Source organism: Pseudomonas sp. NPDC090208, assembly GCF_044746785.1.
GTDB lineage: Bacteria > Pseudomonadota > Gammaproteobacteria > Pseudomonadales > Pseudomonadaceae > Aquipseudomonas.
The window spans coordinates 16,394-72,100 of sequence record NZ_JBIVCU010000018.1 but is presented as its reverse complement, the minus strand read 5'-3'; the positions used below and the strand labels follow the sequence as shown (position 1 = coordinate 72,100).

General features: G+C 62.3%; 53 protein-coding genes, 1 pseudogene and 1 riboswitch (1 of these 55 running past the window's edge). Of the genes and pseudogenes, 33 read left to right on the top strand and 21 right to left on the bottom strand.

The annotated features are described in order from the left end of the window. A protein-coding gene (locus tag ACIPL0_RS25040) for a M48 family metallopeptidase (protein WP_400600364.1) crosses the window boundary here: on the top strand, window positions 1–252 show its 3' end. Its footprint begins 567 nt before the window's first position; the window shows 252 of its 819 coding nt (coding positions 568–819); its start codon lies beyond the left edge, outside the window; it ends in the stop codon at window positions 250–252. Between the two features lie 250 nt (window positions 253–502). On the opposite strand, the gene ACIPL0_RS25035 is transcribed toward ACIPL0_RS25040, so the two are convergent. The 3 genes from ACIPL0_RS25035 to ACIPL0_RS25025 form a co-directional block, all read right to left on the bottom strand. Continuing rightward, window positions 503–1,087 carry a TMEM165/GDT1 family protein gene (locus ACIPL0_RS25035; RefSeq protein WP_400600366.1) on the bottom strand — a complete coding sequence of 195 codons (585 nt, stop codon included), beginning with the start codon at window positions 1,085–1,087 and terminating at the stop codon, window positions 503–505. 90 nt (window positions 1,088–1,177) lie between these two features. Continuing rightward, a riboswitch (yybP-ykoY riboswitch) is annotated at window positions 1,178–1,297 on the bottom strand. 40 nt (window positions 1,298–1,337) lie between these two features. Beyond that, entirely contained in the window at window positions 1,338–2,336 is a 999-nt protein-coding gene (locus ACIPL0_RS25030) for a methyltransferase (protein WP_400600368.1), read from the bottom strand. 170 nt (window positions 2,337–2,506) lie between these two features. Continuing rightward, window positions 2,507–3,472 carry a 2-hydroxyacid dehydrogenase gene (locus tag ACIPL0_RS25025; RefSeq protein WP_400600370.1) on the bottom strand — a complete coding sequence of 322 codons (966 nt, stop codon included), beginning with the start codon at window positions 3,470–3,472 and terminating at the stop codon, window positions 2,507–2,509. Window positions 3,473–3,559: 87 nt separating this feature from the next. Here ACIPL0_RS25025 and ACIPL0_RS25020 point away from each other — a divergent pair, with 87 nt between their 5' ends. Next, entirely contained in the window at window positions 3,560–4,189 is a 630-nt protein-coding gene (locus tag ACIPL0_RS25020; RefSeq protein WP_400600372.1) for a LysE family translocator, read from the top strand. A 233-nt stretch (window positions 4,190–4,422) separates the two neighbouring features. Here the strand turns inward: ACIPL0_RS25020 and ACIPL0_RS25015 are convergent, their stop codons facing one another. Further along, window positions 4,423–5,190 carry an AraC family transcriptional regulator gene (locus ACIPL0_RS25015; protein WP_400600374.1) on the bottom strand — a complete coding sequence of 256 codons (768 nt, stop codon included), beginning with the start codon at window positions 5,188–5,190 and terminating at the stop codon, window positions 4,423–4,425. Window positions 5,191–5,281: 91 nt separating this feature from the next. Between ACIPL0_RS25015 and ACIPL0_RS25010 the strand changes: the two genes are divergently transcribed. From ACIPL0_RS25010 to ACIPL0_RS24990, 5 genes are all read left to right on the top strand, one after another. After that, window positions 5,282–6,484 (top strand): MFS transporter, encoded by a 1,203-nt coding sequence (locus ACIPL0_RS25010; RefSeq protein ID WP_400600376.1) that lies wholly within the window; start codon window positions 5,282–5,284, stop codon window positions 6,482–6,484. 142 nt (window positions 6,485–6,626) lie between these two features. Beyond that, the gene (locus tag ACIPL0_RS25005) at window positions 6,627–8,303 is read left to right on the top strand and encodes a fatty acid--CoA ligase (RefSeq protein WP_400600378.1); all 1,677 of its coding nucleotides are present in this window, start codon (window positions 6,627–6,629) and stop codon (window positions 8,301–8,303) included. 368 nt (window positions 8,304–8,671) lie between these two features. Then, on the top strand, window positions 8,672–10,594 hold the full coding sequence (locus tag ACIPL0_RS25000) for a DUF1302 domain-containing protein (RefSeq protein WP_400600380.1): 1,923 nt from the start codon (window positions 8,672–8,674) through the stop codon (window positions 10,592–10,594). 15 nt (window positions 10,595–10,609) lie between these two features. Beyond that, the gene (locus ACIPL0_RS24995) at window positions 10,610–11,974 is read left to right on the top strand and encodes a DUF1329 domain-containing protein (RefSeq protein ID WP_400600485.1); all 1,365 of its coding nucleotides are present in this window, start codon (window positions 10,610–10,612) and stop codon (window positions 11,972–11,974) included. A 1,293-nt stretch (window positions 11,975–13,267) separates the two neighbouring features. Continuing rightward, window positions 13,268–16,030 carry a LuxR C-terminal-related transcriptional regulator gene (locus ACIPL0_RS24990; RefSeq protein WP_400600382.1) on the top strand — a complete coding sequence of 921 codons (2,763 nt, stop codon included), beginning with the start codon at window positions 13,268–13,270 and terminating at the stop codon, window positions 16,028–16,030. Window positions 16,031–16,042: 12 nt separating this feature from the next. On the opposite strand, the gene ACIPL0_RS24985 is transcribed toward ACIPL0_RS24990, so the two are convergent. Further along, window positions 16,043–17,242 carry an HD-GYP domain-containing protein gene (locus ACIPL0_RS24985; RefSeq protein ID WP_400600384.1) on the bottom strand — a complete coding sequence of 400 codons (1,200 nt, stop codon included), beginning with the start codon at window positions 17,240–17,242 and terminating at the stop codon, window positions 16,043–16,045. Window positions 17,243–17,968: 726 nt separating this feature from the next. Between ACIPL0_RS24985 and ACIPL0_RS24980 the strand changes: the two are divergent. The 7 genes and pseudogenes from ACIPL0_RS24980 to ACIPL0_RS24950 form a co-directional block, all read left to right on the top strand. Then, window positions 17,969–18,259: pseudogene (locus ACIPL0_RS24980) on the top strand (methyl-accepting chemotaxis protein); the annotation flags it as partial. Window positions 18,260–18,268: 9 nt separating this feature from the next. Beyond that, a complete protein-coding gene (locus tag ACIPL0_RS24975) occupies window positions 18,269–18,676 on the top strand; it encodes a CZB domain-containing protein (protein WP_400731618.1) in 408 nt (135 codons plus the stop codon). Window positions 18,677–18,774: 98 nt separating this feature from the next. Continuing rightward, complete coding sequence (locus tag ACIPL0_RS24970) at window positions 18,775–19,419, top strand: MBL fold metallo-hydrolase (protein ID WP_400600386.1); 645 nt, start codon at window positions 18,775–18,777, stop codon at window positions 19,417–19,419. Between the two features lie 109 nt (window positions 19,420–19,528). Beyond that, window positions 19,529–20,227: an OmpA family protein gene (locus ACIPL0_RS24965; protein ID WP_400600388.1), complete on the top strand. Its 699-nt coding sequence runs from the start codon at window positions 19,529–19,531 to the stop codon at window positions 20,225–20,227. Window positions 20,228–20,968: 741 nt separating this feature from the next. Further along, on the top strand, window positions 20,969–22,132 hold the full coding sequence (locus ACIPL0_RS24960) for an aromatic ring-hydroxylating dioxygenase subunit alpha (protein ID WP_400600390.1): 1,164 nt from the start codon (window positions 20,969–20,971) through the stop codon (window positions 22,130–22,132). 37 nt (window positions 22,133–22,169) lie between these two features. Next, the gene (locus ACIPL0_RS24955) at window positions 22,170–23,831 is read left to right on the top strand and encodes a choline dehydrogenase (RefSeq protein WP_400600392.1); all 1,662 of its coding nucleotides are present in this window, start codon (window positions 22,170–22,172) and stop codon (window positions 23,829–23,831) included. A gap of 9 nt (window positions 23,832–23,840) precedes the next feature. Then, window positions 23,841–24,902: a GlxA family transcriptional regulator gene (locus ACIPL0_RS24950; RefSeq protein ID WP_400600394.1), complete on the top strand. Its 1,062-nt coding sequence runs from the start codon at window positions 23,841–23,843 to the stop codon at window positions 24,900–24,902. Window positions 24,903–25,112: 210 nt separating this feature from the next. Here ACIPL0_RS24950 and ACIPL0_RS24945 read toward each other — a convergent pair whose 3' ends face one another. Then, window positions 25,113–25,841 carry a class II aldolase and adducin N-terminal domain-containing protein gene (locus ACIPL0_RS24945; RefSeq protein ID WP_400600396.1) on the bottom strand — a complete coding sequence of 243 codons (729 nt, stop codon included), beginning with the start codon at window positions 25,839–25,841 and terminating at the stop codon, window positions 25,113–25,115. A 379-nt stretch (window positions 25,842–26,220) separates the two neighbouring features. Between ACIPL0_RS24945 and ACIPL0_RS24940 the strand changes: the two genes are divergently transcribed. From ACIPL0_RS24940 to ACIPL0_RS24910, 7 genes are all read left to right on the top strand, one after another. Further along, window positions 26,221–26,745 (top strand): spore coat U domain-containing protein, encoded by a 525-nt coding sequence (locus ACIPL0_RS24940; protein ID WP_400600397.1) that lies wholly within the window; start codon window positions 26,221–26,223, stop codon window positions 26,743–26,745. Between the two features lie 26 nt (window positions 26,746–26,771). Beyond that, window positions 26,772–27,296: a spore coat U domain-containing protein gene (locus ACIPL0_RS24935; protein ID WP_400600399.1), complete on the top strand. Its 525-nt coding sequence runs from the start codon at window positions 26,772–26,774 to the stop codon at window positions 27,294–27,296. Between the two features lie 20 nt (window positions 27,297–27,316). Beyond that, window positions 27,317–27,853, top strand: a complete 537-nt coding sequence (locus ACIPL0_RS24930; protein WP_400600401.1) for a spore coat U domain-containing protein — start codon at window positions 27,317–27,319, stop codon at window positions 27,851–27,853. Window positions 27,854–27,857: 4 nt separating this feature from the next. After that, a complete protein-coding gene (locus ACIPL0_RS24925) occupies window positions 27,858–28,358 on the top strand; it encodes a spore coat U domain-containing protein (RefSeq protein ID WP_400600403.1) in 501 nt (166 codons plus the stop codon). Between the two features lie 45 nt (window positions 28,359–28,403). Continuing rightward, entirely contained in the window at window positions 28,404–29,192 is a 789-nt protein-coding gene (locus tag ACIPL0_RS24920; RefSeq protein WP_400600405.1) for a molecular chaperone, read from the top strand. Window positions 29,193–29,325: 133 nt separating this feature from the next. Further along, window positions 29,326–31,641 carry a fimbria/pilus outer membrane usher protein gene (locus ACIPL0_RS24915; RefSeq protein WP_400600488.1) on the top strand — a complete coding sequence of 772 codons (2,316 nt, stop codon included), beginning with the start codon at window positions 29,326–29,328 and terminating at the stop codon, window positions 31,639–31,641. Window positions 31,642–31,660: 19 nt separating this feature from the next. Then, window positions 31,661–32,638: a spore coat protein U domain-containing protein gene (locus ACIPL0_RS24910; RefSeq protein ID WP_400600407.1), complete on the top strand. Its 978-nt coding sequence runs from the start codon at window positions 31,661–31,663 to the stop codon at window positions 32,636–32,638. A 159-nt stretch (window positions 32,639–32,797) separates the two neighbouring features. Here ACIPL0_RS24910 and ACIPL0_RS24905 read toward each other — a convergent pair whose 3' ends face one another. From ACIPL0_RS24905 to ACIPL0_RS24895, 3 genes are all read right to left on the bottom strand, one after another. Next, window positions 32,798–33,697, bottom strand: a complete 900-nt coding sequence (locus tag ACIPL0_RS24905) for an acyltransferase (protein ID WP_400600409.1) — start codon at window positions 33,695–33,697, stop codon at window positions 32,798–32,800. 94 nt (window positions 33,698–33,791) lie between these two features. Further along, entirely contained in the window at window positions 33,792–35,885 is a 2,094-nt protein-coding gene (gene pta, locus ACIPL0_RS24900; protein ID WP_400600411.1) for a phosphate acetyltransferase, read from the bottom strand. A 94-nt stretch (window positions 35,886–35,979) separates the two neighbouring features. Further along, window positions 35,980–36,219 (bottom strand): DUF3565 domain-containing protein, encoded by a 240-nt coding sequence (locus ACIPL0_RS24895; protein ID WP_400600413.1) that lies wholly within the window; start codon window positions 36,217–36,219, stop codon window positions 35,980–35,982. 92 nt (window positions 36,220–36,311) lie between these two features. On the opposite strand from ACIPL0_RS24895, the gene ACIPL0_RS24890 reads away from it, so the two are divergent. The 3 genes from ACIPL0_RS24890 to ACIPL0_RS24880 all read left to right on the top strand — a co-directional run bounded on the left by ACIPL0_RS24890 (window position 36,312) and on the right by ACIPL0_RS24880 (window position 38,774). Continuing rightward, the gene (locus ACIPL0_RS24890) at window positions 36,312–36,797 is read left to right on the top strand and encodes a peptidylprolyl isomerase (RefSeq protein ID WP_400600415.1); all 486 of its coding nucleotides are present in this window, start codon (window positions 36,312–36,314) and stop codon (window positions 36,795–36,797) included. A 129-nt stretch (window positions 36,798–36,926) separates the two neighbouring features. Continuing rightward, window positions 36,927–37,409, top strand: coding sequence for a glutathione peroxidase (locus tag ACIPL0_RS24885; RefSeq protein ID WP_400600417.1), 483 nt, complete (start codon window positions 36,927–36,929; stop codon window positions 37,407–37,409). Between the two features lie 261 nt (window positions 37,410–37,670). Further along, window positions 37,671–38,774 (top strand): NADH:flavin oxidoreductase, encoded by a 1,104-nt coding sequence (locus ACIPL0_RS24880; RefSeq protein ID WP_400600419.1) that lies wholly within the window; start codon window positions 37,671–37,673, stop codon window positions 38,772–38,774. Between the two features lie 144 nt (window positions 38,775–38,918). Here the strand turns inward: ACIPL0_RS24880 and ACIPL0_RS24875 are convergent, their stop codons facing one another. The 3 genes from ACIPL0_RS24875 to cysZ all read right to left on the bottom strand — a co-directional run bounded on the left by ACIPL0_RS24875 (window position 38,919) and on the right by cysZ (window position 41,482). After that, entirely contained in the window at window positions 38,919–40,085 is a 1,167-nt protein-coding gene (locus tag ACIPL0_RS24875) for a glycosyltransferase family 4 protein (RefSeq protein WP_400600420.1), read from the bottom strand. 155 nt (window positions 40,086–40,240) lie between these two features. Then, complete coding sequence (locus ACIPL0_RS24870) at window positions 40,241–40,591, bottom strand: hypothetical protein (protein ID WP_400600422.1); 351 nt, start codon at window positions 40,589–40,591, stop codon at window positions 40,241–40,243. A 138-nt stretch (window positions 40,592–40,729) separates the two neighbouring features. After that, complete coding sequence (gene cysZ / locus ACIPL0_RS24865) at window positions 40,730–41,482, bottom strand: sulfate transporter CysZ (RefSeq protein ID WP_400600424.1); 753 nt, start codon at window positions 41,480–41,482, stop codon at window positions 40,730–40,732. Between the two features lie 273 nt (window positions 41,483–41,755). On the opposite strand from cysZ, the gene ACIPL0_RS24860 reads away from it, so the two are divergent. Then, on the top strand, window positions 41,756–42,355 hold the full coding sequence (locus ACIPL0_RS24860; protein ID WP_400600426.1) for a peroxiredoxin: 600 nt from the start codon (window positions 41,756–41,758) through the stop codon (window positions 42,353–42,355). Between the two features lie 161 nt (window positions 42,356–42,516). Beyond that, window positions 42,517–43,479: a thioredoxin-disulfide reductase gene (trxB, locus tag ACIPL0_RS24855; protein ID WP_400600428.1), complete on the top strand. Its 963-nt coding sequence runs from the start codon at window positions 42,517–42,519 to the stop codon at window positions 43,477–43,479. 266 nt (window positions 43,480–43,745) lie between these two features. Here the strand turns inward: trxB and ACIPL0_RS24850 are convergent, their stop codons facing one another. The 6 genes from ACIPL0_RS24850 to ACIPL0_RS24825 form a co-directional block, all read right to left on the bottom strand. Further along, the gene (locus ACIPL0_RS24850) at window positions 43,746–44,087 is read right to left on the bottom strand and encodes a HopJ type III effector protein (protein ID WP_400600430.1); all 342 of its coding nucleotides are present in this window, start codon (window positions 44,085–44,087) and stop codon (window positions 43,746–43,748) included. After that, the gene (locus ACIPL0_RS24845; protein ID WP_400600432.1) at window positions 44,080–44,376 is read right to left on the bottom strand and encodes a DUF1244 domain-containing protein; all 297 of its coding nucleotides are present in this window, start codon (window positions 44,374–44,376) and stop codon (window positions 44,080–44,082) included. Before ACIPL0_RS24845 ends, ACIPL0_RS24850 begins: the two co-directional genes overlap by 8 nt. A 201-nt stretch (window positions 44,377–44,577) precedes the next feature. Next, window positions 44,578–44,949, bottom strand: coding sequence for a dihydroneopterin triphosphate 2'-epimerase (gene folX / locus ACIPL0_RS24840; protein ID WP_400600434.1), 372 nt, complete (start codon window positions 44,947–44,949; stop codon window positions 44,578–44,580). Window positions 44,950–44,952: 3 nt separating this feature from the next. After that, the gene (gene folE, locus ACIPL0_RS24835) at window positions 44,953–45,513 is read right to left on the bottom strand and encodes a GTP cyclohydrolase I FolE (RefSeq protein ID WP_400600436.1); all 561 of its coding nucleotides are present in this window, start codon (window positions 45,511–45,513) and stop codon (window positions 44,953–44,955) included. Window positions 45,514–45,534: 21 nt separating this feature from the next. Continuing rightward, the gene (gene folM / locus ACIPL0_RS24830; RefSeq protein WP_400600438.1) at window positions 45,535–46,245 is read right to left on the bottom strand and encodes a dihydromonapterin reductase; all 711 of its coding nucleotides are present in this window, start codon (window positions 46,243–46,245) and stop codon (window positions 45,535–45,537) included. Between the two features lie 320 nt (window positions 46,246–46,565). Beyond that, entirely contained in the window at window positions 46,566–47,126 is a 561-nt protein-coding gene (locus ACIPL0_RS24825; protein ID WP_400600440.1) for an antibiotic biosynthesis monooxygenase, read from the bottom strand. Window positions 47,127–47,340: 214 nt separating this feature from the next. On the opposite strand from ACIPL0_RS24825, the gene ACIPL0_RS24820 reads away from it, so the two are divergent. Further along, a complete protein-coding gene (locus ACIPL0_RS24820) occupies window positions 47,341–48,282 on the top strand; it encodes a MerR family transcriptional regulator (protein WP_400600442.1) in 942 nt (313 codons plus the stop codon). A gap of 142 nt (window positions 48,283–48,424) precedes the next feature. Here the strand turns inward: ACIPL0_RS24820 and ACIPL0_RS24815 are convergent, their stop codons facing one another. Together ACIPL0_RS24815 and ACIPL0_RS24810 are read right to left on the bottom strand one after the other, a co-directional pair. After that, window positions 48,425–49,027, bottom strand: a complete 603-nt coding sequence (locus tag ACIPL0_RS24815; RefSeq protein ID WP_400600444.1) for a hypothetical protein — start codon at window positions 49,025–49,027, stop codon at window positions 48,425–48,427. A gap of 82 nt (window positions 49,028–49,109) precedes the next feature. Further along, window positions 49,110–49,556, bottom strand: coding sequence for a PAS domain-containing protein (locus ACIPL0_RS24810; protein ID WP_400600446.1), 447 nt, complete (start codon window positions 49,554–49,556; stop codon window positions 49,110–49,112). Between the two features lie 97 nt (window positions 49,557–49,653). Between ACIPL0_RS24810 and ACIPL0_RS24805 the strand changes: the two genes are divergently transcribed. Beyond that, complete coding sequence (locus ACIPL0_RS24805; protein WP_400600448.1) at window positions 49,654–50,109, top strand: flavodoxin; 456 nt, start codon at window positions 49,654–49,656, stop codon at window positions 50,107–50,109. Here ACIPL0_RS24805 and ACIPL0_RS24800 read toward each other — a convergent pair. Then, on the bottom strand, window positions 50,094–50,999 hold the full coding sequence (locus ACIPL0_RS24800) for a LysR family transcriptional regulator (RefSeq protein ID WP_400600450.1): 906 nt from the start codon (window positions 50,997–50,999) through the stop codon (window positions 50,094–50,096). The two genes, ACIPL0_RS24805 and ACIPL0_RS24800, sit on opposite strands and share 16 nt — an antisense overlap. A 151-nt stretch (window positions 51,000–51,150) precedes the next feature. Between ACIPL0_RS24800 and ACIPL0_RS24795 the strand changes: the two genes are divergently transcribed. From ACIPL0_RS24795 to ACIPL0_RS24775, 5 genes are all read left to right on the top strand, one after another. Next, entirely contained in the window at window positions 51,151–51,528 is a 378-nt protein-coding gene (locus tag ACIPL0_RS24795) for a CidA/LrgA family protein (RefSeq protein WP_400600452.1), read from the top strand. After that, window positions 51,525–52,226 carry an LrgB family protein gene (locus tag ACIPL0_RS24790; protein ID WP_400600453.1) on the top strand — a complete coding sequence of 234 codons (702 nt, stop codon included), beginning with the start codon at window positions 51,525–51,527 and terminating at the stop codon, window positions 52,224–52,226. The genes ACIPL0_RS24795 and ACIPL0_RS24790 overlap by 4 nt, the downstream gene beginning before the upstream one ends. A 199-nt stretch (window positions 52,227–52,425) precedes the next feature. Continuing rightward, on the top strand, window positions 52,426–53,175 hold the full coding sequence (locus ACIPL0_RS24785; RefSeq protein ID WP_400600490.1) for a class II aldolase/adducin family protein: 750 nt from the start codon (window positions 52,426–52,428) through the stop codon (window positions 53,173–53,175). Further along, window positions 53,175–54,146 (top strand): alpha/beta fold hydrolase, encoded by a 972-nt coding sequence (locus ACIPL0_RS24780; protein WP_400600455.1) that lies wholly within the window; start codon window positions 53,175–53,177, stop codon window positions 54,144–54,146. The genes ACIPL0_RS24785 and ACIPL0_RS24780 overlap by 1 nt, the downstream gene beginning before the upstream one ends. A 105-nt stretch (window positions 54,147–54,251) precedes the next feature. Next, a complete protein-coding gene (locus tag ACIPL0_RS24775; RefSeq protein ID WP_400600457.1) occupies window positions 54,252–55,163 on the top strand; it encodes an SDR family oxidoreductase in 912 nt (303 codons plus the stop codon). The last annotated feature ends 544 nt before the right edge of the window (window positions 55,164–55,707 follow it).

The window sequence follows — 55,707 nt, the reverse complement described above, 5'->3', positions numbered from 1 at the left end:
AATTACAGCCTGACCCTGCCCAACAGCCGCGCCAATGAAAACGAAGCCGACCTGCTGGGGCTGGAGCTGTCGGCGCGAGCCGGTTACAACCCCAATGCGGCGATCACCCTGTGGCAGAAGATGCAGGCCCAGGCTGGCGCCTCGCAGCCTGAATTCATGAGCACCCACCCGGCTTCGGCCAACCGGATCGCCTCGTTGCAGGCGGCGATTCCGAAGGTCATGCCGCTGTACGAACAGGCTCCCAAGTCTTGAGCGAGTGGATGACTGTGGGAGCGAATTCATTCGCGAAAGATGTTTCGGGCGACGGAGATACATCGACTGTGCCGCCGTCTCGCGAATGAATTCGCTCCCACAAACTGCCGCTATCGCAACACTTGTAGGAGTGAGCTTGCTCGCGATTGCGGTATTGCTGTGACAGATGCTTTATCTGACACACCGCAATCGCGGGCAAGCGCGCTCCTACGGGGGGCAGGTGTTTACGTGCGATTACCGGGTTATGCAGTTAAACCCAGCCGCTGACCTGCATCGCCTTGTACACGGCAACGACGGCCAGGATGAAGAACGCACCCGCCGCCAGACGACGGATCAGCGTCAACGGCAGTTTTTCCGCGGCGAAATTACCCGCTAGTACCACCGGCACGTTGGCCAGCAGCATGCCCAGCGTCGTGCCGAGAATCACCAGCCACAGGTAGGAGTACTGCGCCGCCAGCATCACCGTGGCGATCTGCGTCTTGTCGCCGATTTCGGCAAGGAAGAACGCAATCAGCGTGGTCATGAACGGGCCGAACTTGCGTGCGGTATTGGCTTCGTCGTCGTCCATCTTGTCCGGCACCAGGGTCCACAGCGCAGTGGCCGTGAAGCTCGCAGCGAGGACCCAGTGCAGCATGGCGTCGGAGAAGAAACTGCTGAACCAGGCCCCCACGGCACCGGCGGCGGCGTGGTTGGCGAGGGTGGCTGCGACAATACCGGCGATGATCGGCCAGGGCTTGCGGAAGCGAGCAGCGAGAATGAGCGCGAGAAGTTGGGTCTTGTCACCGATTTCGGCCAGAGCGACAACAGCGGTGGGGACCAACAGGGATTCCAGCATCAGGGATTTCCTAAGGGGCGGGTCAACACGGCTATGACACGTACGTCCTCCCCGCCCCGGGTCAGGATGTGCGTGTCATAGGTCTTGTCAAACCACCGATCCGTCTGTGCGGATCTGGGGTCGCACGCACCATGGTCTGAGGACCAAGTATGTTGATGCGTACCATGCGAGCAGGGCGCTCGCGGGAGACTACTCCCCTAGGACGGTGCGGATTCTGCCTAGGGAGAATCCTTTCGGCAAGCGTTAATTTTCAGCCCCGATTGGCCCGATAGATTTTGAAGCCTTGACCCTCGGCCAGCGTCGTGCAGGTGCCCAGATGCTGTTCGATGATCGGCTGGTAGCGCAGGAAGCTGTTGGCGACCAGTCGCAGTTCGCCGCCTTTTTTCAGATGTTCGCTGGCTTTTCGCAGCAGATTTTCCGTGGCGGCGTAATCGGTGTGAACCCCGGTATGGAACGGTGGGTTGGTCAGAATCACGTCCAGATGCTTCGGCGCGGCGTCGATGCCGTCACCGGTCAGCACCTCGCCTTCCAGGCCGTTGGCCGCCAGTGTCAGACGGCTGCTGGCGGTGGCGAAGGCGTCGACATCGAGCAGGGTGACCTGGCTGGCCGGGCTGCGACGTTTGACCGCAGCGCCGAGCACGCCGGCGCCGCAGCCGAAATCGAGCAGATGGCCTGCAGGCAGCTTGTCGAGGTTGTCCAGCAGCAGGGCCGAACCGCGGTCCAGGCGACCATGGCTGAACACGCCGGGCAGGCTGATGACCTTCAATGGGCCGTCGGCCAGGGGGATTTCGAAGTGTTTGGCCAGACTGTTCAGTTCGACAGCTTGCGGCGCATTTTCCACGGTCACCTGCCACAGCTGACAATGGCGCGCGCTGTCGAGCTTGCGGGCCCGACCCAGCGGGCTGAGCTGGCGGGCAGCGGCTTCGATGCCCCCGCGTTTTTCACCGACCAGAAACAACTCGCGCCCGGCCAGACGGGACGCCAGGGCGTTGATCAGGTATTCGCTGAGGTCCTTGGCCTTGGGCAGGAAGAGCACGGCGGCGTCGAACTCGTGGTCAGGGGCTTCGGTGCCGAAGTGGGTGCGGCCGTTGAAACGCGCATCCAGCGCGGCGAAATCTCCGGCATGCCAGCTCCAGCCCCGCGCCTTGGGCAAGGTCCCGAGCAGATCGTCGGCCGGCAGGCCGGTCAGCAGCAGCGAGCCCTGAAACAGCTCGGCCTGACGGAGTAACACTTCACTGCGCGGGTCCATCTTCGGCTCCTGAAAAAAGCGCGGAGTTTAACAGGGGAATGAACCTCTGCGCTTGGCGTGAAACGACGTTGGGACTGCACCGACGCCATCGCGAGCAAGCTCACTCCTACAGGTTTGCGCGACTCTTTGTAGGAGTGAGCTTGCTCGCGATCATTTCAGGCGGCGCGGTCTCAACTCACCACCCGAATCGGCTGCCCTGCATAAAACGCCCGGGCATTGTCATTGACTTGTCCGACAATCCGCTGCCGCGCTTCCTGGCTGCCCCAGGCGCTGTGCGGGGTGATGATCAGGCGCGGGATGTCGCCGGACAACAGCGGGTTGCCGTTCACGGGTGGCTCCACGGTCAGCACGTCGGTGGCGGCGCCGCCCAGATGACCGTTGCGCAAGGCATCGGCCAGTGCCTGTTCATTGATCAGGCCACCACGGGCCGTGTTGACGATGAACGCCTGAGGCTTGAGCAGGCTCAGTTCATGGGCGCCGATCATGTCTTTGGTGTGTTCGTTGAGCGGGCAGTGCAGGGTCAGCGCGTCCACTTGCGGCAGCAGCTCATGCAAAGGCACGCGGTCTGGACGGGCAGGGCGGCCCGGGATCTGCCCCAACACCACGCGCATGCCGAAGGCTTCGGCCAGTTTCGCCACCGCACCGCCCAGCTCGCCATGACCCAGCAGGCCGAGGGTTTTGCCTTCCAGTTCGACAATCGGAAAATCCAGCAGGCAGAACTGCTTCGACTTCTGCCATTGTCCCTGATGGATGGCCTGTTGGTAGTCCGGCAGACGGGTAGCCATCGCCAGCAGCAACATCAGCGTGTGCTGCGCCACCGACGGTGTGCCGTAACCCTGACAGTTGCTGACGACCACGCCGTGTTTGCGTGCCGCCGCCAGGTCGACGTTATTGGTGCCGGTGGCAGTCAGCAGCACCAGTTTCAGGTCAGGGCAGGCAGCGAACGTGGCGGCATCGATCATGATCTTGTTGGAAATGGCTACGTTTGCGCCTTGCAGCCGTTCGATCACCTGATCGGCCGTGGTGCTGGCGTGCAGCACCAGTTCGCTGAAGGTTTCACGCCAGGGATCGAGGTCCAGATCGCCCAGATCCAGGGAGGTGTGATCAAGGAAAACTGCTCTGCGGGAACTCGACATCAGCTGTACCTTTTGCTCGCTAAGGGGGAGGCGTAAGGTAGCGAGCCTACCAGAGCCTGCCGCTCGCAAAAATGCCGGAGACCCCCGATGTACTGGACGGAATTTCTTACCGTTGCCCTGATTCACTTGCTCGCCGTTGCCAGCCCCGGTCCGGATTTCGCCGTGGTCGTGCGTGAAAGCGTGACCCATGGCCGCAAGGCCGGCACCTACACCGCGATGGGCGTGGGCACCGCCATTTTCCTGCATGTCGGCTATTCGCTGCTGGGCATCGGCCTGATCGTTTCGCAATCGATCGTGCTGTTCAATGCGCTGAAATGGGCGGCGGCGGCCTACCTGCTGTACATCGGCTTCAAGGCCCTGCGCGCGAAACCGGCCAGCACGACCGAAGCGCCGATGGACCTCGCCAAAACCGAACGCACTGCCAAGGGCGCGTACGTGGCCGGTTTTGTCACCAACGGCCTGAACCCCAAGGCCACGCTGTTTTTCCTGTCGCTGTTTACCGTGGTGATCAACCCGCACACGCCGCTGCTGGTGCAGGCCGGTTATGGCGTTTATCTGGCACTGGCGACCGGCATCTGGTTCTGTCTGGTGGCGCGCCTGTTCAGCCAGCCTCGCGTACGCGCCGGTTTCGCCCGCATGGGCCACTGGTTCGACCGCGCCATGGGCGGCGTGCTGGTGGCGTTGGGCGTGAAACTGGCATTCACCGAGATGCATTGATTTTCTGTGGGAGCGAATTCATTCGCGATGCGGTATGGCTGGCGATACATCCGTGTCGTCAGGACTGGCCTCTCGCGAATGAATTCGCTCCCACAAGGGTTTGAGTCGGCCAACACAAGTCCCGTGGGAGGGAGCCCTGCTCGCGAATGCGTGCTGTCAGTCGACGCTGAGGTGTCTGACTTGATGCCTTCGCGGGCAAGCGCGCTCCTGCGGGTCCGACATTGCAAATCCGTTTACCGCTTCAACCCGCTCAACTGCCTCAATGCCCCCAGATACTCCCGCGGGCTTTCTCCCAATAGCCGGCTGAACATCGCGCTGAACGCCCGGGCGCTGCCGTAGCCCAGATCCGTCGCCACTCGCTGCACGCTTTCGCCGCCAAGCAACCTCGGCAGGGCTTCCATCAGTCGCACCTGCTGGCGCCAGGCGTTGAAGCTCATGGCGGTTTCCTGATTGAACAGACGCGCCAGCGTCCGTGAACTGGCGCCGACCGCCTGCGCCCAGTCTTCCAGGGTGTTGCGATGGTCCGGAGCTTTGAGCAAGGCCATGCAGATGCCCTGCAGACGCCGGTCGCGGGGCATGGGGATGTGCAGCGGCAGGTTTTCCAGCGTGGCGATTTCTTCCAGCATCAACTGCTGAATCAGCGGATTGCCGGCATGGGCGGCGCTTTGCGCGGCGCGCACGATCAGTTCGCGCAGCAAGGGCGTCACGGCCAGTACACAGCAACTGTCCAGCGTCGTCGGGCAATGCTCGGCGGCAATGAACAACGAACGCATCTGCACGTCGCCGGACATGAAAATCTCATGCTCGATCCTTGGTGGAATCCACACCGCGCGACTCGGCGGGATCACCCAGGCGCCGCGTTCGGTGATCACCCGCATCACGCCGCTCACCGCATACAGCAACTGCGCTTCGGCATGGATATGCCGTGGCTGGTGGGCGCCGTCCGGGTAATCACGGGGATGGGCGGTGACGGGGCTGTGGCTGAGCAGGCTGATCAACATGTCCGGTTCGATGACTTTGTTGTCTGAAATGCGAATTGTCGCCAACTTAGCATGGGCGTCCACCCTCACTGCAAGCCCAGGATGCGCCGCCATGAGTCAAGCGATACGACCCAACTCACCGCGAACGGTGATTCATTTCATCAACGCCGCCCACGTCATCGACCACATGTTCATGCTGATTTTCCCCGCCGCCGTGCTGGGGATGACCCAGGCCTTCGCGCTGGATTACGCGCAGCTGATCGGCCTGTCGCTGGGCGGTTTCATTGCGTTTGGCGCCTGTTCGTTGCCGGCCGGCTGGCTGGGCGATCGCTGGAGTCGTCGGCACATGATGCTGCTGTTCTTTCTCGGCATCGGTGCGGCGTCGATCCTGACCGGGCTGAGCACCAGCTCCACGATGCTGGCGCTGGGCATGACCCTGATCGGCGTATTCGCCGCGATCTATCACCCGGTGGGCACGGCAATGCTGGTGGCCTACGCGCAGAATCGCGGACGCGAAATCGGCGTCAACGGCATGTGGGGCAACCTCGGCGTGGCGTTTTCCGCGCTGCTGACCGGCTTTCTGGTGGCACAGTTCGGCTGGCGCTCGGCGTTCATTCTGCCGGGCAGCGTGTCGATCCTGATCGGTTTGTGGTTCGCCGTGCAGGTCCGTGACGAACCCATTCCGCAGCGCGCCCACAGCCTGCCGAAGGGGCACTCCGGGCAGCGCATCTCGATGGTCATGGTGTTCAGCGTGCTGGCGATTGCCACGGCCACCGGCGGCGTGGTGTTCAACGCCACGACCATGACCTACCCGAAACTGTTTCAGGACCGCCTGCACGAACTGTTTGCCTCGCCGCAGATCCTCGGCCTGATCGTCAGCCTGGCCTACGCCTTCGGCGCGGTCGCGCAATTGACCATCGGCCGCTTTCTCGACCGCTTCAGCCTGAAATGGCCGTTCGTGGTGCTGACCCTGTGCCAGGCGCCGTTTCTGTTGGCGCTCGCCTATGCGGACAGCTGGCCGGTGATGTTGCTCGGCGCGGCGTTCATGTTCGTGGTGTTCGGGCAGGTCACGGTGAATGACGCCATGGTCGCCAATTTCGTCGCGCCGCAATGGCAGTCGCGGGTCTTCGCCCTGCGCTATTTCCTCTCGTTCGGCGCCAGCGCCACAGCCATCCCGCTGATTGCCTTTATCGAGCCGCGTCAGGGGCTTGCGGGCCTGTATCTGGTGCTCGCCGGGTTCGCCGCGCTGACGTTTGCCGCTGCGTTGATCTTCCCGCGCACGCCGGCGCAAAACAGTGTCGCCCAACTCGCCTAAGGCCGATTTGCCCTTTCAAATGGCGTAACGCCTGCATGGTCACTCGTCATTCGAATCATCCCTTTGGCTGATTGGGGTGGCGAGTGAAGGCTCTAAAGTGCATATTTTCCGCACCGCCCATGCATCTTGAAAAGGGATTCCTATGCTGCAGACTCGCGTGATAGCGCCAGCCGATGGCGCGTACCAGTACCCACTGTTGATCAAACGTCTGCTGATGTCGGGCAGTCGCTACGAAAAAACGCGGGAAATTGTCTACCGGGACCAGTCACGCTATTCCTACCTGACGCTCAACGAGCGGATCTGCAGGCTGGCGAATGTGTTGACCGAGGCGGGTGTGAAAGCGGGTGATACGGTGGCTGTCATGGATTGGGACAGTCATCGCTATCTGGAATGCATGTTTGCCATTCCCATGATCGGTGCGGTGATCCACACCATCAACGTGCGCCTTTCACCAGAGCAGATCCTGTTCACCATGAACCATGCCGAAGACAAGTTCGTGCTGGTCAACAGTGAATTCGTGCCGCTCTACAAGTGTTTTGCCGACAAACTCACCACGGTCGAAAAGACCATTCTGCTGACCGACACCCAGGACAAGACCGCCGAACTGCCCAACCTGATCGGCGAGTACGAGAGCCTGCTGGCGGCGGCCAACCCGCACTATCGCTTCGAGGACTTCGACGAGAACTCGGTGGCGACCACCTTCTACACCACCGGCACCACCGGCAACCCCAAGGGCGTGTACTTCACTCACCGGCAGTTGGTGCTGCACACCATGGCCGTGGCGACGATCATGGGCAGCGTCGAAGGCCTGCTCGGCACCGACAAGGTCTACATGCCGATCACGCCGATGTTCCACGTTCACGCCTGGGGTGTGCCGTACGCGGCGACCATGCTCGGGGTGAAGCAGGTCTATCCCGGCCGTTACGACCCGGAACTGCTGGTGGAGCTGTGGCGCAAGGAGAAGGTCAATTTCTCTCACTGCGTGCCGACCATCATGCAGATGGTGCTCAACGCCAAGGCCGCGAAAGACGTCGATTTCAGTGGCTGGAACATCATCATCGGCGGCAGTTCGCTGAACCGCTCGCTGTATGAAGCGGCCAAGGCCCGGGGCATTCAGTTGACAGCCGCTTACGGCATGTCGGAGACCGGCCCGCTGGTGTCGGTGGCTCACCTCAACGACGAACTGATGGCCGGCAGCGAGGACGAGCGCACCACCTACCGGATCAAGGCCGGTACGCCGGGGGTGCTGGTCGAGGCGGCGATTGTCGACGGCGACGGCAACTTCCTGCCCAACGACGGCGAAACCCAGGGCGAGTTGGTGCTGCGCGCGCCGTGGCTGACCGAGGGCTATTTCAACGAACCGCAGAAGGGCGCCGAACTGTGGGCTGGCGGCTGGCTGCACACCGGTGACGTGGCGACCCTGGACAGCATGGGCGGCATCGACATTCGCGACCGCATCAAGGATGTGATCAAGACCGGTGGCGAGTGGATTTCCTCGCTGGCGCTGGAGGATCTGTGCAGCCGTCATCCGGGCGTGCGCGAAGTCGCGGTGGTCGGTGTTGCCGATCCGCAGTGGGGCGAGCGGCCTTTTGCCTTGCTGGTGGCCCATGAAGGGCACGCCATCGACGCCAAGGGATTGAAGGAGCATCTCAAGCCGTTCGTGGAGCAGGGGCACATCAACAAGTGGGCGATTCCGTGTCAGATCGCCCTTGTTACCGAAATTCCCAAGACCAGCGTCGGCAAGCTCGACAAGAAGCGCATCCGCCAGGACATCATCGAATGGCAGAGCACTAACAGCGCTTTCCTCTCCACCCTCTGACCCCGCCCGTTTCGTGAACATTGCCACGGTTTTTCGCCGTGGCAATGTGCCGCGACCGCTCTCGCCCGGCGTCTGCCTTGCCAAATCGCCAAATTGAGCCATCCTCCCTCTGCCGCGTCTGTCGGCCCGTCGAAATCGGCGTGCCAGAGGCTTCGACGCTGTAAATCACACTTTAGAGGGATCAAGCGATAGCACCTGCTGGCTATAGTCGGCAGTAGGTAGGAACCGGAGAAAAACGCTGTTTCGTTTCGCAGCTTTACATGGGCTGCCCGGAACGCGTTGACACCCAGGCACTGCGGATCAGTTCCCCTGAGTCGTTTCTGGAAGCACCCACTGCCATAAAAATAAAAGCACATGGAGTAGCGTCGATGACATCAGCAAACCTGTTCTGGCGCCGGGCAAGACTGCCCCTGGCCGTCAGTCTCGCTTCCACGCTCGCCGGCCCGGCATTCGCCGTCAGCTTCAACATCGGTGAAATCGAAGGTAATTTCGACTCGTCGCTGTCCATCGGCGCCAGCTGGTCGACCGAGAACGCCAACAAGAACCTGATCGGCTCCAACAACGGCGGCCATGGTCTGTCCCAGACCTCCGACGACGGCCACCTGAACTTCAAGAGCGGTGAAACCTTCTCGAAGATCTTCAAGGGCATCCACGATCTGGAGCTGAAGTACGGCGATACCGGCGTGTTTCTGCGAGGCAAGTACTGGTATGACTTCGAACTCAAGGATGAAGGCCGCGAGTTCAAGGACATCAGCGACTCGGGCCGCAAGGAAGGCGCCAAGTCGTCAGGTTATGAACTGCTCGACGCATTCGTTTATCACAACTATTCCATTGGCGACGAACCGGGCTCCGTGCGCTTCGGTAAGCAGGTGGTCAGCTGGGGTGAAAGTACCTTCATCGGCGGCGGCATCAACAGCATCAACCCTATCGACGTTTCGGCATTCCGCCGTCCTGGCTCGGAAATCAAGGAAGGCCTGATTCCGGTCAACATGTTCTACCTGTCCCAGAGCCTGACCGAAAACCTCTCCGCCGAAGGTTTCTATCAGCTGGAGTGGGACCAGACCGTGGTCGACAACTGCGGCACTTTCTTCTCCCAGCCTGACGTGATCGCCGACGGTTGCTCCAACAACCTGGCGGTGCTGCGCACCCGCAACAGCCTGAACTCGGCCTTGCCGGCGGCGCTGCGCAATCCGGTGCAGAACGCCCTGTCGCAGCGCGGCGTGGTGTTCGGCAACCCGGACGAGGGCGCCATTGTGCGTCGTGGCCCTGACCGTGATGCCCGCGACAGCGGCCAGTACGGCCTGGCCATGCACTACAACTTCGAGCCGCTGGACACCGAATTCGGCGCCTATTACATGAACTACCACAGCCGTCTGCCGATCTTCAGCGGCAAAGGCGGTCCGGCCAGCGCCTACAGCGGCGCGGGCCTGGTGGGGCAACTGGTCGGCAACGGCGTTCCGCTGAACGTTGCCACCGCGCTGGCGCCGACCCTGCTGCCAGTGGTGGTGGCGGCCAACTCCAGCTACTACGTCGAATACCCGGAAGACATTCACCTGTTCGGTCTGAGCTTCTCCACCACGCTGCCCACCGGCACCGCGTGGAGCGGCGAGATCAGCTACCGGCCGAATGCACCGGTGCAGCTGAACACCACCGACATCCTGTACTCCGGCCTGACGCCGCTGAACCCCAGCGTAGCCTTGCTGCAGGGCACGCCCGGTGCGGACCAGAAAGGCTATCGCCGCAAGGAAATCAGCCAGGCCCAGACCACCTTCACCCACTTCTTCGATCAGGTCATGGGCGCCGAACGTCTGACCGTGGTCGGCGAGGTCGGCTGGACCCACGTCGGCGGTCTGGAAAGCACCTCGAAACTGCGCTATGGCCGTGACCCGAGCTACGGTCCGGGCCCGCTGCCGAACGGTCAGTGCGTCGCGCTCAACACCAGCACCCTGGCCGGTGCGCCGCTGAACAACGTCAGCCGTTACTGCGAAAACGATGGTTTCACCACCACCGACTCGTGGGGTTATCGCGCCCGCGCCATCTGGGACTACAACAACGTGTTCGCCGGGGTGAACCTCAAGCCGAGCGTGGCCTGGTCCCACGACGTCGACGGCTACTCGCCAGGTCCTGGCGGCAACTTCGAAGAAGGCCGCAAGGCCATCAGTCTGGGTCTGGAAGCGGAATATCAGAACACCTACACCGCCAACCTTTCCTACACCAACTTCTTCGACGGCAAGTACACCACAGTGGATGACCGCGACTTCGTGGCCCTCAGCTTCGGTATGAACTTCTAAGGAACGACCATGAACATGAAAGTAACCAAGGGGCTGTTGCAGGTCGGCGTGCTGGGTCTGTCGTTGCTGGCGACCGGCGTGATGGCCGCAGTGTCCGACTCTGAAGCCGCCAAGCTGGGCGCCAGCCTGACCCCGATGGGTGGGGAGAAGGCCGGTAACGCCGCCAACACCATCACTGCCTGGAGCCCGATGCCGACCAACGCCGGCGCGGTGGATGACAAGGGCTTCCTCGCCAACCCGTACGCCAATGAAAAACCGCTGTTCACCATCACCGCGCAGAACGTGGAGCAGTACAAGGACAAGCTGGCGCCGGGCCAATACGCGATGTTCAAGCGCTACCCTGACACCTTCAAGATGCCGGTCTACCCGACCCATCGCGGCGCTGCCGTGCCGGCGGACGTGTCGGCGGCGATCAAGCGCAACGCCACCAACACCAAGCTGGTTTCCGGCGGCAACGGCCTGGAGAACTTCGAAACCGCCGTACCGTTCCCGATTCCGCAGAGCGGCCTGGAAGTGATCTGGAACCACATCACCCGCTACCGTGGCGGCAGCGTGCAGCGTCTGGTGACCCAGGCCACGCCGCAGACCAACGGCTCGTTCAACCCGGTGTACTTCCACGACGAGTTCGTGTTCCGCGACAAGATGAAGGATTTCGATCCGAAGAACCCTGGCAACATCCTGTTCTACTTCAAGCAGGAAGTGACCGCTCCGGCGCGTCTGGCCGGTTCCGTGCTGCTGGTTCACGAAACCCTCGATCAGGTGAAAGAGCCGCGCGCCGCGTGGGTCTACAACGCCGGTCAACGTCGCGTGCGTCGTGCACCGCAAGTGTCTTATGACGGCCCGGGTACTGCGGCCGATGGCCTGCGCACCTCCGACAACCTGGACATGTACAACGGCGCGCCGGACCGTTACGACTGGAAGCTGATCGGCAAGCAGGAGATGTACATCGCCTCGAACAGCTACAAGCTCGACGATCCGAAGCTCAAGTACACCGACATCATCAAGGCCGGCCACATCAACCAGGACCTGGCGCGTTACGAGCTGCGCCGCGTCTGGCACGTGACCGCGGCCCTCAAGGAAGGTCAGCGCCACATCTACGCCAAACGTGACTTCTTCATTGACGAAGACACCTGGCAAGCGGCGGTGATCGACCACTACGACGGTCGTGGTCAGCTGTGGCGCGTGGCCGAGGCCCACGCCGAGAACTACTACGACAAACAAGTCCCGTGGTACGCCCTGGAAACCCTGTACGACCTGCAATCGGGCCGTTACCTGGCGCTGGGCATGAAGAACGAAGAGAAGCGTGCTTACGACTTCGGCTTCAGCGCCACCATCAGCGACTTCCAGCCTAACGCCCTGCGTCAGGAAGGCGTGCGTTGATCGTGCAAGTGATTTGGCGAGGCTGATGCAACGTTGATCACAGCTACCACGCATTGCGCTTCGCCGGTTTTACCCTGTGGCTGAACCCCAGAGGTGTGGAAGAAAAATACCCCGATTTGTCGGGGTATTTTTTTGTCTGGCAGTACCAGACCCTGTAGGAATGCGGATTTCTGTAGGAGCTGGCTTGCCCCGCGAGCGCGCCGGGGTCGCGTCCGACCGAAGTCGTCGTAAAACCTGTGTCTGCGGTGTTTCTGGTCTTTTGCATTAGCTGCTAACGCAGCCCTGTTTCGCCTGTGGCACGTTTCGCGGATTTATGTAGGAGCTGGCTTGCCCTGCGACCGGCGACGAAGTCGTCGTAAAACCTGTGCACGCGGAGTGTCTGATGGATTGCTGATCTGCTAACGCAGCCCTGTTTCGCCTGACGGCGAGTTACTTGGAAAAGCCCCAAGTAACCAAGGGCTTCTTACCCCACCATACGGCACCTCGCTAATGCTCGGTGTTCCCTCACTCCGGCAATGCTCCGTGGGCCCGCCGCGAATGGGCCATCCATGGCCCACGCGGCTCTCGCGACATCCTGTCGCTCGGCCCACTCCACATCGCCTGCGTTCGGCCTTCTGGGACGGGGCCCCAGATCAAAATCTCGCCGAGGCGGACTAACGTCCGACCTGGCTCTGTGAGAACACTCACCTTGTAGGAGTGAGCTTGCTCGCGATGGCGATCTTACGGACACCACTGTCGGAAAGCCGGACTGCTGCAGGTGGGTGAACACCATCTGCTTTTGATTCTGGCCGAAGGCCGTGGGAGGGTGCCTGTTGAATTTCGGTATGACGCTGGAAAATTGTAGGAGCGCGCTTGCCCGCGAAGGCGTCAGTCCAGTCAATGCTGTGCTGGCTGATCTCCCGCTTTCGCGAGCAGAGCTCCCTCCCACAGGTTTTCAGGGTGCCTGTTGAATTTCGGTATGACGCTGGAAAATTGTAGGAGCGCGCCTGCCCGCGAAGGCGTCAGTCCAGACAACGCAGATCCACCGCTTTCGCGAGCAGAGCTCCCTCCCTCAGGTTTTTAGGGTGCCTGTTGAGTTTTGACATGACGCTGGCCCTGCGAGCACCCCCGCCAACAGGCCGGTGTACCGAGGTTGTGGTTTTTCGCTCTGTACCTATAAAGCAACATTCGCGGTATTGATTGAATACATTTTCTTACAGTCTTTCGATGAACCGCCTTCAAAAGGCCCGACTGAGCCGCTAGTCTCCCCCAATCTGAACGCCGTATAACAAGCACTTCTAACAAGAGCCGGCCATGACTGATCTGTCGCGTTTGCAAGGAATCGCAAATCACGCAGTCACTGCGTTGGAAGGACGTTTCTTCCGCCCGCCACTGCCCGAAGGGTACGTGCGTCGGCCGCGATTGTGTCAGCGCTTGAGTGCAGGGCTGTCCGGGCGTCTGTTGCTGGTCAGCGCGCCGGCGGGGTTCGGCAAGAGTTCGCTGGCGGTGGAGTTCTGTCAGAGCCTGCCGGATCAGTGGCAAAACCTGTGGCTGGGCTTGAGCCAGCGTGACAGCGACCCCGGCCGCTTTCTCGAACGGCTGCTCTCCGGTCTGCAACAGTTTTTCCCGCAACTGGGCAATCAAGCGCTTGGTCTGTTGAAAATGCGCCAGCGTCATCAGCCGTTCGCCTTCGAAGAATGGCTCGACGGTCTGCTCGACGAGCTGGCGATGCACCTGATGTTGAGCAAGCCGCTGCTGCTGGTGCTTGATGACTATCACCTGGTGCAAGGGCCGGTGCTCGACCGCTGCCTGCAATTTCTCCTCAATCATCTGCCGGCGGGGCTGGTGGTGCTGGTCACCAGCCGTCAGCGTCCGGACTGGCATCTGGCGCGTCTGCGTCTGTCGCGGCAGTTGCTGGAACTGTCCGAACAGGACTTGCGGATGACCCGCGACGAATCCCTGGCCGTGCTCGACCGGCACAGCGACGGCCTCAGCGAGCAGACCCTGCACACCCTGTTGCAGCGCAGTGAAGGCTGGGTTGCCGGCCTGCGTTTCTGGTTGCTGGCTGCCAGTGAAGCGGGCAATAACACGCTGACCCAGGAGCTCAACGGCGGCGAAGGGTTGATCCGCGATTACCTGCTGGAAGAGGTCATTGATTGCCTGCCCGCCGAGGTGCAGGCGTTTCTCTATGAAACCGCGTGCCTTGAACGTTTCTGCACCTCGTTGTGCAACGCCGCCCGCGACAGTCATGACAGCGCCGACATGCTCGCGTACCTGCAAGCGCATCAGGTTTTCCTGGTGCCGCTGGACGAAACCGGGCGCTGGTTCCGTTATCACCATCTGTTTTCCGATCTGCTCCGCGCCCGCGCTGGCAGCACCATGGCGCCGCAGCAACGGCGATTGCACCTGAATGCCTGCCGCTGGTTCAGCGACCAGGGCTTGCTCGACGAAGCCATCGAACAGGCGCTGCGGGCCGGGCATCTGGATGTGGCGGCCAACCTGGTGCAGAACCTTTCCGAGGAGCAGTTGCTGGCCGAACAGAACGTCGGCATGTTGCTGCGCTGGAAAATGGACCTGCCCGACAGCCTGCTGATCAGCACGCCCCGGTTGATCGTGCTGTACGCCTGGGCATTGGGTCTGGCCTGCCAGCTAGACGCCGCTGAAGAACTGGGCAACCACCTCAGCCGCTTTCTGCCGGCACCGTCGGCCACGGCGCAGAAGTCCATGCTGGCGCAGTGGCTGGCGCTCAGCGGCATCATTGCCCGTGGGCGTGGCGACCGCGAAACCGCCCACCGCTACTGCAGCGAAGCGCTGGTCAGCCTGCCGCAGAAACGCTACGGCCAACGTCTGCTGTGCCTGTCGACGCTGGCCAATCTGGCAATCACCGACGGCGATCTGTGGCGGGCGCGGGCGCTGAACCGCGAGGCACTGGAGCTGGCGCAGCGGGTCGCCAATCCGCTGTTTGAAGCGTTGGCCCATTACGACCGCGCCCGCACGTTGCTGGCCAGGGGCGAGGCGCTGCGCTCGCTGGACGAAGTGCGTCTGGGCCTGCAACGCCTCGACGGCCTGTCCTCGCAACGGCTGTACGCCGTGCGTGCGCGGCTGACGCTGTATGAAGGCTATTTGTACGTGCAATGCCTGCAACCGGAGAAAGGCCGTACACGCCTGGAAGCCGGTCTCATCGAGGCACGCGCCTGTCGCGACATCAGCGTGCTGATCGGCCATTGCGTCATCGCCGGGTTGGAAGGGCGCGAAGGGCGTTTTGCCGAGGCCTTCGCCGAACTGGCTGAAGCCGAGCGGCTGATGCATATCTGGGACGTGCCGCCGGTGTATTACCTGGCGATGATCACCCTCGCCAAATGCGAGTTGTGGCTGGCGCAAGGGCGTATCGATCTGGCCGACGCCTGGCTGCTGCGCCTGGGCCAGACCTATGGCGGCGAGCAACCGGCCGCCGCGCCGGAATGCCTGCCGCAGATGCCGCAGCACATCGAATTGCTCCAGGCCATGCTCGACCGCACTCAAGGCCGCACGACGCAGGCGAACGAGCGTCTGCAGCGCCTGGAAGACCACGCGCAGCGCATCGGCGCCGGTCTGCTGGGGTTGAATGCGACAAGTCAGCGGATTCTGTTGTTGCTCGACACGGGCAGCCAGAGCCAGGCGCAGGGCCTGCTCAACGGTTGTCTGCTCGGCGCGACCGGTGGCGCCGTGTTGCCACTGCTCGGGTTGATGCGTCAGCACCCTGACTGGCTGCGCGAGCAACTGCACAAGCGGCCGCGCTGCCGTCTGGTCGATTATCTGTTCAAGCACCTGCGGCCCGCCGAGCCCGGCAGGGAAATGCCGGCAGTGCGCGATAGCAATGAGTCCACGGCGTGCCCGATCAACGACTACCTGAGTGCCCGTGAAATGGGTGTGCTGCAGCTGATCGCCGAAGGTTGTTCCAATCAGGAAATCAGCGAACGGCTGTTCATCTCGCTGCACACGGTCAAGACCCACGCCAGCCACATCAACAGCAAACTGGGCGTGGAGCGACGCACCCAGGCGGTGGCCCGGGCGCAGGAGCTGGGTTTGCTGGGCTGACCGGCGACGGCGTCAGCTCGGCAGATCAAGCCACATCATGTTGATATCGCCGACCATCCAGTCGTCGACCTGTTCGAAACGGACAATCGCATCTTCTTCGCCGGGGTGGCCGAGGTCGATGATTTTTGGCCTGAAAGCGGTGCGGGTGCGGGTCGACATGAACACCTTCACCTTGGGGTGCAGCAGGGACTTGTCGCCCTGTTCGATCACCACGCCCAAGCGCTCACTCTTCATGCGCACCAGCGTGCCGACGGGGTAAATGCCGACGGTTTTGACGAAGTGCTGGAAAATCGTTTCATCGAAGTGGCCTTTCCATGACGCCATTTCCCGCAGCGAGCGGGCCGCGTCCCAGGCCTTTTTGTAGCAGCGCTCGGAGGTGACGGCGTCGTACACGTCGCAGATCGCCGCCATCCGTGCCAACAGGCTGATTTCCTCGCCCTTCAGGCCGTGGGGATAACCCGTGCCGTCGACTTTCTCGTGATGATGCAGGCAGACGTCCATCACCGCTTCGGTGATCTGTTCGCTGCCGCGCAGAATCTCGAAGCCGGCCTGCGGGTGGTTTTTCATTGCCTCGTACTCATCGATAGTCAGGCGATCCGGCTTGTTGAGGATCTTGTGCGGAATCGCCATCTTGCCGACGTCGTGCATCAGCCCGGCCACACCCGCTTCGCGCACCTGTTCTTCGTCAAGCTTCATCTGCCGCGCAGTGGCCACCATCAGCGCGCACACCGCCACCGAGTGCATGTAGGTGTATTCGTCGGAGACTTTCAGGCGCGACAGGCTGATCAGCGCATGGGGGTGGCGCATCACCGAAGTGGAGATCTCTTCGACCAGCAGGTCGACGTCGGCGACATTCATCGAGCGGCCCATGCGCGCGTCGCTGAACATGTTCATCACCGCCTTCTTGGCTCGCCCGCAGATCAGCCGCGCGCGAGCCAGTTCCTCTTCCATGCTGGCCGGGCGGGTATCGGTGAAGCGCTCGATGGGGGGCGGGGTGTTCGGCAGTGGCGTGGAGGTTTCTTCGGGGCTGATGCCCAGGCGGGTGTCGATCCACACTTCGCGGGTCGACTGTTGAATGCGGTGCAGCACGGCTTCATCGCGCAGTTCACGCTCGATGTGCGCGGTCCAGAAGGCGTCGTTGGCCCGTGGGCGCCCCAGCTCATGGATGTACATACCGAGCCGGAGATCGGAGGCGGCGATCTTTCTTATCATGGAGCATTCTCTTACGACACGGGAACAAGGCTGCTCTGTTTTGCCGGCCGGGGAGCGACGTCGTGTCGAGCCCGATGCCTGCGCATTCCGATGGTTGCGTAGAGCCAGTATATGAATGGTTTTTTGCAAAAAGCATCCCGACAAAGACCGATGGTGTGACGGGGTTCGGCTTTCCCAGTACAAACAAGGGCTTAGCCCGACAAACCGACGGTGCGACCGGCGACGAAAGGCCATCACCCAGGCACCATGGGGGGATGGTCTTGGGTTTTTTCGCGCAATTGGCTCTTTTCCGGGGCAGTCCCGGCCCGTAATTTCCGCGCATTTGCCCGGATCGGCCGGGCCGGGGGAGCGGGGATGCAGTTCGTTTGGCGCAAGAAAACAGTCGTGCCCACAGCACCGGTGACCCAGCCCATGCCCAACGGGCCGACCGTGGCCGAGATCGAGGCGTCGCTTGGCGAGTTGCGCCAGTTACGCGCAGACGACCAGCTTCAGCGCGATTTTTATCGGGGCCTGTCGGAGAACCTGCTGACCTGCGGCAATTCGCTGTCCCACGTCAGCGAATCCTTCTCGACGCTCAATCGTCAGCTCAAGATCAACCACCAGCGCGCCGACAACGTGGCCCGCTCGGCGGTGGACAACCGCGAGCAGATCACTCATTTGCAGGAACAGTCGCGGGTCATGGAAGCTGGCGTCGATGCGCTGGAAGCGGTGATCAATCATCTGGTCGGCCGCGCGGGCGAGATCGACCGAATCGTCGACCTGATCAGCGACATCGCCCGTCAGACCAACCTGCTGGCACTCAACGCCGCCATCGAAGCGGCGCGGGCGGGAGAGTCCGGGCGCGGGTTTGCCGTGGTGGCCGGGGAGGTTCGTCACCTGGCTGAGAAAACCGCCCAGGCCACCCAGGAAATCGTCAAGGAAACCTCGGCGATCCAGCAGGACATCAGCGTCGCCAAACAGGCCATTTCCGAGCAAAGCCAGGCGTCGGCGGCCTTCGCCACGGTGATCGACAAGACCGCTCAGGCCATGGCCGGCATGTTCGACGAAGCGCAGACCATGCAGCGGGAAATCGACCAGTCGCACCTGCTGTCGCGGGTCGAACTGGCGAACATGGAAGAACTCACCCTCAAGGTCGCGGTGTACGACCGCTTGCTCAACCCGCGCCCCGAACCACTGATTCTGCCGGACGAAACCGAATGCCTGTTCGGCAAGTGGTATTACGAGCAGCAAGACGCCGATCCACACCGCAGTGCCGAATTCCGCCGTCTGGAAGTCCCCCACCAATTGGTCCACAGCAGCGGTCAGGCCGCCATCGATGCCCACGCCCAGGGCGAACTGAAAAAGACCCTGGAACATGTGAGCAAAATGGAGGCGGCCAACGTCACGGTGATGCAGACGGTGAAGGCGTTGTTGAAGTCGCGGCTGGCAGGGTAGTCCGCCGGCGGGTTGAACGACGGCGGTTTTCGGGGGAACCTTGGCGCATCGTTAGCGCCGGACTGTTCCCGGCCGCCGTTTTTCAGACGCAGGCTGCCATGCAAAACACCAAACCCACGCTCATCCGCGAAACCTTCCCTGTCGGCCCGTTGCAGTGCAATTGCACGATCATCGGTGATCCTGTGACGAAAAAAGCCATCGTGGTCGATCCCGGTGGCAATCATGAGCTGATCCTGGCGAAGCTGGAGGCTTACGGCTTGAAGGTGGTCAGCATCATCCACACCCATGCGCATCTGGACCATTTCCTCGCCTCCGGGCAGTTGAAGGAAAAGACCGGGGCGACGCTGCATTTGCACAAGGAAGATCAGTTCCTGTGGGACAACCTCGAAACCCAGTGTCAGGTGTTTCGCGTGCCGTATGTGCCGGTGCCATCGCCGGACCGCTGGCTGGAGCACGATGAAGAGCTGGCCTGCGGTTGTGGTGTGGCGTTGCATACGCCGGGGCATACACCGGGGTCGATGAGTTTCTGGTTCGAGGACGCGAAGTTGCTGATTGCCGGTGACACGCTGTTCAAACGCGGGGTCGGGCGCACCGATTTGTGGGGCGGCGATCAGGCGACCATCGTGCGTTCGATCAAGCAGCGCCTTTACACGCTGGACGAGGATGCGACGGTGGTGACCGGTCACGGGCCAGACACTCGTCTGGGCGACGAGATGCGGGAAAACCCTTTTGTCCGCGCCTGAGGACCGTTCAGGCCGCGTTAAGGAATTTTTTACCGTTGTCGTGCTCTAATCGCGCACATTGCCCGGCTTTTTCCGGGCCATAGAAAAGCAAAACAGGAGCGTTCCTCAAATGTTGACCTTCCGCCGTTTGATCATCGCTGCCACCGCACTTGCCGTGCTGTCCGGCTGCGCGTCGCAGAACCCCTACGACAATCAGGGCCAGGCACAGAATTCCGGCGGCATGAGCAAGACCGCCAAATACGGTGGCCTGGGTGCGCTGGCCGGTGCCGTCGCCGGTGCCGCCATCGACCACAACAACCGTGGCAAGGGTGCGCTGATCGGCGCTGCCGTGGTAGGCGCTGCCTCCGCCGGTTATGGCTACTACGCCGACAAACAGGAAGCCGCACTGCGTGCAAGCATGGCCAACACCGGCGTGCAGGTACAGCGTGAAGGCGACAACATCAAACTGGTCATGCCGGGCAATATCACCTTTGCCACCGACTCTTCGGCCATCGCCAGCAGCTTCTACGCGCCGCTGAACAACCTGGCCGGCTCGCTGAAGCAGTACAACCAGAACGTCATCGAAATCGTCGGCTACACCGACAGCACCGGCAGCCGCCAGCACAACATGGACCTGTCGCAACAGCGCGCCCAGAGCGTGGCGACCTACCTGACGTCGCAAGGTGTGGATGCATCGCACCTGTCGGTCCGTGGCGCAGGCCCGGATCAACCGATCGCCAGCAACGCCGACGTCAACGGCCGCGCCCAGAACCGCCGTGTCGAGGTCAACCTCAAGCCGATTCCTGGCCAGCAATACCAGCAGCAATAAGCCACACGCTGCAACCAAAACCCCGGCCATGCGCCGGGGTTTTTTATGGCGCCCGCCACCTGATTTTTATGGGAGCCCGCTTGCCCGCGAAGGCGTCGGATCAAATACACCTGCGTCGACTGACCCGCCGCCTTCGCGAGCAGAGCTCCCTCCCACGGCCTGCGGCCAGAATCAAAAGCGATCTGCGTCGCTCCCCCGAAGCAGTCCGGCTTGCCGGCGGCAGCGATCCCAAGGTCCATGCCGCCGGCAAGCCGGACTGCTACGGGGGAGCGACACCGGCCTGTGGGAGCGGGCTTGCCCGCGATGGCCTGGATCAGCCCCCCCCTGCATTGACTGACCCACCGCCTTCGCGAGCAGAGCTCCCTCCCACGGCCTGCGGCCAGAATCAAAAGCCCCATCGCGCCGCTTCCCCGTAGCAGCCCGGCTTGCCGGCGGCAGCGATCCCAAGGTCAATGCCGCTGGCAAGCCAGACTGCTACAGATCACGCGACACCGGCCCTGTGGGAGCGGGCTTGCCCGCGATGGCCTGGATCAGCCCCCCCTGCATTGACTGACCCACCGCCTTCGCGAGCAGAGCTCCCTCCCACGGCCTGCAGCCAGAATCAACAGCGTTACGGAGCGGGTTGATCAATCCTGCAGCCAACTCGTCGCATTCCATCAATCGCCACTCCCGCGCCAGCCCTAGATTAACCTTCAACACAAGCCGCCGAGCCGAGCGGTGTCACTGTCGAGGAGATCGTCCATGCAATCAGTCCATACCCTGAAACAGCAAAGCCCGGTCGATGCGTGGGATCGGCAGGACCCCGAGCAGGCGTTCACGCTGCCGTCGCGGTATTTCTTCGACCGGACGCTGTTCGAGGCCGAGCGCGACAATATCTTCATGCACGCCTGGCACGTGGCGGGGCATGTCAGTGAGTTCGCCGAGCCGGGGCAGTATGTGGTGGTGGATCTGTTCGATCAGAGCGTGGTCATCGCCCGGAATCGGCAGGGCGAAATCCGTGCCTTTCACAACGTTTGCCAGCATCGTGGCAACCGTCTGCTGGAGACGCGGCGCGGCACCACGGGCGGGGTGGTGCGCTGCGCCTATCACTCCTGGTGTTACGAAATGGACGGCAGCCTGCGTGGCGCGCCGCGTTGCGAGCGGATGAAGAATTTCGAGCTGCAGCAGTTCAACATTCCGCAGCTGCGCACGGAAGAAATGGGCGGGTTCATCTACTTCAATTTCGACCTGCAAGCACCGTCTCTGCGCGAACTGTTCCCCGGTGCCGACGAAGAAATGCACCGGGTGTTTCCAGACCTGGCGCAGATGCGCCTGATCGAGGAGCAGGACGTGATCGTTCCGGCCAACTGGAAAGTGATCATGGACAACTCCATCGAGGGCTATCACTTCAAACTGTCCGGCCCGTGCCATATCGATCTGGCAAAACTGATCGACTTCAAGGGCTACCGTTTGACCAAACGCGACAACTGGTGGACCTACATCGCTCCGGCCAACCTTGCCGCCGGCGAAGCCTACGGCGTGAAGCTGCGCGATGACCTCAATCCGGACGAGTGCTTCTTCAACATCGGCATGTGGCCGAACAACACCTTCTATACCTTCCCGTTTTCCGAATTTCTCGGCACCTTCATGATGATCCCGCTGGACGAAGAGCGCTCGCTGCTGCGCTTCGGTTACTACTCCTCCAACCCGGAAACGGCAGAGGTCTCCAAGGCCTGCATGAAGTGGATGAACGAAGACCTCGGGCCGGAAGACATCGCCCTGAATATCTCGGTGCAGAAGGGCCTGCATTCCCTCGGCTACGACCAGGGCCGCTACATGATCGACGCCCAGCGCAGCAACGAGAGCGAACACTTGGTGCATCACTTCCACCGGCTGGTGTTCAACGGCATTCACGGCACGCGCTGACGCCCGAACTTCGCACTGGAAAGGAGTACCGACCATCATGGCCGAGCACGGGTTTGATTATGTGATCGTGGGTGCCGGATCTGCCGGTTGTGTGCTGGCGAACCGGCTGGGCGAAGACCCGGACGTGCAGATCCTGCTGCTGGAAGCCGGGCCTGTGGATAAAAGCTGGACCATCGACATGCCGTCGGCGGTGGGCATCGTGGTGGGCGGGACGCAGTACAACTGGAGTTATCGCTCCGAACCCGAACCGTTTCTCGACGGTCGCCGTATCGGCACGCCACGCGGGCGCACGTTGGGCGGTTCGTCGTCGATCAACGGCATGGTTTACATCCGTGGCCATGCTCGCGATTACGACAACTGGGCCGAGCAGGGCTGCAGCGGCTGGAGTTATCAACAGGTGCTGCCGTATTTCAAGCGGGCACAGAAGCATGCCGAGGGCGCGGATGCGTACCGAGGCGATGGCGGGCATCTGCATGTCACGCCCGGAGACATCGGCACGCCGCTGTGCGCCGCATTCGTCAAGGCAGGTGAGCAGGCCGGTTATCCACAGAGCCGCGACCTCAACGGTTATCAACAGGAGGGTTTCGGCCCGGTGGACCGCACCACTCGCCAGGGCCGGCGCTGGAGCACGGCACGCGGCTATCTCGCCGAAGCGCTGGCGCGGGGTAACGTGACGGTGATAACCGAGGCGAGGGTGCTGCGCATCCTGTTCGAGGGGCAGCGGGCGATCGGTATCGAATACGCCCACAACGATCAGACCCACACCGCGCGGGCCCGTCGCGAAGTGCTGCTGACGGCGGGAGCGATCAATTCGCCGCAGTTGCTGTTGCTGTCCGGCGTCGGGCCGGCGGCGGAGCTGCGCGATCTGGGTATCGAGGTGATCCGCGACCTGCCGGGCGTTGGCCGACGCCTCAACGATCACCCTGACGCGGTGGTGCAGTACCGCTGCAAGCAGCCGGTGTCGATCTATCGCTGGACCACCGCGCCGGGCAAGTGGTGGATCGGCGCGCGCTGGTTCGCCACCCATGACGGTCTGGCGGCGAGCAATCATTTTGAAGCCGGTGCGTTCATTCGTTCTCGCGCCGGTGTCGAGCACCCCGATCTGCAACTGACCTTCATGCCGCTGGCGGTGCAGCCGGGCAGTGTCGATCTGGTGCCGGGCCATGCGTTCCAAGTGCATATCGACCTGATGCGTCCGACCAGCCTGGGCAGTGTCACCCTCAACAGCGCCAGTCCCTACGAGCCTCCGCGCATCCTGTTCAACTACCTGAAGACCGAGCAGGACCGTGCCGACATGCGCGCCGGTGCGCGACTGGTCCGCGAGATTCTTGCGCAGCCGGCCATGGCGCCGTTTCTCGGTGAAGAACTGGTGCCGGGGCCCGGTGTGCAGAGCGATGAGCAACTGGACGCCTGGGCGCGACAGGTCACCGAAACCGGCTACCATGCCAGCGGCACCTGCAAGATGGGCCGGGCGGACGATCCGCAAGCCGTGGTCGACGCCGAATTGCGGGTGCTGGGGCTGGACGGGCTGCGCGTGGTCGATGCCTCGATCATGCCGGTCATCGTCAGCGGCAACACCAACGCGCCGACGGTGATGATCGCCGAGAAGGCCAGTGACATGATTCGTGGACGAGCGCCATTGCCGGCGGCCGACGTGCCGGTGTGGACGCACCCGCTTTGGCAGTTGAAACAGCGCTGAGGGTTGCAGATGAAGGCTGATCCGCTACACAGCGGCTTGCGTGACTGGCAGCGCACTGACGCCGCGCCGCTGCGGGTGGCGATCGTGCTGCTGCCGGCGTTTTCCAACTTCGGCTTGGCGGCGGTGATCGAGCCGCTGGCCATCGCCAACTGGCTGAGCCAGCGCAGCCTGTTCGAGTGGACGCTGCTGTCCCTCGACGGCGCGCCGGTGCAGGCCAGCAACGGTCTGAGTACGGTAGTCGGCGCGGCCATGGACGGCGAGCAGGGCTTCGACGTGTGCGTGCTGGTCGCCAGTTTCGATGTGCACAAACACAGCCGCAACCTGGCGCTGAAAAGCTGGCTGCGTCGTCAGGCGCTGTTCGGCGCGGTGCTGATGGGCGTGGAAACCGGCACCGAGCTGCTGGCTGCCGCCGGGGTGCTGGACGGTTTCGAAGCGGCGGTGCACTGGGACAACCTGCAGGGTTTTCAGGAAAGTTATCCACGGGTCAAGGCGCGGGCGCAGCTGTACACGCTGGAGCGTCAGCGCCTGACCTGCGCGGGCGCCACGGCGACGCTGGACATGCTGTTGAGCTGGATCCGCCAGAGCGTGGACAGCGATCTGGCCCGGGAAATCGCCCTGCATCTGTTGGTCGGCCGGGTGCGCGATCCGGGCGAGAGCCAGCACGAAGGCAGCCTGAGCAATGCTGCGCTGTACGGCGGCAAGATGCGCAGGGCCGTGCAGTTGATGGAGCAGGCGCTGGAAGAGCCGCTGGACTGCGAAGCGATCGCTGCGCAGGTCGGGCTGTCGCGGCGGCAGCTGGAGCGACAGTTCAAGCAGCACACCGGGCTGTCGCCGTTGAAGTTCTACATGACCCTGCGCCTGGCCCGCGCGCATAGTCTGTTGCAGCAGACGGGCCTGAGCGTGGCGCAGGTGGCGGCCAGTGCCGGGTTCGGTTCGCTGGAGCATTTCTCCCGCACCTACCGGGCGAAATTCGGCTGCGCGCCGAGCGAAGACCGCAGCCAGGTGTGGAGCGCCCCGGTGATGCGTCAGCCGTTGGGCAAGGTGCCGGAAACCGATGCCGAGCGCTTTTGATCCTGTAGCCGGCTTGCTGGTGAATGCGCTGTCGTGCGGTAAACGGGATTCTCTGTGGGAGCGAATTCATTCGCGATAGGCCGGTGCAGTCGATACACATGTGTCGATTGCAATACCGCATCGCGAATGAATTCGCTCCCACAAAAAGAATGCCAGTGCCATCAGTGAGACCGGTGATGCGATGAGTGTCGTGTTCCGGCAGGCGCGGGCTCAATCCCGAAAACCGGGCTCTTCTTCGTCCAGTATCCCCATCAACGCACTGAAATGCTTTTCGGCGAAACCGGGATATTCCAGCCATTGCCGAGCAGTCTTGCGGGCCACTTCATCGCTGGCGACGCGCAGCGGCCGGCCGGTGGCGAGAGCAGTGATGTACACCTCGCAGGCGCGCTCGAAGTAATACAGATCATCGAACGCCTGGGCCACGCTGGATGCCGCCACCAACAGGCCGTGATTGCCCATCAACAGGATCGGCTTGTCGCCGAGCAACCGGCTGACCCGCTCGGCCTCGTCGCCCAGGCCCATGCCGTCGAAACCTTCGTCGATCACCACCCGTTCGAAAAAACGCATGGAATTCTGTTCGATCGGCGGCAGGCGCGAGTCGGCCAGGCAGGCCAGCGCGGTGGCGTATTTCGAATGGGTATGAAGGATGCAGCGCGCATGGGGCTGGTTGCGATGCAGCGCGCTGTGCAGGGCCGACGCGGTGATGTCCGGGGCGTCCGGACGGTCCAGGCTGGTGGGGTTGTCGGCGTCGATCAGCAGCAGATCGCTGGCGCGGATGCGCGAGAAATGCCGACCATACGGATTGATCAGAAACTCGTGGCCGTCGGCGCGGGTGGCGACGCTGAAATGGTTGGCGATGGCCTCGTGCAGGCCCAGCCGTGCCGCCCAACGGAAAGCGCAGGCCAGTTCGCTGCGCAGGGTCTGATGATCGGTGTGCATGTGGATTCCCCCTGTCGGTAGGGGCGAGTGTAGGGCGGGGATGGCGGGCTGCTTGATGGTTCGCGACACACCGCGTCGCTGTGGAAACGGCTGTTGCGGGCCAAGGATGTAACGGGATTCACCAAGCACGGCACAACCTGTGGGAGGGAGCCCTGCTCGCGAATGCGCCATGTCAGCCAACACGATGTTGACTGAGACATTGCATTCGCGAGCAGGGCTCCCTCCCACAGGGGCAGACGTGTGTCTGAGCCAGCGGTGTTCAGCCCACCCATTCGGCTTCATCCTACCGTTCATTCGCATATTTCCTGCGTCACTGGCAGCTTCGTCCCGCACTGCTAACCTGATGTCAGCAAGCCATTCCTCAAAAGGAACTGAGGCAGTGAATGGATTTCTGGTGGTGGCTGTCATGGCCATTTTGTTCAGCGCTCCGCTGTGGGCCGCACAACTCCAGGTTGAGGTGCGGGTCAATGTGATGCGCGGCTGTCAGTTGGTCGGTACGACCCGCGACGCCGGTATCGAACAGCTGGGTGTGCTGGACTTCGGCAACACTTCAAGGCTCGATGACCGTGGCGAAGCGCTCGGCGCGGCGCTGGATGCCGCGCGCCTGCCACGGCTGGAATGCAACCCCGACACCCCTTATCAAGTCAGCATCGACGGCGGCCTGCACGGCGGCACCGGCGATGTGCGCTATCTGGCTGGCAACGGCCGCAGCACACCCATTCCCTATCGCCTCTATCGCGACCCGGCGCGACGCATCGCCCTGCCGGTCAATCAACCGGTGAGCGGCATCGTGCCCGACACCGGCTCGGTGACGCTGCCGCTGTATGCGCGGATCGAGCCGTTCAAACAGATTCCGCAGGTCAGCCAGTACAGCGACGTGGTGAAAGTCACGGTCAGTTGGTGAAGCGCGGCCAAGGGAGGTCATCGCCGATGAAACATCTGCAACACACGGTCGTTGCCCTGGCGTCGCTGCTGCCGCTGGCCGACAGCGCCCACGGCGCGATCACCGGGCACATCGACGCACGGCTGATCATCACCGCCGCCTGCGAAGTCAGTGCTGGTGGCGGTGAACTGCCGGGCAGTCTCGGCGAACTCGATTTCGGCAATCAGGGGCCGACCTGGAACGCCCCCTTGAGCAGCCGCCTGAGCAGTGGCGACGGCGCGTTGAACGTCACCTGCAACCCGTCGGTGAAAGGCTTCACCGTGACCATCGACGGCGGTACCCACGGCGACGGCTCGATCCGGCGCCTGAGCAACGGTCGTCAGACCATACCCTACCGACTGAGTGTCGATGCCGCCGGCCTGGACACTTACAGCATCGGCCAGCAAAGGACTTTCGCAGTCAGCGACGGCACGCAACGACCGATCCCGGTCTATGGCGTCGTGGTGGCGAATACCAGCGCGCTGCCGGCGGGCGTCTACAGCGACACCCTGACCGTCACGCTGGATTGGTAACTCAACAGAGGATGAGGATCATGCAAGCAGTTGTCTCACGTCTTGCCGTAACGGCGCTGGCTCTGGGGTTGGTCGGCGGCGCTCAGGCGGCCACCACGGTGACCGGACAGATCACCTCCAGCCTGATCTTGACCAGCGCCTGCCTGGTCAACGGCAGCGCTGCCACGTCGGGGCTGAATTTCGGTACGTTGAATTTCGGCACCACCGGCAGCCTGTTCACCACGGCCACCGGGCAAGTGCTGGCCGGTGGCGGCGGTGCGATGTCGATCCAGTGTTCGGCCGGCAGCACGCCGGTGCTGAAGGTGCGTGCCGGTGCCCACGACGGCCAGATTGCCGGCGGCAGCCGGGCGCTGGCTGATGCGTCCAGCAACTTTGTGCCGTACGACCTGTACACCGATGCCGGTTTCAGCACGCTGCTGCCGATCGACGGCACGGTCGCGCTGGGGGCCAGTACCGGCGCGGCGCAGACCGTCAATCTCTATGGCAGGGCGGTGGGCCGTCCAGGGCTGCCGGCGGGGACGTACACCGACACCATCGCTGTCGAACTGACGTTCTGATGCCATGGCCGGCCATGGACGTGCCGCATGCCTGCTGCTGTGCGCGCTGGGCCTACCCTTGCCGCTGACGGCGGCCACCAGCACCACGTTTCAGGTCAGCGCCAGCATCGTGCCGGGTTGTCTGGTGGTGGGCGGCGGATCGAATTACGGCAGCCTGAACTACGGCACGTTTTCGGTGCTGTCGACCAGCACGGTTTCGGCCTCGCTCGCCAGCGGCGTGCAGTTGCAATGCACGCCGGGAACGACGTTGACCATGAGTGTCGATGGCGGGCAGAACAACAACAGCGGCCGGTTCATGAAAATTGGCAGCGGTAGCGCAGTGGTGGCTTATCAACTGTATCGCGACGCCGGGCTGAGCCAGACCCTGGGGGTGGGGCAGAGCGTCAGCGTGACCTACAGCGACGCCAACAATATCCGCCTGCCGATCTATGGCCGGGTGGTGTTGCCGGGCAATCAGCCGGTGGGCACCTACAGCGACACCGTGCAAGTGCAATTGACCTGGTAGCGATCCAGCGATCAGGGGTGTTTTCCAAGGAATAAGGAGTGGGGCATGGGGGCGTTTTTCTGGCGGTCACGGGGCGTGCATATCGGCCTGTTGACCCTGGCGATGCTGGGCGCGGTGCCGGCACAGGCGGCCAGTTCGGTGCTGATCTGGCCGATCGATCCGGTGCTGGAAGCCGACCAGCAGGCCAGCGCGCTGTGGCTGGAAAATCGCGGCAATGAAACCGCCAACCTGCAGATCCGTGTGTTCGGCTGGGCGCAGAGCAATTTCGACGACCAGTACCAGAATCAGCGTGACGTGATCGGCAGTCCCCCGGTGGCCCGTCTGGAACCCGGCCAGAAACAACTGGTCCGCCTGACCCGTACCCGCGATGTGCCGCCGGGGCAGGAATTGGCCTACCGCATCATCATCGATGAAATCCCGGCGCCGAATCCGCCGGCGGGCAGCGACGGCAAGACCCAGGCCGCGATCCATTTCCAGATGCGTTACTCGGTGCCGCTGTTCGCCTATGGCAGCGGGTTGTGGAGCAAGGAAGACCCGACTCGCCAGCGCGACCCGAAAGGCGCGGGCACGCCCGACCTGAGCTGGCGCAAGGTCAGCGAAGGCGGCCGGACTTTTCTTGAGGTCCGTAACCGTGGCGCCGTACACGCGCGGCTGACCGACGTCGCGGTGCGCCAAGGCACCCAGAGCCGACCGCTGGCCGAAGGGCTGATGGGCTATGTGCTGCCGGGTGCAACCATGCGCTGGCCGATGCCCGAGGCGCTGGCCTCCGGGCAGGAATTGCAGATGCGCATCAACGGCGCAGCGCAGCCGGTCAGCGTCAAGGCCAGTCAGTAAGCGCAAGCGCTAGAGGGGCCGGTCGAGGTGACGGTGGCGCCGGCAGGAAGCCGCCGCTGCGTCGAACGATATTCAAGGATGTATGTCGGGAGTGAGCTGCGTGTGGGCTCGTGGTATCCAGCGTCTGTCAGGGATGGCCATAGGTTGCTGTTGGTGGGTGTTCATGCCGCTGGCGGCGGCCGGTGAGCTGCCGCCACCGCCCTCGGGATTCGAGGCGATTCCCGATGCGCAGCTGTATCTGGAACTGGTGGTCAATCACATGAATACCGGAAAAGTCGTGGCTGTCGATCAGCGCGCCGGGCAGCTGTTCATGCCTGCGGCCGATCTGCAGGCGGTCGGTGTGAAGCTGCCCGCCGGCACCGCTGCCAGTCTGGCGCTGGACAGCGTGACCGGCCTGCACAGTGAATACGATGCCCAGGGCCAGCGCCTGTTGATCGACGTGCCGCCGACCTGGCTGCCGGCGCAATGGCTCGGCAACCGTCAGGCCTACCCGCGCACCCAGGCGATGACCAGCTTTGGCGCGCTGCTCAACTACGACCTGTACCTCAACGACACCGATAACAGCGGCACCTATCTGGCGGCGTGGAACGAGGCGCGGCTGTTCGACAGTTGGGGCACGCTGTCCAGCACCGGGCAATACCGTCGTAGCTACGGCGCGGCGGCGGGCAGCGGCGTCAACGACGGTTTCCGTCGCTACGACACCACCTGGCGCTACTCCGACGACGAGCGCCTGCTGACCTACGAAGCCGGTGACGTGATCAGCGGTGCGCTGCCATGGAGCAGTTCGGTGCGGTTGGGCGGTGTGCAGATCTCCCGGGACTTTGGTGTGCGGCCTGACCTGGTGACCTACCCGCTGCCGCAGTTCGCCGGCGAGGCCGCCGTGCCTTCGTCGGTGGACCTGTTCATCAACGGTTTCAAGTCCTCCAGCGATAACGTCCAGCCCGGTCCGTACACCCTGACCAACATTCCGTTCATCAACGGCGCGGGCGAGGCGGTGGTGGTGACCACCGACGTGCTCGGTCGCCAGGTGTCGACCAGCGTGCCGTTCTACGTGACCAGCAACCTGCTGCAAAAAGGCCTGACCGATTTTTCGGTGAGCGCCGGCAACCTGCGCCGCGACTACACCCGACGAGATTTCGGCTACGGCCAGGGCGTGACGTCGGGCAGTCTGCGTTACGGCGTGAGCGACAGTTTCACCCTCGAAAGCCACGCCGAAGCGGCCAGCGACCTGACCCTTGGTGGACTTGGCGGCAACCTGCGTCTGGGCCAGTTCGGCGTACTCAACAGCGCGATCAGCCAGAGCCGCTTCGACGGTCGTCAGGGCCGTCAGACCAGCCTCGGGTATCAGTACAACAGCCAGCGTTACAGCCTGTCCTATCAGCGCCTTGAGCGGCACGATCAGTACGCCGACCTGACGGTGGTCGACAGCCCCTTCGTCAGCCTGAGCAAGCGCAGCCAGCAACTGACCGCCAGCCTGAACCTGAACAGTTGGGGCAGCCTGGGCGCCGGGTATTTCGACATCCGCGCCGCCGACGATTCGCGCACGCAACTGCTCAACCTGACCTGGAGCCGCACCTTGTGGGGCGGCAGCAGCTTTTATCTGTCGGCCAACCGCGAAATCGGCGATAGCAATTGGGCGGTGCAGGCGCAGGTGGTGATTCCCTTTGACCTGGGCGGCAGCCTGAGCATGAGCGTGGAGCGCGATCAGGCCGGCAAGAATCGCGAGCGGGTCAACTACAGTCGGGCGGTGCCGACTCAGGGCGGGGTGGGTTACAACCTCGGCTATGCCCATGGTCAGGGTGCGGATTATCGTCAGGCCGACCTGACCTGGCGCTTGCAGTCGGTGCAGTTGCAGGCCGGTGTTTACGGCAGCAGCGACGCCGAAACCCGCTGGGCCGACGCCAGTGGCTCACTGGTGTGGATGGACCGGCAAGTGTTCGCCGCCAACCGTATCGACGACGCCTTTGTGGTCATCAGCACCGATGGCTTCGGCAATGTTCCGGTGCGCTACGAAAACCAGCCGGTGGGCAACACTGACAAGAACGGCCACCTGCTGGTGCCGTGGAGCAGCGCCTACTACCGCGGCAAGTACGAAATCGACCCGCTGAACCTGCCGTCGAACATCCAGAGCCCGAACGTCGAGCAGCGCGTTGCCGTGCGCCGGGGCAGCGGTTACCTGCTGGAGTTTCCGTTGAAGCGCATCGTCGCCGCCAGCGTCGCGCTGGTCGATGCGCAGAACACGCCGCTGACGCTGGGTTCGCAAGTCGTCCATGAGCAGACTGGCGCCACGGCGGTGGTCGGCTGGGACGGGCTGGTCTACCTGGAAAACCTGGCGGCGCAAAACAGCCTGAACGTGACATTGGCCGATGGCAGTACCTGCCATGTGCAGTTCGCCATGGACGAATCGGCCGAGCAGGTGCCGTTGATCGGTCCGCTGGTGTGTCGATGACGAACACAGGAGATGCCGTGTGAAGGGATGCTGCCGGGGGTTACTGCTGCTGATCTGCCTGTTGGCATCGCAGGCCCATGCCTTGTGTACCACGGCGGCGACCACGGCGGCCGGTTTCGGCGCGGTCAGTTCGGTGCTGGTACGTACCACGTTGCAATCCACGTCCACGGGCAATGCCGGCCTGAGCTGCACGGGTTCGCTGCTGTCGTTGCTGACCACCAATGACCATATCTGGGCCACGGTGACCGCGAGTGGTTCGACCACCGGCATGGTCGGGCCCACGGGCGATGTCATCAGCTACAACCTGTACGCCACCAACACCTTCAACTCGACCTACCTGATCACCCGTGGCACGGCGTACGACTTTGCCCGTAACGGCATCATCGATGCCCTCGGCCTGCTTGGCAGCATCACGCCAAAGACGGTGCCGATCTGGGTCAACACGATCATCGGCAGCAATGTGGCGGCGGGTACGTACACCGAGACCCTGAGCATTTTCTGGAACTGGAACTATTGCTCGGGCATCGGCGCACTGGGTGCCTGCCTGGGACGTGATATCAACAGCGGCACCGTCACGCTGACGGTGAGCATGACGGTCAACAACGACTGCACGATTACTGCGCCGAACATCAGTTTCGGCGGCGTGCCGGTGGTCAGCGCGTTCAGCACGATCAGTCAGACAGTGAATATTTCCTGCACCAAGGGCAGTGCCTACACCGTTGGCCTGGATGCCGGCAAATACTCCAGCGGTGGGCGGCGGCGGATGCAGTCCGGGACCAACTACCTGGCCTACGACATCTTCAAAAGCGCCGGAACCACGGTGTGGGGCAGCGTCGGCGCAGCACGGCGCTCCAGCAGCGATGCTGAGATCAACCCCGGCAATGGCACGGGAACCGGCAGCCAGGTGTTCAACTACAACGCCAAGGTCTACACCGACCAGACCACCCCGCCGGCGGGGACATACCTGGACAACGTGATTCTGGATGTAGGGTTTTGAGCGACTGCCACGCTGCGCGGAATCACGTGAATGTGTGGGAGCGAATTCATTCGCGATTGGCCAGTTCAGTCGACGGCGATGTATCAGCCGTAACATCGCATCGCGAATGAATTCGCTCCCACAAAGTGCAGCCAGTTCAAGACGTCAGAAATGCGCATTTCATCCCGGATACTGCTCATGCATCCGCTGCAACAGCGCATCCTTGTCTTCCCACAGCCGGTTGATCCACTGCTGGAATTCCAGGCGATAGGCGTCGTCCTGGTCATAGCTCTTGCCGATGAACTGCGGCGGAATCTGCACTTCCTCGAAATGCGCCACCACCTCGCGCACCCGCCCGCAGAGCAGGTCCCAGTAGCCGGGGCGGCCTGCCGGGTAGTGGATGGTCACGTTGACGATCGACTGCAATTGCTCACCCATGGCGTCCAGCACGAAGGCGATGCCACCGGCCTTGGGCTTGAGCAGGTAACGGAACGGCGACGCCTGTTGCGCATGTTTGCCCGGGGTGAAACGGGTGCCTTCGGCGAAGTTGAAAATACCCACCGGGTTGTTGCGGAATTTCGCGCAGGTTTTCCGCGTGGTCTCCAGGTCCTTGCCTTTTTTCTCCGGGTGTTTTTCCAGATACGCCTTGCTGTAGCGCTTCATGAACGGGAAGCCCAGCGCCCACCACGCCAGACCGATCACCGGCACCCAGATCAATTCCTGCTTGAGGAAGAACTTCAGCGGGCGAATGCGCCGGTTGAGCACGTATTGCAGAACCATGATGTCGACCCAGCTCTGGTGGTTGCTGGTCACCAGGTACGAGTGCTGATAGTCCAGGCCTTCCAGCCCGCTCAGGTGCCAGCGGGTGTGGCCGAGCAGGTTCATCCAGGCGTTGTTGTTGCTGATCCACGCCTCATGGATGTGGCTCATCAGCCAGTCGGTGACTTTTTGCGCCGCCGGGAAGGGCAGGCACAGTTTGAAGATCGCCACGATGAACAGCGGCGTGCAACAGACAATCGTGTTGAGCGCCAACAGCAGCGAGGCGATGACGCCGCGCAAGGGGGCGGGCAGAAAATCCATGGTATTACGGGCTCCAGAAGTGAAACGGCCGCCGATGCATGCCCGGCGGCTTTATTGTGAGTGGCGGATATTGCAGTGCGACGCGTGCCCCGTGTTATTGGGGCAATGTGGCCGCCTGAATCGCGGTGAGGGCGATGGTGTAGACGATGTCGTCGACCTGCGCACCGCGTGGCAGATCGTTCACCGGCTTGCGCAGGCCTTGCAGCATTGGCCCGAGGCTGACGCAGTCGGCACTGCGCTGCACCGCCTTGTAGGTGGTGTTGCCGGTGTTCAGGTCAGGGAACACGAACACGTTGGCACGGCCGGCGACCTGGCTGTCCGGCGCCAGTTGCCGGGCGACGTTCTCGTTGGCGGCGGCGTCGTACTGCAGCGGGCCGTCGATCAACAGCTCACGGCGGGTTTCCCGCGCCAGCAGCGTTGCTTCGCGGACCTTCTCGACCTCTTCGCCGCTGGCCGAATTGCCGCTGGAATAGCTGATCATCGCCACCCGTGGCGACAGGCCGAACGCTACCGACGAGTCGGCGCTCTGCACGGCGATTTCCGCCAGCTCGGCGGCGCTCGGGTGCGGGTTCATGATGCAGTCGCCGTAGACCAGCACCTGTTCCGGGAACAGCATGAAGAACACCGACGACACCAGCGTGCAGCCCGGCGCGGTCTTGATCAGTTGCAGGGCCGGGCGGATGGTGTTGGCGGTGGAATGCACCAGCCCGGAGACCAGCCCGTCGACCTCGTCCAGTGCCAGCATCATGGTGCCGACCACCACCGGGTCTTCCAGCTGCTGTTCGGCCATAGGCGCATTGAGGCTCTTGCTCTTGCGCAGTTCGACCATCGGCGCCACGTACTGCTGGCGGATCAGCTCCGGGTCGATGATTTCCAGCCCCGGCGGCAATTCGATGCCTTGGGCACGGGCCACGGCTTGCACGTCGTCCGGCTTGGCCAGCAGCACACAGCGGGCGATGCCACGGGCCTGACAGATCGCCGCCGCCTGCACGGTCAGCGGCTCGGCGCCTTCCGGCAGCACGATGCGTTTGTTCGCCGCTTGGGCGCGCTGGATCAACTGATAACGGAACACCGCCGGCGACAGGCGCATTTCCCGCGGCGTACCGCAACGCTGGTGCAGCCAGTTGGCGTCGAGGTGGCTGGCAACGAAATCGGTGATGATCTCCGCGCGCTCGCGGTCGTCGATCGGGATTTCCTTGTTCAACTGATTGAGCTGGTTGGCGGTGTCGTACGAGCCTGTGCTCACCGACAACACCGGCAGACCGGCCTGCAGGGCGCCACGGCAGAGGTCCATGATGCGCGGGTCGGGCAGGGTGTCGCTGGTCAGCAGCAGGCCGGCCAGCGGCACGCCGTTGAGGGTCGCCAAGCTCACCGCGAGGATGATGTCGTCACGGTCGCCGGGGGTCACCACCAGCACGCCCGGCTTGAGCAGTTGCAGGGTGTTGAGCACGGTGCGCGCGCAGATGATGATCTTCGACATGCGCCGCTGTTCGTAATCGCCGGCGTTGATCACCTGGGCGCCGAGCAGTTCGGCGACGTCACGGGTGCGCGGGGCGTTCAGATCGGCCTGGAACGGAATACAGCCGAGCAGGCGGAAGTCGCCACTGCGCAGCAACGGCGAATGTTCTTTCAGACGTGCCGAAAAGGCTTCCATGCTTTCGTCGGTGCGCACCTTGTTGAGGATCACGCCGAGCACTTTCGGGTCCTTCGGCCCGCCGAACATCTGCGCCTGCAATTCGACGCGGCCGGACAGTTCGGTCAGTACTTCGTTTTCCGGTGCCGAGACCAGAATCACCTCGGCGTCCAGCGCCTTGGCCATGTGCAGGTTGACCCGCGCGGCGTAACTGGCGCTGCGGGTCGGCACCATGCCTTCGACGATCAGCACGTCGCGACCGACGGCCGCTTCCTGGTACAGATTGATGATTTCTTCGAGCAGCTCGTCCAGCTGGCCTTCGCCGAGCATGCGCTCGACATGGGCCAGGGCCAGCGGCTTGGGTGGCTTGAGGCCGTGGGTGCGGGCGATCAGTTCGGTCGAGCGCTCAGGCCCCAGATCACCCGGATGCGGCTGGGCAATCGGTTTGAAGAAGCCGACTTTGAGTCCGGCGCGCTCCAGGGTTCTCACCAGCCCCAGGCTGATGGACGTCAGACCCACACCGAAATCAGTGGGCGCGATAAAGAAAGTCTGCATGCGGGCTTCTCGACAGTAAGCAATGCAAGGGTCGTGGCATCAGCGATCAGGCCAGTGGACCGAAAAGAGACGGACGCTGTTCAGTCGCAGCGTCTCAACGGGGCACAAGATTATCGTTATCCGCCCCCTGTGCGCACCAGCCGCAGCGAAAGGACCGGCCTATTTTTTCCTGACGCTTTTCGGCGTCCAGCACCCAGGCCCGCAACTGCCACGGCGGCTGGTGGCGCAGGTGTTGGGTATGGCCGCAGGCAAGCTCGACAATCCAGTGGCCATCCTCGTCCTGGCGGAAGCCTGTGATGGTGGTGTCGCTGCCGGTTAATTCGGGGTCGCGCAATCGGGGCCGTCCGTCTGAGTTGCGTTCGCTTTCGCGCGAGGGCTTGGTTAGACTTGTTCGCTCATATCTCTATTTGCAAAAGGTCTTGCCCCATGCCGATCGCCGCCAACAAGGCTGTCTCCATTGACTATACCCTGACCAATGACGCTGGTGAGGTCATCGACAGTTCGTCCGGCGGCGCGCCGCTGGTTTACCTGCAAGGCGCAGGTAACATCATCCCGGGTCTGGAGAAGGCTCTGGAAGGCAAGGACGTCGGCGACGAGCTGAAAGTCTCCATCGAGCCGGAAGACGCCTACGGCGAATACTCGGCCGAGCTGGTCAGCACCCTGAACCGCAGCATGTTCGAAGGTGTCGACGAACTGGAAGTCGGCATGCAGTTCCACGCTTCGGCGCCGGACGGCCAGATGCAGATCGTCACCATCCGTGATCTGGACGGCGACGACGTGACTGTCGACGGCAACCACCCGCTGGCCGGTCAGCGCCTGAATTTCCAGGTCAAGATCGTTGCCGTGCGTGATGCCAGCCAGGAAGAAATCGCCCACGGTCACGTGCATGGCGAAGGTGGCCATCACCACTGATTTGTCCTGCTAAGCTCAAGTTAGCTGGCCAGGCGTCCTCCCGGGTTCTGCGAAAGCCTTGTGCTCTCGCAGCCTGACAGGGCGCCTTTTTCTGTCGATGGTTTTGTTTTGTGAGCAGGGGAGTTCGTCATGAGTATATTTCACGACCTGAAATTAAAAGCTCTGGATGGCCAGGAACTGCCTCTCGCGCCGTTGAAGGGCAAAGTGGTTCTGGTGGTCAACGTGGCTTCCAAATGTGGCCTCACGCCGCAGTACGCTGCGCTGGAAAACCTCTATCAGAAGTACAAGGACCGGGGCTTCAGTGTTCTGGGGCTGCCCTGCAATCAGTTCGCCGGACAGGAACCCGGCACTCAGGAAGAGATCCAGTCGTTCTGCTCGCTGAACTACGGCGTGACCTTTCCGCTGGGCGACAAACTGGAAGTCAACGGCCCTCACCGTCACCGTCTGTATCAGATGCTGGCGGGCGAAGGTGCCGAGTTTCCTGGCGACATCACCTGGAACTTCGAAAAATTTCTCGTCGGTCAGGACGGTCGTGTTCTGGCACGTTTCTCGCCACGCACCACGCCGGATGACCCTGCCGTGATCCAGGCGATCGAAAAGGCGCTGCACTGATTTCACGAACGTCATAGCCGGCTTGCCGGGCGCGTGACCTGAGGGAGCCCTACTCGCGAAGGCGTCCGGCCAGACACTGCGATATCGGCTGACATGACGCTTTCGCGAGCAGGGCTCCCTCCCACAAGTGTTTATCGTCATCAGGTTCCGCCGCTCCCTTCTTTACCTTAATCACTCAAATCAATAGTGCTTTGCACTGCGCCTTCTTCGCGGCATTCTGTATTACTTCCGTAATATTTACTGACAGCCGAGGACTTCTGCATGCCCGTCAAAGCCTTGTTCAAACCCTTCCATCTGGGCAGCCTGGAGTTGCCGACCCGCGTGGTGATGGCGCCGATGACCCGCTCTTTCTCGCCCGGTGGCGTGCCGAACGACAACGTCGTCGAGTACTACCGTCGCCGTGCCGCGGCGGGTGTGGGCCTGATCATCACCGAAGGCACCACCGTCGGCCATAAAGCCTCCAACGGTTATCCCCACGTGCCGCAGTTCTTCGGTGACGACGCACTGGCTGGCTGGAAAAAAGTGGTGGATGCGGTTCACGCCGAAGGCGGCAAGATCGTTCCGCAACTCTGGCATGTGGGCGCGGTGCGTCGCTTGGGTACAGAGCCGGATGGCAGCGTGCCGGCATACGGCCCGACCGAGAAACTCAAGGACGGTAATGTCGTCGTTCACGGCATGAGCAAGCAGGACATCGCCGAAGTCATCGAAGCTTTCGCCCAGGCCGCCCGCGATGCCAAGGCGATCGGCATGGACGGCGTGGAGATCCACGGCGCTCACGGTTACATCGTCGACCAGTTCTTCTGGGAAGGGACCAACCAGCGCACCGATGAATACGGCGGCGACCTGGCCCAGCGTTCGCGTTTCGCCATCGAGCTGATCCAGGCGGTGCGTGCGGCCGTCGGCCCGGACTTCCCGATCATCTTCCGTTACTCGCAGTGGAAACAGCAGGATTACACCGCGCGTCTGGTGCAGACCCCGGAAGCGCTGGAGGCATTCCTCAAACCGCTGGCGGATGCCGGTGTGGATATCTTCCACTGCTCGACACGACGTTTCTGGGAGCCGGAGTTTGAAGGTTCCGACCTCAATCTGGCCGGCTGGACGCGCAAACTCACTGGCAAACCGACCATCACCGTTGGCAGCGTCGGCTTGGACGGCGAATTCCTGCAATTCATGGTCAAGACCGACAAGGTTGCGCAGCCGGCGAGCCTGGAAAACCTGCTCAAACGCCTGGGCAACGACGAGTTCGATCTGGTGGCCGTGGGCCGTGCCTTGCTGGTCGACCCGGACTGGGCAGTGAAAGTGCGCGACGGTCGCGAAGAAGACATCCTGCCATTCAGCCGGGATGCCTTGGGCAAGCTGGAATAAGCCGCAACGCCGTGGCGGTCGGTTCCACACCTGTAGGAGCCGGCTTGCTGGCGAACCCGGCGGGTCAGCAACGTTGCTGTTGACTGATGCCGCGCATTCGCCAGCAAGCCGGCTCCCACAATGGTTGCCTGCCGTCCTGCCGACTCACATCCCCAACACAATCCCGTCCCGAGTCTGGCTGGCCGCGCGCAAGTGGGTTTCAAAGGCTTCGATAATCCCTGACCAACCCTGCCGGCTGGCATGCTGACGCGCATTCAGACGCACGCGGCGCAAGGTCTCGTTGTCCTCCAGCATCCAGCGTGCGGCATCGACGAACCCTTCCTCATCCCCCGGCATCGCCACCGCGCCATTGTGACCGTGGCGAATATGCTGCGCCGCTGCCGCTTCGTCATAGGCGACGACACCCAATCCCGATGCCAGCGCTTCCAGCACCACATTGCCGAAGGTTTCGGTCAGGCTGGGAAACAGAAACAGATCGCCCGAAGCGTAATGAGTCGCCAACGCCTCGCCCCGTTGCGCGCCGCAGAACACGGCGTCCGGCATTTGCTGTTCCAGCGCCGGGCGCACCGGGCCGTCGCCGACAATGACCAGCTTCAACTTTTTCTGTGGATAAGCCGCCACCAGCGCGTCGAAGCTGGTTTTCAGCAAGCCGAGATTCTTCTCCGGCGCCAGCCGCCCGACATGCAGCACGGCAATGTCATCCGGTTCCAGGCCCCAGCTTTCGCGAAGAAAGGCCGAGCGCTTCGAAGGATGAAACAGCTGGCAGTCCACGCCGCGAGACAGCAACTCCAGCCGCTCGAAACCGCGTCGTTCCAGCTCGGTCTTCTGGCTGACGCTCGGCACCAGCGTGGCGCTGGAGCGATTGTGGAACCAGCGCAGATACGACGTCAGCAGACGACTGATAAAGCCCAGCCCGTACTGCCGCGTGTATTGCTGAAAATTGGTGTGAAAGCCGCTGACAATGGCGATACCCAGACGCCGCGCCGCCCGCAACGCCGATAGCCCCAGCGGACCTTCGGTGGCGATATACAGCACATCCGGGCGCTGCCGCTGCCAGCGGCGCAACAGCTTGTGCATCGACGACTGCCCCCACTGCAACCCCGGATACCCCGGAATCGGCCAGCCCCGGCACAGCATCAGATCATCCCCGACAGCCCGCCATTCATCGTCATTCTGCCGAGGCCGGATCACCTCCACCCGATGCCCGCGCAAACGCAGACCGTCGCACAAACGACTCAGCGTGTTGGCCACGCCGTTGATCTCGGGTGCGTAGGTTTCGGTGATCAGGGTGATATGCAGGGCTTTGCTCATGACCGCCAGTTTCAAAGGCCTGCGTTGCGCTTGTGTGGCGGTTGGGTGATGGATTTGTGACGGGTGAAAGTTGCTGGAGAGTTCGTGCACCCACTCCTCAAACCGACAGAGTGGGCCCACGCAAGCCTGCTACGTACACGCAACCGATCCGATGATTACTTGTACAGATGCATCACGGTGGCAATTATGTTTGCAGCCCCTCTCACGGAGGGGGCGTTGGTCACGCGGTGCTCGTCGGCGAAAGACCAGGGCCGAGTGAACAGGCCACGGCCTTCCCAGTCGGTGATGAAGTCGATTTCTTCATTGTCCAGAATGAGCTGCACGGTCAGGTCGGTCAGACTTTCCGAGCTGATGACGACGCGGCTTTCCAGGTTGTCGAGGGCGTTCAAGTAGACCGCGTCGGGATCGATGTTCCAGTCCTGGAGTTCGCGTGTCAGCAGTGGCAGTACCGCTTCGCGAATTGCGGCGCGGCCGCTTTGATCAACGAGTTTTGCAGAAGTGTCCATGTCAGGGTTCCTGTGTTCATCTTCATGCCCATCCGGGCGTCCTGCCGGGATTTCAAAAGCATGGAGAGATACGACAGGGCCTATTTAAAAGCCCTGCCGAACAGGCTTGTGCATAAATAAATGTTGCGACAGAAGAAATCACACGGTCGCCGGATGGCTCTCCGCGCCCTGTTCACGCACCCAGAACAACGTCGCCCCGGCCACCGCCGCCGGCATCATCAGGATGTTGACCACCGGAATCAGCAGCACCAGGTAAACGCTGCCGCCGAAGCTCATGCTCTGCCAGCGCTTCTGGCGCAGCCAGGCGAGCATGTCTTGCCAGCTCATCTTGTGGTTGTCCGCCGGGTAGTCGATGTACTGGATCGCCATCATCCACACGCCGAACAGCAGCCACAGCGGTGCGGCCACCAGGTTGACCACCGGAATCCACGACAGGATGAACAGGCCGATGGCCCGTGGCAGGAAGTAGCCCAGTTTGCGCATCTCGCGGCTGAAGGTGCGCGGCACCATTGCAACCAGTTCGCCCCAGCTGAACTCGGGGAAATCGTCGCGGCCACGGACCACCACTTCGACTTTTTCCGCAAGGAAGCCGTTGAACGGTGCGGCGATGACGTTGGCGATCATGGTGAAGGTGAAGAACACCATCAGCGCTACAAGCACCACGAACAGCGGCCAGAGGATGTAATTGAGGAAGCTCAGCCACTCGGGCAGGGTCGGCATGAACGAGTCGACCCACAGGCTGAATTCGTGACCGGCGAAATAGATCAGGCCGCCGAACAGCAGCAGGTTGATCGCCAGCGGCAGCAGCACGAACAGGCGCAGACCGGGGCTGAGGATCAGTTTCAGGCCTTCGCGCAGGTATTGCGGGCCGGACAGAGCGGGTGCAGGCATGAGGGCCTCCAGACGTTGAAAACGGGCCGACCTTACCGGCTTTGCCCACGACGCGGAAGCGGGAACGGCGCCGTGACATTCGCCGAAACAATCTGGCGGGGGTAAAGTCTATCGACAGTATGGACGCAGGCGTCTACCGCGCAGCCTGTCGGAATAGGGATGGTCTATGAGCTGGATTGTGAAACGATATTTCCTTAATCTCTGCCGCCCCGATAAGCTTGCGGGCAACTTTTAGACCTCTTCCCATTCACTGTGAACCTCCAAGGAGTTTTGATGAGCGTTCTGGTAAACAAACAGGCCCCTGATTTCAACGCAGCGGCCGTCCTGGGTGACGGTTCGATCGTCGACAGCTTCCAGCTGTCTTCCCTGCGCGGCAAATACGTCGTGCTGTTCTTCTGGCCACTGGACTTCACGTTCGTGTGCCCGTCGGAAATCATTGCCCACGACAACCGTGTCGCCAAATTCCGCGACCTGGGCGTCGAAGTGGTTGGCGTCTCCGTCGACTCGCACTTCACCCACGCTGCATGGCGCAACACCCCGGTTGAAAAGGGCGGCATCGGCCAGGTTCAGTTCACCATGGTTGCCGACATCAAGCACGAAATCACCCGCGCCTACGGCATCGAACACGAAGACGGCGTTGCGCTGCGCGGTTCGTTCCTGATCGACAAGGCTGGCGTGGTTCAGGCCCAAGTGGTCAACAACCTGCCGCTGGGCCGTGACGTTGACGAGATGGTCCGTCTGGTCGAAGCCCTGCAGTTCACCGAAGAGCACGGTGAAGTCTGCCCGGCTGGCTGGCGTCCAGGCCAGAAAGGCATGAAGGCTGACGCTGCTGGCGTTGCCGACTACCTGGCTGAAAACGCCAAGAGCCTGTAACACCCTTGCTGCGACCGCGGTCGCAGCATCCCGTTTTCAGGATGGGCGAGCGAGCCTTCCCCAAGTGTTCTTCGCCGATCCTTTTTATCTGTACCGGTGCGCCGGTTAGCAAACAGTAACTCCGACCACGCGTCACGTTGGCCGGTCGATAGGAGTGTCACATGTCCGATGTACGTCATTCCCGAGTGATTATTCTCGGCTCCGGCCCTGCCGGTTACAGCGCCGCGGTCTATGCGGCTCGCGCCAACCTCAAGCCACTGCTGATCACCGGCATGCAGGCCGGCGGTCAACTGACCACCACCACCGAAGTCGACAACTGGCCGGGCGACCCCCATGGCCTGACCGGCCCGGTGCTGATGGAGCGCATGCGCGAACACGCAGAGCGTTTTGAAACCGAGATCATTTTCGACCACATCAATGCTGTCGATCTGGCCGGCAAACCGTTCAGCCTCAAAGGCGACAACGGCACCTACACCTGCGACGCGCTGATCATCGCCACCGGCGCCAGCGCTCGTTACCTGGGTCTGCCGTCCGAAGAAGCGTTCATGGGCAAGGGCGTTTCGGCCTGCGCGACCTGCGACGGTTTCTTCTACCGCAACAAGCCGGTTGCCGTGATCGGCGGTGGCAACACCGCTGTCGAAGAGGCGCTGTACCTGGCCAACATCGCCAGCAAAGTGACCCTAGTTCACCGTCGCGATACCTTCCGTGCCGAGAAGATCCTGATCGACAAGCTGCATGCGCGGGTTGCCGAAGGCAAGATCGAGCTCAGGCTCAACGCCACGCTGGATGAAGTGCTGGGCGACGACATGGGCGTCACCGGTGCGCGTCTGAAGCACAACGACGGCGCTTCGTCGGAGCTGAAAGTTGACGGCGTGTTCATCGCCATCGGCCACACCCCGAACACCTCGCTGTTCGAAGGCCAGCTGGCGCTGAAAGACGGCTACATGGTCGTCAACGGTGGTCGTGAAGGCAATGCGACCGCTACCAGCGTCGAAGGCGTCTTCGCGGCGGGCGACGTGGCTGACCACGTTTACCGTCAGGCGATCACCTCCGCCGGTGCCGGCTGTATGGCCGCTCTGGACGTCGAGCGTTACCTGGACGGCCTGGCGAACGCTTCGTTCTGATCAGTGCCTGAAACGAAAAAACCGGCTCAATGAGCCGGTTTTTTTGTGTCTGCGCAAAGCGAATGGCGAATGTTATCTCCTGTGGGAGCGAATTCATTCGCGAAAGATATTCCAGTCGACACTTATGCATCGGCTATGCAAAGCCATCTGAAACGAGATCAATCGTAGGAGTGAGCTTGCTCGCGATGGCGCACGGTCAGAAATAATGATGCAACTGATCGGGCGTTATCGAGAGCAAGCTCACTCCTACAGTTTTTTGCGATCTGTCAGCCCTTGCGGGTCAACGGCTGGGCGCTGAATTTCACGCCGGCCAGGCCGTGGGCGATCAGTGCGCGGATGTTGCCGTGGTCGCTGCCTTCCGGCGTGGCGACGACGGAACGGTAATGCTCGCCGAACGCCAGCAGGGCTTCCTGATCGCTCAGGCCTTCCAGCAGGGCCAGGCCGAGGGTCTTGCACGAGCCTTCATTCTGGCCGGCGGCGTTTTCCATCGGGCCGTTGCTGAACGCCTGCGGCTGGTAGTCGTAATGCGCGGCGACAAAGGCCAGGGTGTCGGCGAAAACGTGTTCGCCGCTGTTGAGGCTGGCGCGCAGGGTGTTCAGGTCAGTCATGTTTCTTTTCCTTGGCGAACGCGGCTTGTTGGTCGGCGCTGGCTTCTTTCTGGTATTGGGCTTTCCACTCGGCGTACGGCATGCCGTAAACGACTTCGCGGGCGTCATCGAGGCTGATGTCGATCTGCTTCTCGTCGGCGGCGGCCTTGTACCACTTGGACAGGCAGTTGCGGCAGAAGCCGGAGAGGTTCATCAGGTCGATGTTCTGCACGTCCTTGCGGCTGTCCAGATGGGCAACCAGACGGCGGAAGGCGGCGGCTTCGAGTTCGAGGCGTTGTTGCTCGGTCATGATGGGCTCTGTGGGAATAAACGGTGCGGCGGATGATAAGAGTGCAGGGCGGGTGAGGCAACGATTGTCAGACAGGCACCGTTTGATGGCTGATACTGATGTGGGAGCGAATTCATTCGCGAGAGGCCTGTATATCCGATGCATCTGTGTCGGATGTTCTACCGCATCGCGAATGAATTCGCTCCCACAGGAAGGTGATATCTAGCGTTCTGCCGCCAGGGTAATCGACACCGACTCGGCAAAGCGCAGCGCGTGGGGCTTGTCGACTTCCACTTCGGCGTATTGCACCGCCTGGTGCTCCATCACCAGGTCCAGCACTTCCTGGGTCAGGCGTTCGAGCAGGGCGAAGCGGTTGCTTTCCACGTGGTGGATGATCGCCTTGGTGATGGTCCGGTAGTTCAGCGCGTGATCGATGTCGTTGTCGCGCACCGCTTCCTGGGCCGCGTACAGGATCGTCAGGTTGATCAGCACGTCCTGCTTGTTGAGGATCTCGTCCTCGTTGATGCCGATATAGGTGCGCAGGCACAGGTCTTTGACCCGGATGCGTGCGGTACCTGGTTCGAGTCTGGCCATGGACTACTTGCTCCGTCCGATCAGTTGCAGAAATTCCATGCGCGTGGTCACCGACTCGCGGAACGCGCCGAGCATCACCGAGGTGTTCATGGTCGAGTTCTGCTTTTCCACGCCGCGCATCATCATGCACATGTGCTTGGCCTCGATCACCACGGCGACGCCCGCCGCGTTGGTCACGCCCTGCACGGCTTCGGCGATCTGCCGGGTCAGGTTTTCCTGGATCTGCAGGCGGCGGGCGAACATGTCGACGATACGCGCGATCTTCGACAGGCCCAGCACTTTACCGGTCGGAATGTAGGCCACATGCGCCTTGCCAATGAACGGCAGCAGGTGGTGTTCGCACAGCGAATACAGCTCGATGTCCTTGACGATCACCATCTCGTCGTTGTCGGAGGCGAACAGTGCGCCGTTGACGATTTCGTCCAGCGTCTGTTCGTAGCCGTGACACAGGTACTGCATGGCCTTGGCCGCGCGTTTGGGGGTGTCCAGCAAGCCTTCGCGATCGGGGTCTTCGCCCAGGCCGACAAGGATTTCACGGTAGTGCTGAGGCAGTGACAGGGTCATCTCAAGGTTCCTCGGGGCGGCTCATTTGATGTGCCGTCCACCGTTTACAGTCAGGGTGGTGCCGGTGACGTAGGGGTTGTCCAGCAGATAGCGCACGCTCTGGTAGATCACCTCGGCGCCGGGTTCGATACCCAGGGCCGCCTTGGCCAGGGTGCGTGCGCGGTACGCCGCGTCGTCGTCGGGTTGAAACATCAGCATGGCCGGCGCAATGCCGTTGACCTTGATGGCGGGCGCAAACCGGGCGGCAAACGACTGCGTCAGGTTGTCCAGCCCGGCCTTGGTGGCGCTGTAGGCCATGTGTTTGCTGCTGCCCTTGCGGGTGACGTCATCGCCGATATGGATAATGTCGGCCATCTCCGAGCGCTGCAACAACTCGGCGCAATGCAGGTTGATCAGGTACGGCGCCAGCATGTGTACGTTGAACATGCGCAGAAACACGTCGGCCTCGTTGCCCGGCGTTTCGGCCAGCCATTCGGAGGCGTTGTGGATGATTGCGCGCAACGTGTCGGTGTGCTCCTTCAGCCTGCCGACAAACGCCATGATGCTGTCTTCGCCGGAAAAATCCCCCTCGATCAACACTGCGCCACGGGCCTTGAGCTGTTCCAGGCCGGGGCGTTCGCTGCGATAACTGACGATCACCGGCTGCCCTTCTTCCAGCAGGCGCAAGGCGCAATGCAGGCCGACCCGCTGGCTGGCGCCAGTGATCAGAACAGGGGCAGGAGAAGAAGCCATGGGCTGCTCGCGTGTCGTCGGGAAAGGGAAGGGCGCGGGCGTTTCGATCCTGAGCGGCTGGCGCGAGCTGCTTTCAATGCGCCATCAGAGAACGAGCGTCTGCGGGCAAAGTTAACCCAATGGTCAGTGGTGTACAACCGTGTGGGTTGTCATTGCGCACGAACTGCTCTGGCTTCTGGCCGGAGGCCGTGGGAGGGAGCCCTGCTCGCGAAAGCATAATGTCAGTGGACACAAAAGTGTCTGATCTGACGCCTTCGCGAGCAGGGCTCCCTCCCACGGATCCTCTGCCGGCCTTATCAATGGCGGTGTACTTCGGAGAGCTAGGCGGACTCGGTCGAGGCGGGCGCCACCGGCGCATCGCTGTGCAGCCAGCCGGAGAGCAGGTGCGTGGACAGTGGAATGAACCAGAACACCATCAGCGGCGTGAGAATCAGCGTGCTGATCATGATTCGTGGCACCAACTCCAGCGGCGCGAGCAACGGGCCGAGCACGTAGTTGAAGAGCAGCGACACCGGAAAGAACGCCAGCCAGATGGCCACGGCCTGTTTCCAGCGCGGCGGGCGCTGACCGACGCTGCCGAACCAGCCGTCCATGCCCCGTGCGCGATGCACCGAGTTGCGGGCGAACAGGCCGCTGCCACGCACCAGCCAGGAGCGTCGCGAGGCAGAATGCTCCCAGGCGTGCATGGTGATTTCATCGGCAAAGCGGAAAATGATCTGGAATTCGTCGTCTCCCGGAGGCGGAGCGAGTACCCCTGAGCCCAGATAGCCGGGAAAGTCGGTGGCGAGCTGTTCGCCTTCGTGCAGCCAGCTCAGCAGCTCTTCATAGCGGCCGTGGGCGACGCGACGGGCAACCATCAGCGTGACGGGTGAGGTAGACATTGTGTATCTCCGATAAACGAGTGAGATGCCCGGGTAGGGCAATCACGGGCGCAGTGCCGGGGTGGTGGCGTTGCGTCAGCTTCGTTGAAAAAAGCAAGCAAGGATTATTCCTTAAACCCCGGATAAATCCACAAGTCTTTGCCCGGCAGGCGCTTCAGGTGCCGGACGGTGGCTGTACAATCGAGCTTCATTCGATCCGGCAGCACTCAACAGCATGAGCTCATTACTCCATGACCCGCAGGTCGGCGACGGCCCGCATCCGGAAGAACTGTTTCCCATCCGCGAAGTAGCGCGGCTCACCGGCGTCAACCCGGTGACCCTGCGCGCCTGGGAGCGTCGTTATGGCTTGATCGTGCCGACCCGCACCGACAGCGGTCATCGTCTGTATTCCCAGGCCGATATCGACACGGTGCGCAGCATCATGGGCTGGATCGCCAGGGGCGTGGCGGTCAGCAAGGTCGGGCGGATTCTGGCCAGCGCCCGTCAGCAACCGCAGGCTGTCGCCGGTGTCAGCGATGCCACCGAATGCGCGGGCTGGCAACAGCGACTGCGGCAGGCCGTCAACGACTTCGATGAGCAACGGTTGGATCAGCTCTACGGCCAGGTTTTCTCCATGTACCCGCTGCCGGTGGTGTTCGAAGACGTGCTGATGCCGGTCTGGCGCGAGTTTGCGGTGAGCCATGACTCACGTGGGCAAACCAGCGAATGGCTGTTTTTCGACTGTTTCCTGCGGGTCAGGGTGATGCAACGGCTGCAACTGACGCGCATCAGCGTCGATCAGCGCGTGGTACTGGCCGCGCTGCCGGGCGGCTGCCGCGAGCTGGAACTGTGGGTGGCAGGGGTCATGCTGGCGGCCGCCGGTGTGGCGGTCAGCGTGCTGGCGCCGGGGCAGGCGCTGGAGGAGTTGAGCCATGTCTGCACTCGCATGCAGCCACAGGCGCTGGTGTTGTTCGCCAATCAGGTGCCGAGCTCGGAACTGCCGAAGCGGCTGCGTCGTCTTGGGCTGGAGTTGAGTTGCCCGCTGCTGCTGGCCGGTGAAACCGCCGATCTGGCGCAGGACAGTCTGGCCGGCTCACCGATCGCCTGTCTGGGCGGCCAAGGGTTGGTCATGCAGCGACGGTTGCAGCAGTTTTTGGCGGGAAGTCTGGATACCTGATCAGCTCGGAGCAGGATGCAATATCCGTATTTGTAGGAGTGAGCTTGCTCGCGATAGCAATGGGTCAGTAACTATGATTTAGCAGACCCAACACTATCGCGAGCAAGCTCACTCCTACAGAAAAGGTTTCGGTTTCGACAAGTCAAAGATGCATCGACGGATGAATCCGTTGGTGCTCCTGGAGGATGTACTGGCGCAGGCGTTCGGTGTCTTCCTTGCTGTTCTGGCTCAGGCGATAGGCCGCCAGACCCTGTTCGGTCAGGCGTTCGAAGGTGCCGCGCAGGGCGATGGGGGCGTGGCCGGAGGGGGTGAACCAGGCCGAAAAATATTTCGGCGGTTTGGTCTGGCGACGGTTTTCCAGCAGGATGCCTTTGAACGAAATCTCGTGGACCCACAGCGCGGTCAGCGAACCTTTCTCGGTTTCCAGCGCCACTGGCTCAGGCAGGGTCAGGCGCCACGGGCGAATGCGCGGGCCTTCTTCGAAAATGCTGGGGGCACCCAGTTCCAGGTGCAGCGCGTGAAACTCGTCTTCGACCAGATGCAGCGGAAAGGTCATCTGCTGGTTGTCGAACTGGGCCTGGATGGTCACTTGTTCGTGAGCCGCCAGACGGGTGAGCAAATCCTGAATCTGCACGCCGCCATTGACCAGCAGCGTACGGGACTTGTCGCGCAGGTTCAGCTTGGGGTTGTGCTGCATGTTCTGGATGAAGTCCAACTCATCCTGCGTGAGAAGGTTGTCGCGCATGGTCAAGCTCTATTAACCGGTTATTGAGACAGCAGACAGATAATTCACCGTTTGGTTGCCGCCGTTCGTCAGTTACCAAATATTACCGCTTCAAGGCGGCGATCTCTGCCTGAGCTTGCGCCAGTTCAGCCTGCAATTCGACAATTTTTTGCTGCGCCAACACCTGTTCGGTGACGTCCTTCTGTATCCCGATGAAATACATGCTGTTTTCCGCTTCGTTGAAAACCGGAGTGATCGACAGCTCGTTCCAGAACGGCGTGCCGTCCTTGCGGTAGTTGCGCAACACCTGACGGCAGGCCTGGCCCTTGTCCAGCGCCTGGCGGATGACCTTACGCGCCAGTTGGTCGCGGTCGTCCCCCTGCAGGAAGCGGCAGTCCTGATAAAGGATGTCGTCGGCGCTGAAACCGGTCAGCCGTTCGAAGGCGGCGTTGGCGTAAATCAGGATACTGTCGTTGCCTTCGTGCTCGGCGACCACGATGCCGTCATTGGAGGCGTCGACAACCAGTTGCATCAGTTTTGCGTTGATCACGGCGCGGACTCAGGTGGCATCGTAAAGCCAGCATTCTAAGATATTGCGCGAGTCTGGGGCATAATGCGCCGCACTTTTACTCGCTCAGGATCACCTAATGAAAGTCGCCATTGTTTCGGGCTCGGTGTATGGCTCGGCCGAAGAGGTAGCCCGTCACGCTCAGCAGATCATCAAGGCCGCCGGACATGAGGTCTATTTCAACCCGCGCGCCACCCTGGCCGACCTGCAAAACTTCGCACCGCAAGCCTTGCTGGCCGTGACGTCGACCACTGGCCTGGGCGAACTGCCGGACAACCTGCAGCCGCTTTATTCGCAGATCCGCGATGTATTGCCGGCAGCCTGGCGCGGCCTGCCCGGCGGCGTGATTGCCCTGGGCGACGCCAGCTACGGCGACACCTTCTGCGGCGGTGGAGAGCAGATGCGCGAGCTGTTCATCGAACTGGGCATCCGCGAAGTGCAGGACATGCTGCGTCTGGACGCCAGCGAAACCGTGACCCCGGAAAGCGATGCCGAGCCGTGGCTGGCCGAGTTCGTCGCTCACCTGAACGCCTGATCCACCGTTGGCGCTGCCTGTTCCCGCAGCAGCGCCAGCCATGCTTGTGCGGCCCGCGACAGGTAAGCGCCTTCGCGCCAGATAAAAGCGATGTCCCAGCGCAGACTCTGCGGCGCTTTCAGGGTCGCATGCACCACGCCGGGGCGAACCAGCGCCCGTGCCACCACTTGTGGCAGCAACACCACGCCCTGACCGGCCGCCACCAGCGCGGCGAGAAAGTCGGCCTGACCGCTGCGCCCACCTTCTTTCGGGGTAAAACCGACCTGCTGACAGGCCTGCAACAGCCGGTCGTTGAGCACGAAACTGCGCTGATAAAGCAGAAACGGCGTGTCGGCCAGCTGGCTCAATTCCACTTCCGGCAAATGCGCCAGCGGATGATCGGCGGGCAGCAATGCGTCCAGCGGTTCGTCACAGAAAGGCTGCCAGGCGAAGGCCGGATCGTCCGGGGTCAGGCTGCCGCCCAATTCCAGTTCGCCGCTCATCACCGCGTGTTCAATGGCGCGGCTGCCGCCTTCCAGCAAATGAATGGTGACGTTCGGATAACGTCGCCGATATTCGGCGAATGCCTTGGCAAACAGGGTGTCGCTGCCGAGCATCGGCAGGCCTAGGTGCAATTCGCCACGGGCCAGTTGGCTCAAGTCGTCCAGCTCGCGCAGCAGGCCGTTGCGCAGCACCAGCATTTCCTCGGCGCGCTGCAGCACCACCTTGCCGGCGGCGGTCAGGCTGATCTGCGAGCCGTGACGATCCAGCAGCGTCACGCCCAGGCTTTCCTCCAGCTGCGCGACCTGCTTGCTGACCGCCGACTGGCTGACGTACAGCGTTTTCGCCGCCTGGGTGAAACCGCCCTGGCGCACCACTTCGATGAAGCTGCGCAATTGTTTGAATTCCATCGATGCCCTCGACCCGCGATCACTGGTGGCAAGCATTTTGCCAGATATCTAAGGGGTGTAATTCCGATTTGGAATGGCTGCAAGTCTGACAATTCGTTTTTGGGATGAAAGATGAATCGTTAAACTGCAGTCCACAGAGGGCTGAAAGATCATGAAACGTTTGACTCGACTCGCGCGCGTGGCCATTGAAGTGGCTGTGCTCCTGGCCATTTATCAGATTGGCTGCGAGATCGCTGCCTGGCTGCACTGGCCGATTCCCGGCGGAGTGATTGGCCTGGGCCTGTTGTTGCTGGTGTTCGCCACGGGCCGGGTCAAGCCGGCCACCCTGCAGACCGGCGCCGGCCTGTTGCTGGCCGAGATGCTGCTGTTCTTCATTCCGCCGCTGATGAGCCTGCTGGACTACGGCACGCTGGTGCGCACCGACGGCTGGCGGATCATGCTGGTGATCGCCTGCAGCACGCTGATGGTGATGCTGGTGACGGCGCTGACGGTGGAGTGGGTGTGCCGCCTGAAGGAGCGTCGCGCATGAGCTTCGACGCCATTACTTTCAAACCGATGCCGATGTTCTGGCTGCTGATCACTGTCGGCGCCTATTTCGCCAGCCGCTGGCTGTACCGGCGCACCGGGCGTTATCTGCTGTCGCCGTTGATTCTGGTGCCCACCGTATTGCTGGCCGTGGCCGCGCCGATGCACACAGCCTATGCCGAATATTCCACCAACACCCACTGGCTGATGCTGGTGCTGGGGCCGGTCACCGTGGCGTTCGCCGTGCCGATCTGGCAGCAACGGGCGATGCTGGCGCGGCACTGGCCGGCGTTGCTGATCGGCATGCTCGCTGGCAGCGCCGCGTCGATTGCCAGTTCATTCGGGCTGTCCCGGGCGTTGGCGCTGGATCCGTCGGTGGTGATGTCGCTGGTGCCGCGTTCGATCACCACGCCATTCGCCATGCCGCTGGCCCATGATCTCGGCGGCGTGCCGGAACTGACGGCGGTGTTCGTCATGTGTACCGGTGTGTTCGGCGCAGCCCTGGGCGGCGTGTTGCTCAAATGGCTGCCGCTGCGCACGGCGCTGGCCCGGGGTGCGCTGTTTGGCGTCGGCGCCCACGGCGCAGGTGTCAGCCGTGCAAGGGAAGTGGGCGGCGAAGAAGGTTCGGTGGCCGGGTTGGTCATGGTGCTGACCGGGCTGCTTAATCTTTTTGCAGCGCCTCTGTTGGTGTGGATGCTCTGAAAGGCCCGTTTCAGAGCGCTTGCGCCACGCCTGACCCGGCAAGCCATTAAGCTGGCTGCGAAGGCGACTACGACTTTGGTGGGGGTGTCTAGACTCTGATTCCTAATTAGAGCCGGATCTCAACCGCCGAGGACAGTGGATCGTGAAAGTCGCCCAGGTACACAGCGAAGCCGTCAACCACACCCACCCCCATTCCACCGTGAAGGATCACGTCAGCGCCGCCGAATGGCAGACGCGAGTCGATCTTGCTGCGTGCTATCGACTGGTGGCCCTGCATGGCTGGGATGACCTGATCTTCACCCATATTTCCGCCAAGGTGCCGGGCACCGAAGACTTCCTGATCAACCCCTACGGTCAGATGTTTCACGAAATCACCGCGTCCAGCCTGGTCAAGGTCGATCAGGCCGGTCACAAGCTGATGGACAGCCCCTACGAGATCAACCCCGCCGGTTTCACCATTCACAGCGCCGTGCATGAGGCGCGCGAGGACGTGACCTGCGTGCTGCACACCCACACGGCGGCCGGTGTGGCGGTGTCGGCGCAGAAGCAGGGCGTGTTGCCGATCAGTCAGCAATCGATTTTCGTACTGTCCAGCCTGGGCTATCACGCTTATGAAGGGGTGGCGCTCAATCCCGAAGAAAAGGTCCGCCTGCAAGCGGATCTGGGCCCGAACAATTTCCTCATGCTGCATAACCACGGGCTGCTGGCCTGTGCATCGACCATCGCCGACACCTTTCTGATGATGTTCACCTTCCAGCGTGCCTGCGAAATCCAGGTACTGGCCCAGGGCGGCGGCGCCGAGCTGATTCCCATCGACGGCAAGATCCTCGCTGGCGCCAAGGCCATGGTTGCCGGTGTGACCCGCAGCGCGACGGGCATGGGCGGGCACCTCGCGTGGCCGGCGTTGTTGCGCAAGCTCGATCAGTTTTCGCCGGGGTATGCAGCGTAATGAGGCTGGCAGAGATTCCCCTCAGCGTCTGGCGTACCCGTGGGCGTGATTTTGCGTTTCGCGGCCACAACATCCGTTACTGGGTCGCCGGGCAAGGCGAGCCTTTGCTGCTGATCCACGGTTTCCCCACGGCCGGCTGGGACTGGCATTACCTGTGGCAACCGCTGGCACGGCAATACCGGGTGATCGTCTGCGACATGCTCGGTTTCGGCGACTCGGCCAAGCCACGGGACCACGATTACAGCCTGATCGAGCAGGCCGACTTGCAACAGGCGTTGCTCGACCACCTGCAAGTCGACCGGCCGGTGCATGTGCTGGCCCATGATTACGGCGACAGCGTCGCTCAGGAGTTGCTGGCCCGGCATGAGGAAGGCCGGTTCGCCATGGCCAGCTGCGCGTTTCTCAATGGCGGGCTGTTTCCGGAAGCCCATCGGCCGGTGTTGTTGCAAAAACTGTTGCTCAGCCCGGTTGGCTGGCTGATTGGCCGGGTGTTCAATCGCGACAGCCTGGACCGGGATTGCAGCCGGTTGTTCGGGCCCGATACCCGCCCCAGTGAAAGCGCGCTGGATGATCTGTGGAGCCTGATCTCCAATGGGCAGGGCCACCACATTCTCTATCGGCTGATCGCTTATGTGCCCGAACGCCTGATGCAGCGCGACCGCTGGGTGCGGGCGATGCAACAGAGCAGCGTGCCGATGCGCCTGATCAGTGGTGCGGTCGATCCGATTGCCGGTGAACGGACGGTGGAGCGTTATCGCGAGTTGCTCGCCGGGCCGGATACCGTGGTCATTCCCGGCATCGGCCACTATCCGCACATCGAGGCGCCGGCGGTGGTGCTGCGTCATTACCAGCGGTTCCGCGCCGATCTGGCCGAGTCCCGCTCCTGTCTGGTGCCGCCACCGCTGCCGGTCAGCGCCACGCCGGATCATCCCTTTGCGTTATCGGTCACTATTCAGAGTGCGTCGTGTTGATTGTGACCGGCTCGTGGCTGATTGAAACTCGGTGACCGATTAGCCCGTTGGCGCTCTTGTTTGATCAAGGGCGTGAACGGGTGCCACCACCGAGGGGAGAACAGCATGAGCGAGTCCGTACGTTTCGAAGACAAGGTGGTGATCGTCACCGGCGCCGGTGGCGGGCTGGGGCGCGCCCACGCGCTGTTGTTCGCCCGCCATGGCGCGAAGGTGGTGGTCAACGACCTCGGCGGTTCGGCCCATGGCGAAGGCGCCAATGCTTCGGCGGCTGACCGTGTGGTGGCACAGATTCGCGAACTGGGCGGCGAGGCCGTGGCCAGCCATGAGTCGGTCACCGACGGTGACAGGATCGTGCAGCAGGCGCTGGATAGCTTTGGCCGGGTCGATGTGGTGGTCAACAACGCCGGCATCCTGCGTGACAAAAGCTTCGCCAAGATGGAGGACGCCGACTGGGACCTGGTTTACCGGGTGCATGTGGAAGGCGCCTACAAAGTCACCCGTGCTGCCTGGCCGCACCTGCGCGAGCAGAATTTCGGCCGGGTGATCTTCACCTCGTCCACCTCCGGCATCTACGGCAACTTCGGCCAGTCCAACTACGGCATGGCCAAACTCGGCCTGTACGGCCTGACCCGCACCCTGGCGCTGGAAGGGCGCAAGAACAACATCCTGGTCAACGCCATCGCCCCCACCGGTGGCACGCGCATGACCGAAGGGTTGATTCCGGCCAGCGTTTTCGAACTGCTCAAGCCGGAGCTGGTCAGCCCGCTGGTGGTGTACCTGGGCAGCGAACAGTGCCAGGACAGCGGCGGTTTGTATGAAGTGGGTGGCGGCTGGGTCGGCAAAGTGCGCTGGGAGCGCAGCCTCGGCGCCGGTTTCGACCCGCATCAAGGCTTCACCCCGGAAGACGTTGCAGCGCAGTGGCAGACCATCAGCGACTTCAACGACGCCGTGCATCCGGCGGACAACGTCGAAGCGCTGAAGGAAATGATGACCAATCTGCAGAAATACGGCGGGTAGCAGCCCGGCTTGCCGGCGGTGGCGTCAGCCGGATCGCTGCCGCTGGCAAGCCATGCTGCTACGGGGCTTTCAACATCGACCTGTAGGAGTGAGCTTGCTCGCGATTGCATTGTGCCTGTAACGAAGATGCCGCCTGACCCAACGCATTCGCGAGCAGAGCTCCCTCCCACACAATCAAAAGCGGTGGCGTCTGCCGGATCGCTGCCGCTGGCAAGCCATGCTGCTACAGGGGGCTCAACACCAACCTGTAGGAGTGAGCTTGCTCGCGATTGCATTGTGCCTGTAACGAAGATGCCGCCTGACCCAACGCATTCGCGAGCAGGGCTCCCTCCCACAAAATCAAAAGCGCCGGTGTCCATGCACCCGTAGCAGCCCGGCTTGCCGGCGGTGGCGTCTGCCGGATCGCTGCCGCTGGCAAGCCATGCTGCTACAGGGGTCTCAACACCAACCTGTAGGAGTGAGCTTGCTCGCGATTGCATTGTGCCTGTAACGAAGATGCCGCCTGACCCAACGCATTCGCGAGCAGAGCTCCCTCCCACACACG

What these genes read in the sequence shown, in the direction of transcription:
- ACIPL0_RS25035 (WP_400600366.1), bottom strand. Translation starts at nt 1,087, where the DNA reads ATGCTGGAATCCCTGTTGGTCCCCACCGCTGTTGTCGCTCTGGCCGAA.
- ACIPL0_RS25030 (WP_400600368.1), bottom strand. Translation starts at nt 2,336, where the DNA reads ATGGACCCGCGCAGTGAAGTGTTACTCCGTCAGGCCGAGCTGTTTCAG.
- ACIPL0_RS25025 (WP_400600370.1), bottom strand. Translation starts at nt 3,472, where the DNA reads ATGTCGAGTTCCCGCAGAGCAGTTTTCCTTGATCACACCTCCCTGGAT.
- ACIPL0_RS25020 (WP_400600372.1), top strand. Translation starts at nt 3,560, where the DNA reads ATGTACTGGACGGAATTTCTTACCGTTGCCCTGATTCACTTGCTCGCC.
- ACIPL0_RS25015 (WP_400600374.1), bottom strand. Translation starts at nt 5,190, where the DNA reads ATGTTGATCAGCCTGCTCAGCCACAGCCCCGTCACCGCCCATCCCCGT.
- ACIPL0_RS25010 (WP_400600376.1), top strand. Translation starts at nt 5,282, where the DNA reads ATGAGTCAAGCGATACGACCCAACTCACCGCGAACGGTGATTCATTTC.
- ACIPL0_RS25005 (WP_400600378.1), top strand. Translation starts at nt 6,627, where the DNA reads ATGCTGCAGACTCGCGTGATAGCGCCAGCCGATGGCGCGTACCAGTAC.
- ACIPL0_RS25000 (WP_400600380.1), top strand. Translation starts at nt 8,672, where the DNA reads ATGACATCAGCAAACCTGTTCTGGCGCCGGGCAAGACTGCCCCTGGCC.
- ACIPL0_RS24995 (WP_400600485.1), top strand. Translation starts at nt 10,610, where the DNA reads ATGAAAGTAACCAAGGGGCTGTTGCAGGTCGGCGTGCTGGGTCTGTCG.
- ACIPL0_RS24990 (WP_400600382.1), top strand. Translation starts at nt 13,268, where the DNA reads ATGACTGATCTGTCGCGTTTGCAAGGAATCGCAAATCACGCAGTCACT.
- ACIPL0_RS24985 (WP_400600384.1), bottom strand. Translation starts at nt 17,242, where the DNA reads ATGATAAGAAAGATCGCCGCCTCCGATCTCCGGCTCGGTATGTACATC.
- ACIPL0_RS24975 (WP_400731618.1), top strand. Translation starts at nt 18,269, where the DNA reads ATGGCCGGCATGTTCGACGAAGCGCAGACCATGCAGCGGGAAATCGAC.
- ACIPL0_RS24970 (WP_400600386.1), top strand. Translation starts at nt 18,775, where the DNA reads ATGCAAAACACCAAACCCACGCTCATCCGCGAAACCTTCCCTGTCGGC.
- ACIPL0_RS24965 (WP_400600388.1), top strand. Translation starts at nt 19,529, where the DNA reads ATGTTGACCTTCCGCCGTTTGATCATCGCTGCCACCGCACTTGCCGTG.
- ACIPL0_RS24960 (WP_400600390.1), top strand. Translation starts at nt 20,969, where the DNA reads ATGCAATCAGTCCATACCCTGAAACAGCAAAGCCCGGTCGATGCGTGG.
- ACIPL0_RS24955 (WP_400600392.1), top strand. Translation starts at nt 22,170, where the DNA reads ATGGCCGAGCACGGGTTTGATTATGTGATCGTGGGTGCCGGATCTGCC.
- ACIPL0_RS24950 (WP_400600394.1), top strand. Translation starts at nt 23,841, where the DNA reads ATGAAGGCTGATCCGCTACACAGCGGCTTGCGTGACTGGCAGCGCACT.
- ACIPL0_RS24945 (WP_400600396.1), bottom strand. Translation starts at nt 25,841, where the DNA reads ATGCACACCGATCATCAGACCCTGCGCAGCGAACTGGCCTGCGCTTTC.
- ACIPL0_RS24935 (WP_400600399.1), top strand. Translation starts at nt 26,772, where the DNA reads ATGAAACATCTGCAACACACGGTCGTTGCCCTGGCGTCGCTGCTGCCG.
- ACIPL0_RS24930 (WP_400600401.1), top strand. Translation starts at nt 27,317, where the DNA reads ATGCAAGCAGTTGTCTCACGTCTTGCCGTAACGGCGCTGGCTCTGGGG.
- ACIPL0_RS24925 (WP_400600403.1), top strand. Translation starts at nt 27,858, where the DNA reads ATGGCCGGCCATGGACGTGCCGCATGCCTGCTGCTGTGCGCGCTGGGC.
- ACIPL0_RS24920 (WP_400600405.1), top strand. Translation starts at nt 28,404, where the DNA reads ATGGGGGCGTTTTTCTGGCGGTCACGGGGCGTGCATATCGGCCTGTTG.
- ACIPL0_RS24915 (WP_400600488.1), top strand. Translation starts at nt 29,326, where the DNA reads ATGGCCATAGGTTGCTGTTGGTGGGTGTTCATGCCGCTGGCGGCGGCC.
- ACIPL0_RS24905 (WP_400600409.1), bottom strand. Translation starts at nt 33,697, where the DNA reads ATGGATTTTCTGCCCGCCCCCTTGCGCGGCGTCATCGCCTCGCTGCTG.
- pta (WP_400600411.1), bottom strand. Translation starts at nt 35,885, where the DNA reads ATGCAGACTTTCTTTATCGCGCCCACTGATTTCGGTGTGGGTCTGACG.
- ACIPL0_RS24890 (WP_400600415.1), top strand. Translation starts at nt 36,312, where the DNA reads ATGCCGATCGCCGCCAACAAGGCTGTCTCCATTGACTATACCCTGACC.
- ACIPL0_RS24885 (WP_400600417.1), top strand. Translation starts at nt 36,927, where the DNA reads ATGAGTATATTTCACGACCTGAAATTAAAAGCTCTGGATGGCCAGGAA.
- ACIPL0_RS24880 (WP_400600419.1), top strand. Translation starts at nt 37,671, where the DNA reads ATGCCCGTCAAAGCCTTGTTCAAACCCTTCCATCTGGGCAGCCTGGAG.
- ACIPL0_RS24875 (WP_400600420.1), bottom strand. Translation starts at nt 40,085, where the DNA reads ATGAGCAAAGCCCTGCATATCACCCTGATCACCGAAACCTACGCACCC.
- ACIPL0_RS24870 (WP_400600422.1), bottom strand. Translation starts at nt 40,591, where the DNA reads ATGGACACTTCTGCAAAACTCGTTGATCAAAGCGGCCGCGCCGCAATT.
- cysZ (WP_400600424.1), bottom strand. Translation starts at nt 41,482, where the DNA reads ATGCCTGCACCCGCTCTGTCCGGCCCGCAATACCTGCGCGAAGGCCTG.
- ACIPL0_RS24860 (WP_400600426.1), top strand. Translation starts at nt 41,756, where the DNA reads ATGAGCGTTCTGGTAAACAAACAGGCCCCTGATTTCAACGCAGCGGCC.
- trxB (WP_400600428.1), top strand. Translation starts at nt 42,517, where the DNA reads ATGTCCGATGTACGTCATTCCCGAGTGATTATTCTCGGCTCCGGCCCT.
- ACIPL0_RS24850 (WP_400600430.1), bottom strand. Translation starts at nt 44,087, where the DNA reads ATGACTGACCTGAACACCCTGCGCGCCAGCCTCAACAGCGGCGAACAC.
- ACIPL0_RS24845 (WP_400600432.1), bottom strand. Translation starts at nt 44,376, where the DNA reads ATGACCGAGCAACAACGCCTCGAACTCGAAGCCGCCGCCTTCCGCCGT.
- folX (WP_400600434.1), bottom strand. Translation starts at nt 44,949, where the DNA reads ATGGCCAGACTCGAACCAGGTACCGCACGCATCCGGGTCAAAGACCTG.
- folE (WP_400600436.1), bottom strand. Translation starts at nt 45,513, where the DNA reads ATGACCCTGTCACTGCCTCAGCACTACCGTGAAATCCTTGTCGGCCTG.
- folM (WP_400600438.1), bottom strand. Translation starts at nt 46,245, where the DNA reads ATGGCTTCTTCTCCTGCCCCTGTTCTGATCACTGGCGCCAGCCAGCGG.
- ACIPL0_RS24825 (WP_400600440.1), bottom strand. Translation starts at nt 47,126, where the DNA reads ATGTCTACCTCACCCGTCACGCTGATGGTTGCCCGTCGCGTCGCCCAC.
- ACIPL0_RS24820 (WP_400600442.1), top strand. Translation starts at nt 47,341, where the DNA reads ATGAGCTCATTACTCCATGACCCGCAGGTCGGCGACGGCCCGCATCCG.
- ACIPL0_RS24815 (WP_400600444.1), bottom strand. Translation starts at nt 49,027, where the DNA reads ATGCGCGACAACCTTCTCACGCAGGATGAGTTGGACTTCATCCAGAAC.
- ACIPL0_RS24805 (WP_400600448.1), top strand. Translation starts at nt 49,654, where the DNA reads ATGAAAGTCGCCATTGTTTCGGGCTCGGTGTATGGCTCGGCCGAAGAG.
- ACIPL0_RS24800 (WP_400600450.1), bottom strand. Translation starts at nt 50,999, where the DNA reads ATGGAATTCAAACAATTGCGCAGCTTCATCGAAGTGGTGCGCCAGGGC.
- ACIPL0_RS24795 (WP_400600452.1), top strand. Translation starts at nt 51,151, where the DNA reads ATGAAACGTTTGACTCGACTCGCGCGCGTGGCCATTGAAGTGGCTGTG.
- ACIPL0_RS24790 (WP_400600453.1), top strand. Translation starts at nt 51,525, where the DNA reads ATGAGCTTCGACGCCATTACTTTCAAACCGATGCCGATGTTCTGGCTG.
- ACIPL0_RS24780 (WP_400600455.1), top strand. Translation starts at nt 53,175, where the DNA reads ATGAGGCTGGCAGAGATTCCCCTCAGCGTCTGGCGTACCCGTGGGCGT.
- ACIPL0_RS24775 (WP_400600457.1), top strand. Translation starts at nt 54,252, where the DNA reads ATGAGCGAGTCCGTACGTTTCGAAGACAAGGTGGTGATCGTCACCGGC.